Annotated in this window: 52 protein-coding genes, 1 tRNA gene and 2 pseudogenes (2 of these 55 running past the window's edge); 27 read left to right on the top strand and 28 right to left on the bottom strand. The window is 71.0% G+C overall.

What is annotated here, in order from left to right; all coding sequences use genetic code 11:
• Positions 1-600, bottom strand: the 5' portion of a protein-coding gene (locus tag JMJ56_RS34880; protein ID WP_202832984.1) for an FAD-binding protein. It extends 564 nt beyond the left edge of the window; the window shows 600 of its 1,164 coding nt (coding positions 1-600); the start codon lies at positions 598-600; its stop codon lies off the left edge, out of view.
• Positions 597-2,042, bottom strand: a complete 1,446-nt coding sequence (locus JMJ56_RS17090) for an FAD-linked oxidase C-terminal domain-containing protein (protein WP_202832985.1) — start codon at positions 2,040-2,042, stop codon at positions 597-599. Before JMJ56_RS17090 ends, JMJ56_RS34880 begins: the two co-directional genes overlap by 4 nt.
• 119 nt (positions 2,043-2,161) lie before the next feature.
• Here JMJ56_RS17090 and JMJ56_RS17095 point away from each other — a divergent pair, with 119 nt between their 5' ends.
• On the top strand, positions 2,162-2,518 hold the full coding sequence (locus JMJ56_RS17095) for a hypothetical protein (protein ID WP_202832986.1): 357 nt from the start codon (positions 2,162-2,164) through the stop codon (positions 2,516-2,518).
• A 70-nt stretch (positions 2,519-2,588) separates the two neighbouring features.
• On the opposite strand, the gene ykgO is transcribed toward JMJ56_RS17095, so the two are convergent.
• From ykgO to JMJ56_RS17110, 3 genes are all read right to left on the bottom strand, one after another.
• The gene (ykgO, locus tag JMJ56_RS17100) at positions 2,589-2,714 is read right to left on the bottom strand and encodes a type B 50S ribosomal protein L36 (protein WP_043337704.1); all 126 of its coding nucleotides are present in this window, start codon (positions 2,712-2,714) and stop codon (positions 2,589-2,591) included.
• Positions 2,715-2,805: 91 nt separating this feature from the next.
• Positions 2,806-4,023: a 3-sulfinopropanoyl-CoA desulfinase gene (gene acdA, locus JMJ56_RS17105; RefSeq protein WP_202832987.1), complete on the bottom strand. Its 1,218-nt coding sequence runs from the start codon at positions 4,021-4,023 to the stop codon at positions 2,806-2,808.
• A 31-nt stretch (positions 4,024-4,054) separates the two neighbouring features.
• The gene (locus tag JMJ56_RS17110) at positions 4,055-4,978 is read right to left on the bottom strand and encodes a hydrogen peroxide-inducible genes activator (protein ID WP_202832988.1); all 924 of its coding nucleotides are present in this window, start codon (positions 4,976-4,978) and stop codon (positions 4,055-4,057) included.
• A 161-nt stretch (positions 4,979-5,139) separates the two neighbouring features.
• Between JMJ56_RS17110 and JMJ56_RS17115 the strand changes: the two genes are divergently transcribed.
• From JMJ56_RS17115 to JMJ56_RS35300, 3 genes are all read left to right on the top strand, one after another.
• A complete protein-coding gene (locus JMJ56_RS17115) occupies positions 5,140-5,715 on the top strand; it encodes a peroxiredoxin (RefSeq protein WP_202832989.1) in 576 nt (191 codons plus the stop codon).
• A 125-nt stretch (positions 5,716-5,840) separates the two neighbouring features.
• A complete protein-coding gene (locus JMJ56_RS17120) occupies positions 5,841-6,371 on the top strand; it encodes a carboxymuconolactone decarboxylase family protein (RefSeq protein ID WP_202832990.1) in 531 nt (176 codons plus the stop codon).
• A 65-nt stretch (positions 6,372-6,436) separates the two neighbouring features.
• On the top strand, positions 6,437-7,990 hold the full coding sequence (locus JMJ56_RS35300; protein WP_202832991.1) for an EAL domain-containing protein: 1,554 nt from the start codon (positions 6,437-6,439) through the stop codon (positions 7,988-7,990).
• 13 nt (positions 7,991-8,003) lie between these two features.
• Here the strand turns inward: JMJ56_RS35300 and JMJ56_RS17130 are convergent, their stop codons facing one another.
• A complete protein-coding gene (locus tag JMJ56_RS17130) occupies positions 8,004-8,981 on the bottom strand; it encodes a 2-hydroxyacid dehydrogenase (RefSeq protein WP_202832992.1) in 978 nt (325 codons plus the stop codon).
• A 105-nt stretch (positions 8,982-9,086) separates the two neighbouring features.
• Here JMJ56_RS17130 and JMJ56_RS17135 point away from each other — a divergent pair, with 105 nt between their 5' ends.
• Genes JMJ56_RS17135 through JMJ56_RS17150 form a run of 4 tightly spaced genes read left to right on the top strand, consistent with a single transcriptional unit; the run spans position 9,087 to position 14,938 of the window.
• Entirely contained in the window at positions 9,087-9,878 is a 792-nt protein-coding gene (locus JMJ56_RS17135) for an SDR family oxidoreductase (protein WP_202832993.1), read from the top strand.
• Positions 9,879-9,933: 55 nt separating this feature from the next.
• On the top strand, positions 9,934-11,199 hold the full coding sequence (locus JMJ56_RS17140) for a hydantoinase/carbamoylase family amidase (RefSeq protein WP_202832994.1): 1,266 nt from the start codon (positions 9,934-9,936) through the stop codon (positions 11,197-11,199).
• The gene (locus JMJ56_RS17145; protein ID WP_202832995.1) at positions 11,196-13,265 is read left to right on the top strand and encodes a hydantoinase/oxoprolinase family protein; all 2,070 of its coding nucleotides are present in this window, start codon (positions 11,196-11,198) and stop codon (positions 13,263-13,265) included. The genes JMJ56_RS17140 and JMJ56_RS17145 overlap by 4 nt, the downstream gene beginning before the upstream one ends.
• A 2-nt stretch (positions 13,266-13,267) precedes the next feature.
• Positions 13,268-14,938: a hydantoinase B/oxoprolinase family protein gene (locus tag JMJ56_RS17150; RefSeq protein WP_202832996.1), complete on the top strand. Its 1,671-nt coding sequence runs from the start codon at positions 13,268-13,270 to the stop codon at positions 14,936-14,938.
• 15 nt (positions 14,939-14,953) lie between these two features.
• Here the strand turns inward: JMJ56_RS17150 and JMJ56_RS17155 are convergent, their stop codons facing one another.
• Positions 14,954-16,186: an ABC transporter substrate-binding protein gene (locus JMJ56_RS17155; protein WP_202832997.1), complete on the bottom strand. Its 1,233-nt coding sequence runs from the start codon at positions 16,184-16,186 to the stop codon at positions 14,954-14,956.
• 135 nt (positions 16,187-16,321) lie between these two features.
• Between JMJ56_RS17155 and JMJ56_RS17160 the strand changes: the two genes are divergently transcribed.
• The 3 genes from JMJ56_RS17160 to JMJ56_RS33900 are packed head-to-tail and all read left to right on the top strand — an operon-like array spanning position 16,322 to position 19,805.
• Complete coding sequence (locus JMJ56_RS17160) at positions 16,322-17,776, top strand: N-acyl-D-amino-acid deacylase family protein (RefSeq protein WP_202832998.1); 1,455 nt, start codon at positions 16,322-16,324, stop codon at positions 17,774-17,776.
• The gene (locus tag JMJ56_RS17165; protein WP_202832999.1) at positions 17,773-18,180 is read left to right on the top strand and encodes a hypothetical protein; all 408 of its coding nucleotides are present in this window, start codon (positions 17,773-17,775) and stop codon (positions 18,178-18,180) included. The genes JMJ56_RS17160 and JMJ56_RS17165 overlap by 4 nt, the downstream gene beginning before the upstream one ends.
• Positions 18,181-18,191: 11 nt before the next feature.
• Positions 18,192-19,805 (top strand): thiamine pyrophosphate-binding protein, encoded by a 1,614-nt coding sequence (locus JMJ56_RS33900; protein WP_236037847.1) that lies wholly within the window; start codon positions 18,192-18,194, stop codon positions 19,803-19,805.
• 55 nt (positions 19,806-19,860) lie between these two features.
• On the opposite strand, the pseudogene JMJ56_RS17170 reads toward JMJ56_RS33900, so the two are convergent.
• Positions 19,861-20,724: pseudogene (locus tag JMJ56_RS17170) on the bottom strand (LysR family transcriptional regulator); the annotation flags it as partial.
• Between the two features lie 137 nt (positions 20,725-20,861).
• Here JMJ56_RS17170 and JMJ56_RS17175 point away from each other — a divergent pair.
• Both JMJ56_RS17175 and JMJ56_RS17180 read left to right on the top strand, forming a co-directional pair.
• Entirely contained in the window at positions 20,862-22,031 is a 1,170-nt protein-coding gene (locus tag JMJ56_RS17175) for an acyl-CoA dehydrogenase family protein (RefSeq protein WP_043361688.1), read from the top strand.
• Positions 22,032-22,170: 139 nt separating this feature from the next.
• A complete protein-coding gene (locus JMJ56_RS17180) occupies positions 22,171-23,301 on the top strand; it encodes a CaiB/BaiF CoA transferase family protein (protein ID WP_202833001.1) in 1,131 nt (376 codons plus the stop codon).
• Positions 23,302-23,484: 183 nt separating this feature from the next.
• Here the strand turns inward: JMJ56_RS17180 and JMJ56_RS17185 are convergent, their stop codons facing one another.
• Positions 23,485-24,372 carry an N-formylglutamate amidohydrolase gene (locus tag JMJ56_RS17185; RefSeq protein ID WP_202833002.1) on the bottom strand — a complete coding sequence of 296 codons (888 nt, stop codon included), beginning with the start codon at positions 24,370-24,372 and terminating at the stop codon, positions 23,485-23,487.
• Between the two features lie 100 nt (positions 24,373-24,472).
• Here JMJ56_RS17185 and JMJ56_RS17190 point away from each other — a divergent pair.
• A tRNA-Val gene (locus JMJ56_RS17190) sits at positions 24,473-24,547 on the top strand.
• 65 nt (positions 24,548-24,612) lie between these two features.
• On the opposite strand, the gene JMJ56_RS17195 is transcribed toward JMJ56_RS17190, so the two are convergent.
• The 4 genes from JMJ56_RS17195 to JMJ56_RS17210 are packed head-to-tail and all read right to left on the bottom strand — an operon-like array spanning position 24,613 to position 29,454.
• Positions 24,613-25,761: a thiolase C-terminal domain-containing protein gene (locus JMJ56_RS17195; protein WP_202833003.1), complete on the bottom strand. Its 1,149-nt coding sequence runs from the start codon at positions 25,759-25,761 to the stop codon at positions 24,613-24,615.
• Positions 25,761-26,177 carry a Zn-ribbon domain-containing OB-fold protein gene (locus JMJ56_RS17200; protein WP_202833004.1) on the bottom strand — a complete coding sequence of 139 codons (417 nt, stop codon included), beginning with the start codon at positions 26,175-26,177 and terminating at the stop codon, positions 25,761-25,763. Before JMJ56_RS17200 ends, JMJ56_RS17195 begins: the two co-directional genes overlap by 1 nt.
• 43 nt (positions 26,178-26,220) lie before the next feature.
• Positions 26,221-27,090, bottom strand: coding sequence for an MBL fold metallo-hydrolase (locus tag JMJ56_RS17205; protein WP_202833005.1), 870 nt, complete (start codon positions 27,088-27,090; stop codon positions 26,221-26,223).
• Between the two features lie 54 nt (positions 27,091-27,144).
• A complete protein-coding gene (locus tag JMJ56_RS17210; RefSeq protein WP_202833006.1) occupies positions 27,145-29,454 on the bottom strand; it encodes a methyl-accepting chemotaxis protein in 2,310 nt (769 codons plus the stop codon).
• Positions 29,455-29,577: 123 nt separating this feature from the next.
• Between JMJ56_RS17210 and JMJ56_RS17215 the strand changes: the two genes are divergently transcribed.
• From JMJ56_RS17215 to JMJ56_RS17240, 6 genes are all read left to right on the top strand, one after another.
• Positions 29,578-30,216, top strand: a complete 639-nt coding sequence (locus JMJ56_RS17215) for a flavin reductase family protein (protein ID WP_202833007.1) — start codon at positions 29,578-29,580, stop codon at positions 30,214-30,216.
• 6 nt (positions 30,217-30,222) lie between these two features.
• Positions 30,223-31,842 (top strand): ABC transporter permease, encoded by a 1,620-nt coding sequence (locus JMJ56_RS17220; RefSeq protein WP_202833008.1) that lies wholly within the window; start codon positions 30,223-30,225, stop codon positions 31,840-31,842.
• A 216-nt stretch (positions 31,843-32,058) separates the two neighbouring features.
• Complete coding sequence (locus JMJ56_RS17225) at positions 32,059-33,597, top strand: sensor histidine kinase (RefSeq protein ID WP_202833009.1); 1,539 nt, start codon at positions 32,059-32,061, stop codon at positions 33,595-33,597.
• Positions 33,594-33,974, top strand: coding sequence for a response regulator (locus JMJ56_RS17230; protein ID WP_202833010.1), 381 nt, complete (start codon positions 33,594-33,596; stop codon positions 33,972-33,974). Before JMJ56_RS17225 ends, JMJ56_RS17230 begins: the two co-directional genes overlap by 4 nt.
• 77 nt (positions 33,975-34,051) lie before the next feature.
• Positions 34,052-36,310 (top strand): penicillin acylase family protein, encoded by a 2,259-nt coding sequence (locus JMJ56_RS17235; RefSeq protein WP_202833011.1) that lies wholly within the window; start codon positions 34,052-34,054, stop codon positions 36,308-36,310.
• Positions 36,307-37,809: a GH3 family domain-containing protein gene (locus JMJ56_RS17240; RefSeq protein ID WP_202833012.1), complete on the top strand. Its 1,503-nt coding sequence runs from the start codon at positions 36,307-36,309 to the stop codon at positions 37,807-37,809. The genes JMJ56_RS17235 and JMJ56_RS17240 overlap by 4 nt, the downstream gene beginning before the upstream one ends.
• Here JMJ56_RS17240 and JMJ56_RS35305 read toward each other — a convergent pair.
• The 3 genes from JMJ56_RS35305 to JMJ56_RS17255 form a co-directional block, all read right to left on the bottom strand.
• Positions 37,806-38,756 (bottom strand): 3-hydroxyacyl-CoA dehydrogenase NAD-binding domain-containing protein, encoded by a 951-nt coding sequence (locus JMJ56_RS35305; RefSeq protein WP_202833013.1) that lies wholly within the window; start codon positions 38,754-38,756, stop codon positions 37,806-37,808. The genes JMJ56_RS17240 and JMJ56_RS35305 overlap by 4 nt on opposite strands.
• The gene (locus tag JMJ56_RS17250) at positions 38,753-39,526 is read right to left on the bottom strand and encodes a crotonase/enoyl-CoA hydratase family protein (protein WP_202833014.1); all 774 of its coding nucleotides are present in this window, start codon (positions 39,524-39,526) and stop codon (positions 38,753-38,755) included. Before JMJ56_RS17250 ends, JMJ56_RS35305 begins: the two co-directional genes overlap by 4 nt.
• A 75-nt stretch (positions 39,527-39,601) precedes the next feature.
• Positions 39,602-40,072, bottom strand: a complete 471-nt coding sequence (locus JMJ56_RS17255) for a MarR family winged helix-turn-helix transcriptional regulator (RefSeq protein WP_202833015.1) — start codon at positions 40,070-40,072, stop codon at positions 39,602-39,604.
• A 59-nt stretch (positions 40,073-40,131) separates the two neighbouring features.
• On the opposite strand from JMJ56_RS17255, the gene JMJ56_RS17260 reads away from it, so the two are divergent.
• From JMJ56_RS17260 to JMJ56_RS17270, 3 genes are read left to right on the top strand one after another with little or no spacing between them, the layout of a single operon-like run.
• The gene (locus JMJ56_RS17260; protein WP_202833016.1) at positions 40,132-41,307 is read left to right on the top strand and encodes a 4-hydroxybenzoate 3-monooxygenase; all 1,176 of its coding nucleotides are present in this window, start codon (positions 40,132-40,134) and stop codon (positions 41,305-41,307) included.
• Positions 41,308-41,333: 26 nt separating this feature from the next.
• Complete coding sequence (locus JMJ56_RS17265) at positions 41,334-41,711, top strand: DUF2946 family protein (RefSeq protein WP_202833017.1); 378 nt, start codon at positions 41,334-41,336, stop codon at positions 41,709-41,711.
• Positions 41,712-41,753: 42 nt separating this feature from the next.
• The gene (locus JMJ56_RS17270) at positions 41,754-43,811 is read left to right on the top strand and encodes a TonB-dependent receptor family protein (protein ID WP_202833018.1); all 2,058 of its coding nucleotides are present in this window, start codon (positions 41,754-41,756) and stop codon (positions 43,809-43,811) included.
• 140 nt (positions 43,812-43,951) lie between these two features.
• Here JMJ56_RS17270 and JMJ56_RS17275 read toward each other — a convergent pair whose 3' ends face one another.
• The 7 genes from JMJ56_RS17275 to JMJ56_RS17305 are packed head-to-tail and all read right to left on the bottom strand — an operon-like array spanning position 43,952 to position 48,704.
• Positions 43,952-45,598, bottom strand: a complete 1,647-nt coding sequence (locus JMJ56_RS17275; RefSeq protein ID WP_202833019.1) for a flavin-containing monooxygenase — start codon at positions 45,596-45,598, stop codon at positions 43,952-43,954.
• 31 nt (positions 45,599-45,629) lie between these two features.
• Complete coding sequence (locus JMJ56_RS17280; protein ID WP_202833020.1) at positions 45,630-46,148, bottom strand: chromate transporter; 519 nt, start codon at positions 46,146-46,148, stop codon at positions 45,630-45,632.
• A complete protein-coding gene (locus JMJ56_RS17285; RefSeq protein WP_202833021.1) occupies positions 46,145-46,729 on the bottom strand; it encodes a chromate transporter in 585 nt (194 codons plus the stop codon). Before JMJ56_RS17285 ends, JMJ56_RS17280 begins: the two co-directional genes overlap by 4 nt.
• Positions 46,730-46,771: 42 nt before the next feature.
• Positions 46,772-47,236 (bottom strand): GNAT family N-acetyltransferase, encoded by a 465-nt coding sequence (locus tag JMJ56_RS17290; RefSeq protein ID WP_202833022.1) that lies wholly within the window; start codon positions 47,234-47,236, stop codon positions 46,772-46,774.
• 6 nt (positions 47,237-47,242) lie between these two features.
• On the bottom strand, positions 47,243-47,707 hold the full coding sequence (locus tag JMJ56_RS17295; protein ID WP_202833023.1) for a YybH family protein: 465 nt from the start codon (positions 47,705-47,707) through the stop codon (positions 47,243-47,245).
• Complete coding sequence (locus JMJ56_RS17300) at positions 47,707-48,231, bottom strand: demethoxyubiquinone hydroxylase family protein (RefSeq protein ID WP_202833024.1); 525 nt, start codon at positions 48,229-48,231, stop codon at positions 47,707-47,709. The genes JMJ56_RS17295 and JMJ56_RS17300 overlap by 1 nt, the downstream gene beginning before the upstream one ends.
• Positions 48,228-48,704, bottom strand: coding sequence for a disulfide bond formation protein B (locus tag JMJ56_RS17305; RefSeq protein WP_202833025.1), 477 nt, complete (start codon positions 48,702-48,704; stop codon positions 48,228-48,230). Before JMJ56_RS17305 ends, JMJ56_RS17300 begins: the two co-directional genes overlap by 4 nt.
• 92 nt (positions 48,705-48,796) lie before the next feature.
• Between JMJ56_RS17305 and JMJ56_RS36205 the strand changes: the two are divergent.
• From JMJ56_RS36205 to JMJ56_RS17320, 3 genes and pseudogenes are all read left to right on the top strand, one after another.
• Positions 48,797-49,018: pseudogene (locus tag JMJ56_RS36205) on the top strand (glutathione S-transferase N-terminal domain-containing protein); the annotation flags it as partial.
• Positions 49,019-49,145: 127 nt separating this feature from the next.
• Entirely contained in the window at positions 49,146-49,424 is a 279-nt protein-coding gene (locus JMJ56_RS36210) for a glutathione S-transferase C-terminal domain-containing protein (protein ID WP_202833026.1), read from the top strand.
• A gap of 3 nt (positions 49,425-49,427) precedes the next feature.
• Positions 49,428-50,063 carry a glutathione S-transferase family protein gene (locus JMJ56_RS17320; RefSeq protein WP_202833027.1) on the top strand — a complete coding sequence of 212 codons (636 nt, stop codon included), beginning with the start codon at positions 49,428-49,430 and terminating at the stop codon, positions 50,061-50,063.
• Here the strand turns inward: JMJ56_RS17320 and JMJ56_RS17325 are convergent.
• From JMJ56_RS17325 to cysK, 5 genes are all read right to left on the bottom strand, one after another.
• The gene (locus JMJ56_RS17325) at positions 50,060-51,397 is read right to left on the bottom strand and encodes an alpha,alpha-trehalose-phosphate synthase (UDP-forming) (protein WP_202833028.1); all 1,338 of its coding nucleotides are present in this window, start codon (positions 51,395-51,397) and stop codon (positions 50,060-50,062) included. The two genes, JMJ56_RS17320 and JMJ56_RS17325, sit on opposite strands and share 4 nt — an antisense overlap.
• Entirely contained in the window at positions 51,394-52,137 is a 744-nt protein-coding gene (gene otsB, locus JMJ56_RS17330) for a trehalose-phosphatase (RefSeq protein WP_202833029.1), read from the bottom strand. The genes JMJ56_RS17325 and otsB overlap by 4 nt, the downstream gene beginning before the upstream one ends.
• Before the next feature lie 61 nt (positions 52,138-52,198).
• On the bottom strand, positions 52,199-52,411 hold the full coding sequence (locus tag JMJ56_RS17335) for a hypothetical protein (protein WP_202833030.1): 213 nt from the start codon (positions 52,409-52,411) through the stop codon (positions 52,199-52,201).
• A gap of 439 nt (positions 52,412-52,850) precedes the next feature.
• On the bottom strand, positions 52,851-53,645 hold the full coding sequence (locus JMJ56_RS17340) for an enoyl-CoA hydratase/isomerase family protein (RefSeq protein WP_202833031.1): 795 nt from the start codon (positions 53,643-53,645) through the stop codon (positions 52,851-52,853).
• 5 nt (positions 53,646-53,650) lie between these two features.
• Entirely contained in the window at positions 53,651-54,565 is a 915-nt protein-coding gene (gene cysK, locus JMJ56_RS17345; protein WP_202833032.1) for a cysteine synthase A, read from the bottom strand.
• A 120-nt stretch (positions 54,566-54,685) separates the two neighbouring features.
• Between cysK and JMJ56_RS17350 the strand changes: the two genes are divergently transcribed.
• On the top strand, positions 54,686-54,957 hold the start of the coding sequence (locus tag JMJ56_RS17350) for a DsbA family oxidoreductase (RefSeq protein ID WP_202833033.1). Its footprint extends 403 nt past the window's final position; 272 of the gene's 675 nt are visible here — the first part of the coding sequence; its start codon is at positions 54,686-54,688; its stop codon lies off the right edge, out of view.

Consider the following 54,957-nt stretch of genomic DNA (forward strand, 5'->3'; position numbering starts at 1 on the left):
CACCCCCGTCTCCAGGTCCGGCACGGCGATGGCGAGCGTCCCGCTCCGCTCGGCCGCCGGCAGCACCTTCAGTGTCACCTCGGTGATGACGCCAAGCGTGCCATGCGCCCCGGTCAGCAGCTTGCAGAGGTCGAGGCCGGTGACGTTCTTCAGCACCCGCCCGCCATTGCGGAACACCTCGCCGAGCCCGTTCACCGCGCGGATACCCATGACATGGTCGCGCATGGCGCCGGCGGTGATGCGGCGCGGCCCGGAGAGGTTGGTGGCGACGAGGCCGCCCAGCGTCGGCGGCTCGCCCGTGCCGAACAGGGCGCCGAGGCCCGGCGGCTCGGCGATCACCTGCTGCCCCCGCTCGGCCAGCGCCGCCTCGATCTCCGGCAGCGGCGTGCCCGCCCGGGCGGAGAGGATCAGCTCCTGCGGCCGGTAGAGGGTGATGCCGGAAAGGTTGCGCAGCGAGAGGGTCCGCGCCGCCTGCACCGGCCGCAGCATCGCCCGCTTGGTGCCGCGCCCCTCGACCGCCAGCGGCTCGTCCGCCGCCGCCGCCTCGGCAACCGCCGCCGCAACCCCCGCCTCATCGGCCGGCGCGATGAGCGAGGTCATGCCGCCTGCCGCAGCACCGGGTTGCCGGCGAGCGGAAAGACCTTGGCCGGGTTCAGCAGCCATTGCGGGTCGAAGGCCGATTTCAGCGCGCGCATCTGGTCCAGCTCGAAGGGGGTGAACTGCACCGGCATCAGGTCCCGCTTCTCGACGCCGACGCCATGCTCGCCGGTGAGGCAGCCGCCGACCTCGACGCAAAGCTTCAGGATGTCGGCGCCGAAGGCTTCGGCGCGGCGGAAGCTCTCGGCATCATTGGCGTCGAACATGATGAGCGGGTGCAGGTTGCCGTCGCCGGCATGGAAGACATTGGCGACCTGCAACCCGTACTCCGCGCTCATCTCGCCGATGCGGCGCAGCACATGCGGCAGCTCGCCGGTCGGGATGGTGCCGTCCATGCAGAGATAGTCGGGCGAGATGCGGCCGACCGCGCCGAAGGCGCCCTTCCGCCCCTTCCAGATCGCCAGGCTCTCCTCCACCGTCTGCGCGACCTTGAGGCTGATCGGATCGAAGCGGGAGCAGATCTCCTTCAGCTTGCCGAGCAGCATGTCCTGCTCCTCGACGCTGCCCTCGACCTCGATGATGAGCATGGCCTCGGCGTCCAGCGGGTAGCCGGCATGGGCGAAGGCCTCGCAGGCATGGATGCAGGGCCGATCCATGAACTCGAGCGCGACGGGGATGATGCCGCTGCCGATGATCGCATCGACCGCCGCCCCCGCGATCTCGGTGCCCTTGAAGGCGGCGAGCATCGCCCGCTGCCCCTCCGGCGCGTGGAGGATGCGCACCGTCACCTCCGTCACGACGGCGAGCTGCCCTTCGGAACCGGTGAGCAGCCCGAGCCAGTCATACCCCGCCGCGTCGAGGTGCCGCCCGCCGATATCGACGATCTCGCCCTCGACGGTGACGATCTTGAGGCCGAGCAGGTTGTTGGCGGTGACGCCGTATTTCAGGCAATGCGCCCCGCCCGAGTTCATCCCGACATTGCCGCCGATCATGCAGGCGAGCTGCGAGGAAGGGTCGGGCGCGTAGAAGAAGCCATCGGCCGCGATATGGTTGGTGATGCCGAGATTGGTGACGCCCGCCTCCACCACGGCCAGGCGGTTGGCGTAATCGACCTCGATGATCCGGTTCATCCGCATCAGCCCCAGCACGACGGAATCGGCCAGCGGCAGCGCCCCGCCCGAGAGGCTCGTACCCGCCCCGCGCGGCACCACGCGGACGCCGTTGCGGTGGCAGAAGGCGAGGATCGCCGCCACCTCCTCCGTCGTCCGCGGCAGGGCGACGGCCAGCGGCGGCTGCCGATAGGCCGAGAGCCCGTCCGTCTCGTAGGGCTTCACGCGGGCCGGCTCGGTGATGACGCCGTCGCCGGGCAGCAGGGCGCGCAGCCCGGCCAGCAGCTCCTCGCGGCGGGCCATGACATCGGGCTTCGGGGCGGGCAGGTCGATCATGGCGCGCGGTCCTCCGTTCCGTTGAAAATGGGCAGGTGGGGCGCGTGGGGCAAGCGCCGGGCTTGCTCCGGCAGGGTCGCGGCGTCACTCTCCGCCGCCTTTTCCTCCCGGAGCCTCCCTTGTCCCTGCGCCGCGTCCTCCTGCTGGCCCTCGGCCTGCTCGCCATCGCCCCTGCCGCCTTCGCCCAGCTCCGCGAAGGCCGCTACGCGATCGAGGGACAGAACCCCGACGGCACTCCCTACGAGGGTGACTTCGAACTGCGCGAGGGGCCGAATGGCGCCTGGCTCGCCCGCTGGCTCGTCGGCAACGCGCAGATCATCGGCCTCGGCCTGATCCAGAGCGGGATGCTGGCCATCTCCTTCGTGGTGGACAACCGGCCGGGTGTTGCGATCTACGGCGTGGAGCCGGATGGCAGCCTGCGCGGCACCTGGACCACCGGCGGCGGACTGGGGACCGAGACGCTCAAGCCCCAATGACGCAGAAAAACCCGCCGCGGCGATGCCGGCGGCGGGTCCGAACCCCGGATGGACGGCCTGGGGCCGCTGCTTAGCCCTGGCGGGCCTTCAGGCGCGGGTTCTTCTTGTTCAGCACGTAGAGGCGGCCGCGGCGGCGCACCACCACGCAGTTCTTGTCGCGCGTCTTGGCGGTCTTGAGGCTGTTGCGGATCTTCATGACGCGGACTCACTGGCAAGGCGAAGGGGTTGCGGCGGGGGCTCGCACCACCGCCGGAGAGGGCGCGGGATAAGCGAAGCCCCTGCCTGAGTCAATCGCGACCGGCCTCCGCCGCCGCCTGGCGCAGGAAGCCGTCGCGGGTCTGCGGCAGCTTGCGGCCGAGAACCTGCTCCGCCACCTGGGTCCGCAGCACCTGCGCGGTGCCGCCGGCGATGGCGAACATCCGCGCATCCCGCACCATCCGTTCCAGCGGGTTCTCCCGGCTGTAGCCGGCGGCGCCCCAGAGCTGGAGGGCATTGTTGGTGACCTCGATGGCGGTATCGGCCGCCAGCACCTTGGCCTGGGCCGCCGCCAGCCGGTCCGGGAAGCCGGCCGGGCCGGCGCTGCGCGCGGCGCGCCAGATCAGGGCGCGCGCTGCCTCCAGCTTGATCGACATGTCGGCCAGCATCCAGCCGACGCCTTGGAACTCGGCGATCGGCCGGCCGAACTGGTGCCGCCGCCCGGCATAGTCGAGCGCCTGCCGGTAAGCCCCGGCGGCGATGCCGAGCGCGACCGTCGCGGCGCCGACGCGCTGGCCGTTATAGGCATCCATCAGGCGGCCGAAGCCGCGGGCGAAACCGCCCGGCGGGTGCAGCACCATTGCATCCGGCACGACCAGCCCTTCAAAGCGGATTTCCGCCTCCGGCATGCCCTTCAGCCCCATCGAGGGGATGCGGCGGTGGATGACGAGGCCGGGCGGGTCCCGCTCGCCCTCCCGCACCACGAGGAAGCCGCCGATGCCGAGGTCCCGCCCCTCCTCGAAGGCGCGGGCGAAGATGAGGTGCAGGCGGGAGACGCCACCGCCGGTGATCCAGTGCTTCACCCCGTCGATGACCCAGCCATCGCCGCGGCGGACGGCCCGCGTCGTCATCTCCGTCGCGGCGGAGCCGGCCTCGGGCTCGGTGATGCAGATGGCGGGCTTGTCGCCCCCGAGCACCAGCCCGGCGGCGAGGCGCCGCTGCTCCGGACTGCCATAGGCCATGACGGCGCCAAGCGCGCCCATGTTGCTCTCGACCGCGATGCGGCCGCAGACGGCGCAGGCGGCGGAGAGCTCCTCGATCACCAGGGCGGCGTCGAAGTAGGAGAGGCCCGGCCCGCCCCATTCGCGCGGGATGGTTAGGCCCATCAGCCCAGCCTCCTGCATGCGGCGGACCATGGGCCAGGGATACTGCTCGGTGCGGTCGGTCGCGGCGGCCTGGGCTGCGGCCTCCTGCGCCACCTCCCGCGCCCGGTCGCGGAGGCGTGCCTGCTCCGTGGTCAACCCGTCCATAGCGTTTGCTCCCCGGCCGTTGCCGACAGGGTTAAGCCGCCTGCAGCGCCGCCGCAATGGCAGGCGCGAGGCCACGGAATTCCGCCGCGCGCGGGCTGCTCGGGCGCCAGGCCAGGGCCAGGCTGCGGCTCGGCGGGGCGCCGCCCTCCTGCTCCAGCGGCCTGATCTCGACCGCGGCGCCGGCAAGCACGCCGCCCGCAACCGCGATTTGCGGCAGCAGGGTCACGCCGAGGCCACCGGCGACCATCTGCACCAATGTATGCAGCGAGGTGGCGGCGATGCCGTCCTCGGCCGGCAGCACCCCGCGCGGCAGGCCGCAGGCGTCGAGCGCATGGTCGCGCAGGCAATGCCCGTCCTCCAGCAGCAACAGCCGCTCGGCGCCCAGCGCCGCGACCGGCACCCGCTCCTTCGCCGCCAGCCGATGGCCAGTGGGGAGCGCCGCGAGGAAAGGGTCGGCCGCAATCGGCAGCGTCTCGGCTTCGCCGCAGGCGCAGGGCAGGGCGACCAATAGCAGGTCGAGTCGCCCGGATTCGAGTTGGGCGACCAAGCGCTCCGTCTGGTCCTCCCGCAGCCAGAGGCGGAGGCGCGGGAAGGCCTGGCGCAGGGCCGGCATCAGCCGCGGCAGCAGGAAGGGGCCGATGGTCGGGATGACACCGAAGCGGAGCGGGCCGGAGAGCGGGTCCCGCGCCGCCGCCGCCGTCTCCGCGACCGCCTCCAGCGCCGAGAGTGCGGTGCGGGCACGGCCGACCACCTCGAGCCCGAGCGGGGTGAAGACCGGGCGCTTCGCCGGGCCGCGTTCCAGCAGATGGGCGTCGAGCTGGCGTTCGAGGGCGATGATGCCGGCCGAAAGGGTCGATTGCGTCACCGCGCAGGCGGTGGCCGCGCGACCGAAATGGCCATGATCGGCAAGCGCCAGCAGGTAGCGGAGCTGCTGCGGGCTGGGCAGGGAAAGCATGCAGAGGACTTGGCTTGTTTGATCGAGCTCGTCAATCGTAATGCCAAAAACTATTCATTGGACCGATTTGCTGCATTGCGTCATAAGCGGCAGCGAGCCAAGGGAGCCTGTCCCGTTGGTTCCGTTTATGACCCTGACCATAACCTGAGGGGATATCCCGCATGCTGACCGTCGGCGACAAGTTCCCGTCCTTCGCCCTCACCGCCGTCAAGGCCGGCCCCGAGGGCCTCGCCGGCCCCGGCAAGTCCTTCACCGAGATCACCTCCCAGTCCGATGCCGGCAAGTGGAAGGTCGTCTTCTTTTGGCCGAAGGACTTCACCTTCATCTGCCCGACCGAGATCGCGGCTTTCGGCAAGCTCGCCGGCGAATTCGCCGACCGTGACACCGTGGTCTACGGCGCCTCGACCGACAGCGAGTTCGTCCACCTGAACTGGCGCGTCTACAACGAGGACATCAAGAACCTCGAGATCCCGATGCTGGCCGACGTCAAGCGCGAGCTCTCCGAGGCCCTCGGCATCCTCCACAAGGAGGAGGGCGTGGCGCTTCGCGCGACCTTCATCGTCGATCCGGACGGCACCATCCAGTGGGCCTCGGTGAACGGCCTCAACGTGGGCCGCAACCCGCAGGAAGTGCTGCGCGTGCTCGACGCGTTGCAGACCGACGAGCTCTGCCCCTGCAACTGGAACAAGGGCCAGGAAGCCCTCGACGCCCAGAAGCTGTTCGAGAAGGCCGCCTGATCTGGCCGAGGGGGGCGTTCAGCCCCCCTCACCCCACCTCCCGCTTGGGAGAGGGTCGGCCGAACGGACCTGCTGCGGTCCGCTCCGCTCACCCTTCATACAAAAACCTCGGAAGGAGCCAAGCCATGTCGCTGGAAGCCCTGCGCAACCGCCTGCCCGACTACGCCAAGGACCAGAAGCTCAACCTCGGCAGCCTCTCGACCGAGCCGGTGCTCACCGAGCAGCAGCGCGCCGGCACCTTCGTCGTCTCGGCGCTGGCCTCCCGCAACCCGGACGTCATCCGCGACATCCTCGCCGAGTTCGGCCCGAAGCTGAGCCCGGATGCGTTGACCGCCGCCAAGGCCGCAGCCTCGATCATGGGGATGAACAACATCTACTACCGCTTCACCCACCTGGTCGTCGGCGACTACAACACCATGCCGGCCAAGCTGCGGATGAACGTCATGGCGAAGCCGGGCGTCGAGAAGGTGGATTTCGAGCTCTGGTCGCTCGCCGTCTCCGCCATCAACGGCTGCGGCATGTGCATGGAAGCACATGAGAAGACGCTGCTGACGCATGGCGTCTCGAAGGAGGCCATCCAGGCCGCCGTCCGCATCGCCGCCGTGGTACATGCGACGGCCGCGACCCTCGATGGCGAGGCCGCTCTCGCGGCCTGATTCACCGCGCTTTAACCAGACTGGCCCATCCTCGGAACTGGAACCGAGGATGGGGAGCGCCCTGAGTGAGTCCTGACGGCGTCGATACCATCGCTTTTGTCGCCCCCCTCAAGGCGGCGGATCGGGAGCTTTTTCTGACCTTCGCCCTGGCTGCGGCGGAGTTGCTGGTGGAGGTGACGCCGGAAGGCCGCATCGGCTTCGCCGCCGGCGCCTTCCAGAGCCGCCTCGGCCAGCCGCCTGAGGCCTGGATCGGGCAGCCGGTGCGGCAACTGGTGGCGCTGGCCGACCGTGCCACCTTCGACGCCCATTTCAGCCTGCTTCTCGCCAGGGACCGGATGGCGCCGACCGGCTTCCGGCTGAACGATGCCACGGGCACGCCGGTCTCGATCGGCGGGCTGCGGCGGTCGCGGCAGGACTGCCACAGCTTCTGCATCAGCATCGCCCCTACGCCGCAATGGGCGGCCCGGCCGGCGCTGGCCGATGCGGCGGAATTCCGCCACAGCCTGGAAACGGACGGGGCCGCGGGCCAGCTCGGCCTGATCGAGATCACCGCGGCGAGGCCCGAGGCCGCGGCGGTGATCGACGAGCACCTGACAGGCGCCTTGCCGCCCAGCAGCCGCGCCGGCGCGCTCGGCCCCGGCCGCTACGGCGTGATCGGCCAGGGGGTGGACCCCGGCGCGGTCGGGCGGCAACTGGAGGGCCTGTTGCAGGAGGCCGGGCATGCCGCATCGGTCAACGCCACCAGCCTGCCGCTGGAGGCGCCCGGGCTTACGCCGATGCAGGCGACGCGGGCGCTGCGCTACGCCCTCTCCGCCTTCAACCGCGGCGGCGTGGCGGCGGTGGTGGAGGCGGGATTCGACAAGGGGCTGAACGGCTTCGTGGCCCATGCCTATACCCGCGCGGCGGGGCTGCGCCAGGCCATTGCCGACAGCCGCTTCCGCCTTGCCTTCCAGCCGATCGCCTCGCTCTCGACCGGGCAGACGCATCACTACGAGGCGCTGATGCGGCCGGAGCCGGGCGGCGAGGCACCGCAGGACCCCCAGCAATTCGTGCTGCTGGCCGAGGCGCTCGGGCTGTCGGCGGAGCTCGACTGGGCGGTGCTGCGCAGCGTTTGCGCCGCCGCGCGTCTTGCCCGCAACACCCGGATCGCCGCCAACATCTCCGGCCTGTCGCTGCAGAGCCCGAGCTTCCGCGGCGCCCTGCTCGCCCTGCTCGATACCGAGCCCTTGCTGGTCGACCGGTTGATGCTGGAGATCACCGAGAGCGCGGAAATCGAGAACGAGACGGAGGCCGGCCGCAGCGTCGCCGCGCTCCGCACGCGCGGCCTGCCGCTCTGCATCGACGACTTCGGCGCGGGCGCCGCGACCTTCCGCTACCTGCGGCTGCTGCGGGTCGATTACGTGAAGATCGACGGTGCCTATGTCCGCCACGCCAGGCGCAGCGAGAAGGACCGCGCCATCATCGCCTCCATGGTCGACCTGGCGCATGGGCTCGGCACCCAGGTGGTCGCCGAGCATATCGAGACGGAGGAGGAGGCCGGGCTGATGCGGACGCTCGGCGTGGAACTCGGCCAGGGCTGGCTGTACGGCCGGCCCGGGCCGTTGCCGGGGCGGGGCTAGGCCCCCGCCCCATTCAGGCGACGCGGTGCGGCGGCTCGGTGCCCTTGAGCAAGACGGCGTCCAGGTTCTCGAGGGCGCGATTGCCCATGGCATCCCGCACCTCGATCGTGGCGCTGCCGAGATGCGGCAGCAGGGCGACGTTCTCGAGCGCCAGGTAGCCGGGGTTCACCTTCGGCTCGCCGTCATAGACGTCGAGGCCGGCGGCGCGGACATGGCCCGATTTCAGCGCGGCAATCAGCGACTCGTCGTGGACGGAGACGCCGCGGCCGCTGTTCACGACGAGGCTGCCCTTCTTCATCTTGGCGATGCGCTCGGCGTTCAGCCAATGGCGGTTGGCATCGCCGCCCGGCACATGCATCGAGATGATGTCGATGGCGCCGAGGAAGCTGTCCTCGTTGTCGTGATAGATGGCGCCCTGCTCCACCTCGGGCGGCAGCTTCTGGATATCGCGATAGTGGATCTCCATGCGGAAGCCACGGGCCATCGCCGCCAGTTCCCGCCCGATCCGGCCGAAGCCGAGGATGCCGAGCTTCTTGCCCTCCAGCGTCACGCCGAGGAGCTGGGTCGGGGCCCAGCCCTTCCATTGTCCGGCGCGGACCATGCGCTCGCCCTCGCCGGCGCGGCGGGCGGCCATCAGCATCAGGGTGAAGGCGGTCTCGGCGGTGGCGAAGCTCAGCACCTCGGGGGTGTTGACGACGACGATGCCGCGGGCCTTGGCGGCAGCGATGTCGATATGGTCGAAGCCGACGCTGAAGGTGGCGATGACCTTCACGCTCTCGGGCAGTGCCTCGATGCAGGCGGTGCCCAAAGCGTCGCCGGCGGCGCCGAAGATGCCGGCGGCGCCGACCTCCCGCGCCCGGCGGGCGATCTCGGCCCCGTCGGTCGCCCACATCTCGTCCTGCGGGTTCAGCCGGGCGTCGTAGTCGCGGGAGGCACGGGCCTCGATCGCCTCGGGCAGCTTGCGGGTCACCAGCAGGATGGGCTTCGGCATGGGGGACGTCTCCTCGGTTGGGCCTGTCTTACCACCCGGACGGCGTCTTGCCAGCCAGGGCGGCCAAAGGCAGGGTCGCGCCATTCGGATAAGGGAGCGGGACGGATGGATCTCGGATTGAAGGGCCGTCGCGCCCTGGTCATGGGCGGCACCAAGGGGCTCGGCCGGTCGATTGCCGATGCGCTGGCGGCCGAGGGCACGGCGCTGGTCATCAGCGGCCGCGACCAGGCGCGGCTCGACGAGGCAGCGGCGGCGCTGAAGGCGGCCGGTGCCCCCTCCGCCAGCGGCATCGTCGCCGATGTCGCCAGTTCGGCCGATATGGACCGGCTGGCGGATGGCGCGATCGCCGCCATGGGGGGCGTGGATATCCTGGTGCTGAACCATGGCGGCCCGCCGCCCTGCACCGCCTCGCAGATCACCGAGGAGGCGCTGTTCGAGTGGTTCCAGCACATCGTCGTCTCGCCGATCCGCATCGCCAACCGGCTGATCCCGGCGATGCGGGAGCGGGGCTGGGGCCGCGTCATCGTGGTCGGCAGCACCGGCATGCAGCATCCGATCCCGACGCTGGCGCTGTCCAACACGCTGCGCGCCTCGATCTGGGGCTGGTTGAAGACGCTCTCGGGCGAGGTGGCGCCGGATGGGGTGACGATGAATGTCCTCGCCCCGGGCACCATCCAGACCGACCGCGTGACCCAGACCAGCACGGCGCGCGCCAAGCAGAAGAACATCAGCCTGGAAGAGGCGCTGGCCGAGGCCGCCGCCGAGATCCCGGCCGGGCGGCTCGGCCTGCCGGCCGATTACGGGCCGATGGGCGCCTTCCTCGCCAGCGAGCGGGGGGCCTACATCACCGGCAGCATGATCCGGGTGGATGGCGGCCGCGTGCGGGGCATGGTCTGAGATGAGGCGAAGCGGCGCGGGACTTGCATTCCGCGTCGCATGAAGGAGTGGACGGATGCTGCCGAACCTGACCCCGGATGTGGAACTCGCCCACCGGCTTTTCGCCGAATTGCGGGCGCGGAGCTTCGACGGGGTCGGCGTCACCCGTGAGGCCTATGGGCCGGGCGAGCGGATGGCGCATGCGCTGGTCAAGGAAGCGGCAGGGGCGATCGGACTGGAGACCAAACCTGACCCGGTGGGCAATCTCTACCTCACCCTGCCGGGAGCCGACCGGGGGGCGAAGCAGGTCATTCTCGGCAGCCATCTGGACAGCGTGCCGCAGGGCGGCAACTACGACGGCGCGGCGGGGGTGCTGGCCGGGCTCGCCGCGGTCGCCGGCATGAAGCGGGCCGGCTTCACCCCCGCGCGGGACATCACCGTCATGGTGACCCGGGCCGAGGAGGCGGGCGCCTGGTTCCCGACCAGCTATCCCGGCAGCCGCGGCGCGCTCGGGATGCTGGCGGCGTCCGAGCTCGCCGTAAAGCGGATGGACAACGGCAGGGCGCTCGCCGACCACATGCGGGAGGAGGGCTTCGACCCCGGCTTCGTCGAGCGTGGCGAGCGCGTGCTGGGGCCGGACAACGTCGCCGCCTATCTCGAGGTGCATATCGAGCAGGGGCCGGTGCTGGATGCCGAGGAGGTCCCGGTCGGCATCGTCACAGGCATCCCCGGCAGCCGCCGGCTGCGGGCGGCCCGCGTGCTCGGCGAGTACAACCATTCGGGCGGCACGCCGCGGAAGTACAGGCGCGATGCCGCCATCGCGCTCGCCGAGCTGGCGGTCGCCCTCGACGAGGCCTGGTGCCGGCTGGATGCGGAGGGGCGCCCCATGGTTTGCACCTTCTGCACGCTGGCGACGACGGCCGAGGCAGGCTTCACCAAGATCGCCGGCGAGGCGAGCTTCATGCTCGACGTGCGCAGCGTCGACCTGCGCAACTGCGACCGGCTCTTCGAGGTGCTCTACGATAAGGTGGCCGAGATCGAGGCGCGGCGCGGCGTGCGCTTCGAACTCGGCGCCGAGGGCGGCAGCAAGCCGGCGCTGATGGATGCGGGCGTGCAGGAGGGGCTGCGGCGCGCGGCAGGCGCCCTCGGCATCCCGGCCAAGGTGATGGCCTCGGGCGGCGGGCATGATGCCGGCGCCTTCGCCAATGCCGGCATCCCGTCGGGGATGCTCTTCGTCCGCAACCAGAACGGCAGCCACAATCCGCATGAGGCCATGCGGATGGAGGATTTCGAGAAGGCGTGTGCGGTGACGCAGCGCTTCGCAGCGGAGTATGGCTCTTGAGTGCAAAGCTGGCCGTCGACATCGGCGGCACCTTCACCGACCTCGCCGTCGAGACCGAGGAGGGCCGCTGGACCGCCAAGGTGCTGACCACCCCGGCGGCGCCGGAGCGCGGCGTGCTGGAGGGCGTGCGGGTCGTGCTTGAGAAGGCGGCGCTCAACCCCGCCGACATCGCCCTCGTCATCCACGGCACGACGCTCGCCACCAATGCCGTCATCGAGCGCAAGGGCGCGAAGACGGCGCTGCTGACGACGGAGGGCTTCCGCGACGTCCTCGCGCTCGGCAACGAGAGCCGCTACGACCAGTACGACCTGAACATCGAGCTGCCGCAGCCGCTGGTGCCGCGGCGCTGGCGCCTGCCCGTGGCCGAGCGGCTGGACAATACCGGCAAGGTGCTGGTGCCGCTGGATGCCGCCGCCGTCGAACGGCATGTCGCCTTCATGCGGGAGGAGGGCATCGAGGCGGTCGCCATCGGCTTCCTCCACGGCTTCGTCAACCCGGTGCATGAGCAGCAGGCGGCCGGGATCGTCCGGCGGCTCTGGCCGGAGGTGCGGGTCTCGCTCTCCTCCGAGGTCTCGCCGGAGATGCGGGAGTGGGAGCGCTTCTCCACCACCGTCGCCAATGCCTATGTGCAGCCGCTGATGGCGAGCTACCTGCACCGGCTGGAGGTCGGGCTGCGCGAGGCGGGGCTCGCCTGCCCGCTCTTCATGATGCTCTCGGGCGGCGGGCTCACCTCGCTCGAGACGGCGGCGCGCTTCCCGATCCGGCTGGTGGAGAGCGGCCCGGCGGGCGGCGCCATTTTCTCCGCCCATGTGGCGCGGCAGCGCGGGCTGACCGAGGTGCTCTCCTTCGACATGGGCGGCACCACGGCCAAGGTCTGCCTGATCGATGCCTACCAGCCCCAGGCCAGCCGCACCTTCGAGGTGGCGCGCGTCGGACGGTTCAAGAAGGGATCCGGCCTGCCGCTGCGCATCCCGGTGATCGAGATGGTGGAGATCGGCGCCGGCGGCGGCTCCATCGCGGCCGTCGACAGCATGGGGCGCATCACCGTCGGGCCGGAGAGCGCGGGGGCCGATCCGGGCCCGGCCTGCTACGGCCGCGGCGGGTCGAAGCCGGCGGTGACGGATGCCAACCTCACCCTCGGGCGCTACGACCCGCTGCTGTTCGCCGGCGGCAACCTGCGCCTGCATCCGGAGCCGGCGCGGGATGCGCTGGCGGCGGCGGTCGGCGGGCGGCTCGGGCTGTCGGCCGAGATGGCGGCGCTCGGCGTGATCGAGATGGTCGACGAGAACATGTCGAACGCCGCGCGCGTGCATGCGATCGAGAGCGGCAAGGGCTTCGGCGGGCGGACCATCATCGCCTTCGGCGGCGGCGGGCCGGTGCATGGCTACCGCGTCGCCGAGAAGATCGGGGTGAAGCGGCTGCTGGTTCCGAGCGGTGCGGGTGTCGGCAGCGCCATCGGCTTCCTCCGCGCGCCTGTCGCCTATGAGGTGGTGAAGAGTCTCTACCAGCGCTTCGCCACATTCGATGTGGCGGCGGTGAACGCGCTGCTGGCCTCCATGTCCGCCGAGGCCGCGCGGGTGGTGGCGGAGGGCAGCTTCGGCGCGCCCACCACCGAAGGCCGCATTGCCTATATGCGCTATGTCGGCCAGGGGCATGAGATCGCGGTGACGTTGCCAGCGCGCGACCTGACGCCAGCCGATGTGCCGGAGATCCGCTCGCTCTACGATGCTGAGTACTCCCGCTTCTACGACCGGCCGGTGCCGGGCAGCGATGTGGAGATCATGAGCTTCGCCGTCACCGTGGCGACGCTGTCCGAACCGGTGGAACCGGCGGCGGAAGTGATGGATGCGCCCGCACCCGCGCCCATCCGACACCAGGCGGTGCGCGACACGGCGACCGGTGAGGTGGAGGATTGGGCGGTCTATGACCGCGAGGCCATGGCGCCGGGGGCCACGGTGCGAGGCCCTTGCATCGTGGCGGAGGCGGAGACGAGCACGCTGGTCGGGCGTGGGTGGACCTGCCGGATGGATGGGCTCGGCTATCTCGACCTGGTGCAGGAGGCGTGACCGTGAAAGAGACCGGGGCACTTGCGACGATCCAGCGCCAGATCCAGTGGAACCGCCTCATCGCGGTGGTCGAGGAACAGGCACAGACCATGATCCGCACCGCCTTCAGCACCACGGTGCGCGAGGCGGGCGACCTGTCGGCCGGCATCTTCGACCTCCAGGGCCGCATGCTGGCCCAGGCGGTGACGGGGACGCCGGGCCACGTCAACTCGATGATGGAGTCGGTCGGGCATTTCCTGGCGAAATTCCCCGCCCGTGCGATGCAGCCGGGCGACCACTACATCACCAACGACCCCTGGCTCGGCACCGGGCACCTGCATGACCTCACCGTGGTCACGCCGGCCTTCCGCAACGGCAGGATCGTCGGCCTCTTCGCCAACACGGCGCATATCATCGATATCGGCGGGCTCGGCATGGGGCCGGAGGGGCGGAGCGTCTTCGAGGAAGGGCTCTACATCCCTATCGTGAAGTGCTTCGACCGGGGGCGGCCGAACGAGACCTTCTTCGACTTCCTCCGCGCCGGCAGCCGCACGCCGGTGGAGCTGGAGGGCGATGTCTACTCCCTCTGCGCCTGCAACGACGCTGGCGCCAAGCGGCTCGTCGAGATGATGGACGAGTTCGGCATGGAGAGCATCGACCCGCTCGCCGAGTACATCTTCGAGAGCTCGCTGCATGCGACGCTGGAGGAGATCAGGAAGCTCCCCCGTGGCACCTATGGTGGGCAGATCAAGTCGGACGGCTATGAGTTCGAGGTCACGCTCCAGGCGGCGATGACGATCGGGGAGGACCGGATCACCGTCGACTATGCCGGCACCTCCGGCCTTTCGACGCGCGGGATCAACGTGCCGCCGGCCTATTGCCGGGCCTATTCCTGCTTCGGGATCAAATGCGTCGTGGCGCCGGAGATCCCGAACAACTGGGCCTCGCTCAGCCCCTTCCACATGGTCATCCCCGAGGGCTGCATCCTGAATGCGCCGCGGCCCTATCCGGTCTCGGTCCGGCATGTCGTCGGGCAGCTGCTGCCGGACCTGATGATGGGCTGCCTGCATCAGGCGGTGCCGGAGCGGGTGAATGCGGAGGGCTCCTCGGCGCTTTGGAATCCGCCGCTGCGGGGTGGATCGCAGGTCTCCGGCCAGAATGCCGAGACCGAGGATTTCGAGATCATCACCTTCAACTCCGGCGGCACGGGCGCGCGGCCGACCAAGGACGGGCTGGACGGCATCGCCTTCCCCTCCGGCGTCCGGACCATGCCGGTCGAGGCGACGGAGAATGTCGCGCCGGTGATCTTCTGGCGGAAGGAGCTGCGGCCGGATTCGGCCGGCGCCGGACGGACGCGGGGCGGCTTCGGCCAGATCATGGAGATCGGTGCCAAGGGCGATGCCGAATTCGCGGTTAACGCCATCTTCGACCGCGTCGCCAACCCGCCGAAGGGGCGCGAGGGCGGCGGCGAGGGCGCGGGCGGCTGGGTCGGGCTGAACGATGCCAATGGCACGCCACTGCGCACCAAGGGGTTCCAGGTGATCCCCAAGGGGCGGCGGCTGCTGCTGAAGCTGCCGGGCGGCGGCGGCATGGGCGACCCGAAGGCGCGCGACCCGGCACTGGTGCGGCGCGACGTGGCGGATGGGCTCATCACCCGCCAGGCGGCGCGGGAGATCTACGGCGTCGAGGTCTGACGCCGTCGTCTCGGGTCAGGTCCGCACGAGCGGGCAGTTGCCCTCGCTGAGGGGCCGGAAGGCCTCCTCGGCGCCGACGCTGCCGACCAGACGGTAGTAGTCCCAGGCGCCCTTGCTCTCGCCAGGCGCCTTCACCTCGAAGAGATGGGCCGGGTGGATCTTCCGCCCGTCTTCCCGCAGCTTGCCGGGGCCGAAGCAGTCATCATCGGTCGGCATCGCCTTCATGCGCTGCACGACCTCGAGGCCGCTCGCCTTGGCCCTCTCCAGGCCGAGATCGGCCACCGCCTTCAGATAGTGCAGCACGCCGGAATAGGTGCCGGCATGCTCCTGGTTCGGGGTGTTGGTCGGCGTCTTCGGCTTGACCCGCGCATTGAACGCGCGGGTGCGGTCGTTCAGGTCCCAGTAAAAGGTCTCGCAGACCGTCAGCCCTTGCGCCGTCTCGAGGCCCATGGCGTGGATGTCGGTGATGAACATCGGCGTCCCAACCAGCCGGGCGCGACGCGTCACGCCGAATTCACGCGCCTGCTTGATGCAGTTGATCATGTCGGCGCCGGCCATCAGCAGCCCCACCACCTTGGCCCGGCTGGACTGCGCCTGCACGAGGAAGGAGGAGAAATCCGAAGTGCCCGGGAAGGGGAAGCGCGCGGCGCCCATCACCCGGCCGCCGGCGGCGCCGACGAAGCGCGTCAGGTCCCGTTCCATCTGGTGGCCGAAGGCGTAGTCGGCGGTAATGAAGTACCAGCTGTCGCCGCCGCTCTTCACCGTCGCCTGGCCGACGGAGTTCGCCAGCATCCAGGTATCGGCCGTCCAGTGGACGGTGTTGGCCGAGCAGCGCTCCCCGGTGATGACGGCGCTCAGGGCACCGCTGTTCATCTGGACCTTGTTCTTCTCCTGCACTAGCCCGGCCAGGGCGAGCGCGATGGCGGAGTGGTTCACCTCGCAGATCATGTCCACGCCGCGCTGGTCGATCCATTGCCGGGCGGTGGCCATGGCGACGTCCGGCTTGTTCTGATGGTCGCCCTGCAGGATCTCGACCTGGATGCCGCGGGCGGCGAGGCCGGAATCCTCGACGGCCTGCTGCGTGCAGGCGACGGAGGTGGGGCCGGAGGTGTCGCGGTAGGAGCCCGAAAAATCGGCCAGCACGCCGATGCGGATGGGCTGGCCGGCGCCCTGGGCCTGCGCTCCGCCGGTGGTGGCCAGCGTGGCGCCGAGGCCGGCCAGCAGCCGCCGGCGGTCGAATTGGATCATGATCGTTTCCTCCTGATTGGCCGTCAGGCTGCCGCCGGTCCTGCCGATTGGCAACCGCCGCCCAGGATGGCCTTCCCCCCGGCCCAGCGGAGGCGTAACCCTGGGGCGACCGAACCGACCAGGAGCCCCGCACCGATGGCCCTCCGCTGCGACCTCATCATCCGCGACGCCACCCTCTTCGACGGCACCGGCGGGCCGCGCCGGGTGGGCGATGTCGGCGTCACCGGGGAGCGGATCGTGGCGGTCGGCGACCTCGGCGGCGCCAGCGCCGACCGCGAGGTGATCGCCACCGGCCGCGCTGTCGCGCCGGGCTTCATCGACGCGCATACGCATGACGACCGCGCCGTGCTCTGCGGGCCCTCCTGCCTGCACTGCAAGTCGAGCCAGGGCGTCACCACCGTCGTCGTCGGTAATTGCGGCGTCTCCCTCGCGCCGCTGCGGATCACGGGGGACCGGCCACCGCCGCCGCTCGACCTGGTGGGCGAGAGCGGCCTCGCCTTCGACAGCTTCGGCGAATATGCGCAGGCGCTGAAGAAGACCCCGGCGGCGGTGAACACCTATGCGCTCGTCGGCCACCAGACGCTGCGCTACCGCGTCATGGGCGAGGATCTCTACCGGCCGGCGCGGGACGCCGAGATCGCCAGGATGCGGCAGATGGTCGCCGAGGCGCTGGCGGAGGGCGCCTCCGGCTTCTCCACCGGCCTCTGGTACAAGCCCAACATGCATGCGACGACCGAGGAAGTGATCGCCGTCGCCGAGCCGCTGCGCGCCGCGGGAGGCATGTACTTCACCCATATGCGCGACGAGGCCGACCGCGTCTGCGCCTCGATCGAGGAGACGCTGAAGATCGGTAAGAAGGTCGGCGTGCCGGTCTGGATCAGCCACCACAAGTGTTCGATGCCGGAGAATTACGGCCGCAGCGTGCAGACGCTGGCGCTGCTCGAGGCCAGCGCCTCGCTGCAGGAAGTCGCCTACGACATGTACCCCTACCCGGCCGGGTCCACCGTGCTGATGCCCGACCGGCTGCGCGACGACGTGCGGGTGATCATCACCTGGTCGGTGCCGCATCCGGAATTCGCCGGCAAGGACCTCGCCGAGGTCGCCCGCAACTGGAACATGGACCAGCGCGCCGCAGCGGAGAAGCTGAGCCCGGCCGGCGCCATCACCTTCCAGATGGACGAGGAGGATGTCCGCCGGATCATGGCGCACCCGATGTCGGTCATCGGCTCGGACGGCATCCCGCATGATGACCATCCGCACCCCCGCCTTTGGGGCACCTTCCCCCGCGTGCTCGGCTTCTACTCGCGCCAGCTCGGCCTGCTCGACATGGAGACGGCCATCCACAAGATGACCGGGCGCACCGCCTCGCTCTTCGGCATGGTGGACCGCGGCGTGCTCAAGCCGGGGGCCTATGCGGACCTCGTGCTGTTCGACCCGCACAAGGTCATCGACCGCGCGACCTTCGAGAACCCGAAGCAGGAATCGGAGGGGATCGAGGAGGTTTGGACCAACGGCGTCCCGACCTTCCGCGCCGGCACCGGCCTCACCGGCGAGACGCCCGGCCGACTGGTGCGCCGCCACCGCGCATGAGCGAGACGGAGGCGACGGCTGGAGCGCTGCCGGTGCAGCGGAGCACACTGCTGCGGGCGGCGCTGCTCGGCGGCGCAATCCTCGCCATGGTCGCGGCGGCCGCCTGGCTTGGCGGGCAGGAGGAGGCGGCCTCGCCGATCGAGCGCTTCCAGCGGCTCGGCCCGGCTGGGGCGGCGGCGGCGCTGAAGGCGGAGCTGGTGCGGGACTTTCCGCCCGGCACGCCGGTGACGCCGCTGGTCCAACGGCTGCAAGGGCTCGGACTCAACTGCACGCAGCGGGTGGGGTGGGACTGCGCCCTTGCCTTCCGCGCGGAAGGCCAGCGGAGCGTGCTGCTGCGCGCCACGGTGGCGGTTGCCGGCGAGCGCATCCTCAACATCGAGACAGCGGCGGAAAGCCGCAGCTAGAGGGGCAGGACATGGCCACGGCCGCGGACCGGATCGTCGACTTTCTCGCCGTGCAGGGCATCGACCGCGCCTTCTGCGTGCCCGGTGAGAGCTACATCGCCCTGCTCGACGCGCTGCATGGCTCGGCGATCGACCTCGTCACCTGCCGGAGCGAGGGCGGGGCGGGCTTCATGGCGGTGGCCGATGCGAAGCTCACCGGGCGGCCGGGGGTGGTGCTGGTCTCGCGGGGCCCCGGGGCCTGCAACGCCTCCATCGCCGTGCATACGGCGGAGCAGGATGCGGTGCCGCTGATCCTGCTGATCGGCCAGGTGGAGCGGCGGGACCTGCGGCGGAACGCCTTCCAGGAGATCGATTACGCCAACATGTTCCGCGGCATCGCCAAATGGGTCGGCGAGGCGACGGAGGCGGAGCAGGTGCCGGAGCTGATCGCCCGCGCCTATGCGATGGCGATGGGCGGCGTGCCGGGGCCGGTGGTGCTCGCCCTGCCGGAGGATGTGTTGGCGACGGACTGCGCCGCGCCGCCGCTGCCGGCGACCCTGCCGGGGGCCGTGCCCCCCTCCCCGGCCGATGCGGCCCGGCTGGCGGCGCTGCTGCGCGGGGCGGAGCGGCCGATCCTGCTGGCCGGGCATGGCTTCGAGGGGGCGGGCGGGCGCGAGGCGCTGCTGGCCTTCGCCGAGGCCTGGCAGTTGCCCGTTGCCGTCTCCTTCCGGCGGCAGGACCTCTTCCCCAACCGGCATCCGCTCTATGCGGGCGATCTCGGCCTCCGCAACCCGGATGCGCAGCGGGCGGCCTTCGCCGAGGCCGATCTCGTGCTGGCACTCGGTACGCGGTTGACCGACATCACCACCCAGGGTTGGTCCTGGCCTGCGCCGGGCCAGCGGCTGGTGCATGTCTGCGCCGACCCCCGCTTCCTCGGCTGGCTCTTCCCGGCCGAGATGGCGATCGCGGCCGATGCGTGTGCGACCGTCGCGGCGCTCGCGGGCGAGGCGCCCGGCGCACCGGCCGGGCGTGGCGCCTGGACGGCGCAGCTGCACGACCTGCACCTCTCCGACTGCCAGGTGGCGTCGCGCGAGTGGCCGGATGGCGTCGCCTTCGCCGAGGTGGCCAAGCTGATCGAGCGGGCGGCGCCGGCCGATGCCATCGTCGCCCTCGATGCCGGCACCTTCGGCGCCCCTTTCTACCGCAAGGTCGGCTGGACGCCGCCGCAGCGGCTGCTGGCTCCCGTCTCCGGGGCCATGGGCTTCGGCGTGCCGGCGGCCGTTGCCGCCGCGCTGCGCCACCCGGAGCGGCGGGTGATCGGCCTCGTCGGGGATGGCGGGGCGCTGATGACGGGGGGCGAGTTCGCCGTCGCCGTGGCGCGCGGGGCGCCGATGACGCTGATCCTCTCCGACAATGGCAGCTATGCCAGCATCCGCATCCACCAGGAGCGGGCGCATCCCGGCCGGGTCTCCGGCACCGGCCTGGTCAACCCGGATTTCGCCGCCTGGTGCGCTGCCTTCCGGGTGCCGGTGACGGTGGTGGAGGGCCAGGGGAACCTGCCGGCGCTGGAGGCGGCGCTGCGGGAGCCAGGGCCATCGGCGGTGATGGTGCGGACCTCGCTGGAGGCGGTGCTGCCCCGTCGGTAGCCGCGTCCATCCGCTGCCAGTCGCCGGCGGCCTCGCGGGCGGCGACCTCCTCGGCCAGCAGGGTGAGCACCAGCGCCGTGGCGCGGGAAGGCGCGCGGTCGGTCGGCAGGGCGAGGACCACCTGCCGGCGCGGCACCGGCCGGACCAGCGGGGCGGAGCGGAGGCGGCCGGCCGCTTCTTCCTCGCGGATGGCCGAACGGGGCAGCACCGCCTCGCCGATGCCGCTCACCACAAGCTCCTTCAGCACGCCGAAGCTGTCCGCCTCGACGGCGACGTCGAGGGCGATGCGGGCGCGGCCGGCGGCGGCCTCGACGATGCGGCGGAGGCCGTGCTGGCGGCTCGGCATCACCAGCCGCCGGCCGGCGAGCGCGGCGAAGGGCACGGGCTCCGGCCCGATGCCGCTGCCGGCGGCACCGACCAGCACCATCTCCTCGATCAGCAGCGGCGTCACACGGAGGTGCAGCGCCGGTGCCGGGCCATAGAGGAGGGTCGCATCGGTGACGCCACGCTGCACCCATTCGACCAGATGGCCGGTATAACCCTCGACGATGCGGAGCGAGAGGCCGGGATGCTCGAGCGCCACCCGCCTCGCCAGCGGCCCGGCGAGGACGGTGGCGATGGTCGGCATCATCCCGAGCGCCACCTGCCCGGCGACGGCACCGCCGAGGCTGCGGACCTCGTCGATGGCGCGCTCCAGCTGGCGCACCGGGCCGTCGATGCGCTCCAGCAGCGCCATGCCCGCCTCGGTGAGCTGCATCCCCCGCCCGTGCCGGGCGAAGAGCGGCAAACCGACCTCCGCCTCCAGCAGTCGGATTTGGCGGGAAAGTGCCGGTTGGGCCAGGTGCAGCCGGTCCGCGGCGCGGCTGAGCGAGCCGGAATCGGCGACCTCGCGGAAGGTGCGGAGCTGCTTCAGGTCCATCCGGACAACTTATAGCGCCCGGTTATGGCTGCCATCGCTGAATTCGAATTACCTGAAGCCTCAGCGGACCCCATCTTCCCCTCGGCTTGCCAAGGGCCCGGACCACGCCCTAATCCCGAAGCCCGGAGGAACACGCCATGGATCAGTCGCTGCCGATCGCCGACCCGCATGCCGAGATCCGCGAGGAGGTGGCGAAGCTCTGCGCCCGCTTCCCTGGCGAGTACTGGCGCCAAGTGGACCGTGACCGCGCCTATCCGACCGAATTCGTGAAGGCGCTGACCGAGGCCGGCTATCTCGGCGCGCTGATCCCTGAGGAATATGGTGGGGCCGGCCTGCCGCTCTCCGCCGCCGCGGCGATCCTCGAGGAGATCCACCGCTCCGGCGGCAATGCCGGCGCCTGCCACGCGCAGATGTACATCATGGGCACCATCCTCAAGCATGGCAGCCCGGAGCAGAAGCAGCGCTACCTGCCGGGCATCGCCTCCGGCGAGCTGCGGCTGCAGGCCTTCGGCGTGACCGAGCCGACGAGCGGGACGGACACCACCGCGCTCCGCACCTTCGCCAAGCGGGAAGGCGACAAGTACATCGTTAACGGCCAGAAGATCTGGACCAGCCGCGCCGAGCATTCCGACCTGATGCTGCTGCTGGCCCGCACCACGCCGCGGGGCGAGGTGGCGAAGAAGACCGATGGGCTGTCCACCTTCATCGTCGACATGAAGGCCGCGCTCGGCAACGGCCTCACCATCCGCCCGATCCGCACCATGATGAACCACAACACCACCGAGGTTTTCTTCGACAACATGGTGGTGCCGGCGGAGAACCTGGTCGGCATCGAAGGCAAGGGCTTCCGCTACATCCTCGACGGGATGAATGCCGAGCGGCTGCTGATCTCCTCCGAGAGCATCGGCGATGCCAAGTGGTTCATCCACAAGGCCGTCGAGTACAGCAAGGAGCGGGTGCTGTTCGGCCGGCCGATCGGGCAGAACCAGGGCGTCCAGTTCCCGATCGCCAAGGCCTACGCCCAGATGCGCGCCGCCGAGGCGCTGCTGCGCCAGGGCCTCGCCAAATTCGAGCGCGGCGAGCCCTGCGGCGAGGAGGCCAACATGGGCAAGATGCTCGCCGCCGATGCCGCCTGGGCGGCGGGCGAGGCCTGCATCCAGACCCATGGCGGCTTCGGCTTCGCCGAGGAATACGACGTGGAGCGGAAGTACCGCGAGGCGCGGCTCTACCAGGTAGCGCCGATCAGCACGAACCTGGTGCTGAGCTATGTCGGCGAGCACGTCCTCGGGATGCCGCGCAGCTACTGACGCCGAACATCCGGTGCGCGGCGTCATTGCCTGGCTGACCGGGGCGACGGGGAGTGCGACGTCGCCGGCCTGGCGCGTCCCGGTCACCAGCCTCATCGCCGCGGCCGCCGCCCTGCTGATGGAATGAAGGAGGAACCGGATGCCAGGATCGAAGCCGCTCGAAGGCCTGCTCGTCGTCTCGATGGAACAGGCCGTCGCCGCGCCCTATTGCGCCTCCCGCCTGGCCGATGCGGGGGCGCGGGTGATCAAGATCGAGCGGCCGGAGGGCGATTTCGCCCGGGCCTATGACGCCGCGGCCCAGGGCCTCTCCACCTACTTCGTTTGGCTGAACCGGGGGAAGGAGAGCCTCTGCCTCGACATCAAGGCACCCGACGACAAGGCGCTGCTGGAACGGCTGGTGGCGCGGGCGGATGTCTTCATCCAGAACCTGGCGCCGGGGGCGATGGCCCGCGCCGGCTTCGGCTCGGCGGCGCTGCGCGAGCGGCATCCGCGGCTCATCACCGTCGACATCTCCGGCTACGGGGAAGAGGGCGAATACGCCAAGATGAAGGCCTATGACCTGCTGGTGCAGGCCGAATCGGGCCTCGCCAGCATCACCGGCCGGGCCGAGGGGCCTGGGCGCGTCGGCGTCTCGGCCTGCGACATCGCCTGCGGGATGCATGCCCATGCGGCGGTGCTGGAGGCGCTTATCGAGCGCGGCATCACCGGCCGGGGCAAGGGCATCGCCGTCAGCCTCTTCGATGGCATGGCCGACTGGATGACGGTGCCGCTGCTGCAATACGAGGGGACGGGGCGGAACCCGCCGCGGATCGGCCTCGCCCATCCCTCCATCTGCCCTTATGGCGCCTTCGAGACGGCGGGCGGGGTGCCGGTACTCATCTCCATCCAGAACGAGCGGGAATGGGCCAATTTCTGCACCCATTTCCTGGAGGAGCCGGAACTGCCCCAGCGCGAGGGCTTCCGCAGCAACAACGAGCGGGTGGCACACCGGCCGATGGTGGACGCCTATATCGCCCGGACCTTCGCCACGCTCGACCGCGCTACCTGCGCGGAGAAGCTTCAGCGCGCCAGCATCGCCTTCGGCTTCGTCAATGATTGCGAGGGGCTCAGGACCCATCCGGCCTTCCGCCGGGTCACGGTGGAGACCGAGGCAGGGCCGATCGGCATCGGTGCTCCCCCGGCCCGGCTGTCGGACGGAGCGCGGAGCCTCGGCCCGGTGCCGTCGCTCGGCCAGCACAGCGCAGCCATCCGGGCGGAATTCGCCGCATGAGGAGCCATGCGGCCATTGCGATGCTGCACTGCAAAAAAGCGCTTGCATCGGGGCCGCGCCGGACCTAGATTGTGCATCGCAGCAACACGGCGTTGCCGGGTTGTTGTCTTTCTTGGACGTTTCCTCCCTAAACTCGGCGGTGGCGCAAGCCACCGCCCTTTTTTTGTCCGCGGCCCGGCAGGGTCAGCCAAGGAAGCGCCAATCCGTCGCGGCGAGGCCGGCGATCAGCCGGGTGATGTCGGCCTGAAGCACCGCCATGCGGGGCAGGCGCTCGATCCGCGCCTCATCCATGTAGAGCGGCCGGGCGACCTCGATCTGCAGGGCATGCACGCCGTCGCGCGGGCGGCCATAATGGCGGGTGACGTAGCCGCCGGCATAGGGGTCGTTCCGCCGCACCCGGTAGCCCATTCCGGCCAGCGCCTCCTCCACCAGCCGCGTCGCGCGCGGGGCGCAGGCGGTGCCATGGGCATCACCGAGGACGAAATCGGGCGGGTTCGCCGCCTGGGCCGGGTGGGTCGGCATGGAGTGGCAGTCGATCAGCAGGCAGGTGCCGAACTCGGCCCGTGTCTCGGCGATCAGCGCCGCCAGGGCCGCGTGGTAGGGCTGCCAGTAGCGGCGGATGCGGTCCTCCGCCTCGGCGAAGGACAGCTGGCGGCGATAGACCGCCTCCCCCGTCGCCACCACGCGGGCGATGGTGCCAAGCCCGGCGCCGACGCGTGGCGAGGCGGTGTTCACCCAAGGGGGTAGCGGGCCGTCGAACATGCCTGGGTCGAGCTCCCAGGGCTCGCGGTTCACGTCGCAGAAGACGCGGGGGAAGGTTGCGGCCAGCAGGGGCATGCCCTCGGCTGGGGCGGCGCCGAAAAGCTCATCGACGAAACCGTCCTCCGACTTGCGGAGCGCCACCGGGTCGAGCCGCGCGGCGGCGACGAAATCCGCCGGATAGGCCCGGCCGGAATGAGGCGAGGCGAAGATGACCGGGACGCGATGCGTAGCGGGGCGGATCAGGCCGTAGGGCGGCGGCTCATCCTGGAGCGGCGGCGGCCCGGCATCCGGGGTCAGGGGAAGGTCCATCGGGGCCGATCAAGCCATAGCTGCGGAGAAGTGTCATCATCGGCCGCGGGATGGCTTGCCGTGACGGCAACGCCACGCTAGATAGCCGCACCGCAGGCATGGGCGCATAGCTCAGCGGTAGAGCACTACCTTGACACGGTAGGGGTCACAGGTTCAATCCCTGTTGCGCCCACCATGCCTTTTCCCTTTTGTAAATCAGTGGGTTGGATGGGGCGGCGCCGCAGCACCGCCCCGCCCCCCTCACGGCTTCTCGTTGGAGAAGACGACCGTGCCGCTGGCGCTGAACATGCCGCCTACGCCGTGGCAGACCGAGATCTTTGCGCCTTCCACCTGCGCCGGCGCCGTGCCGCGCATCTGCCGGATGCTCTCCTGCAGGGCAAACATGCCGTACATGCCAGTATGGGTGTAGGACAGGCCGCCTCCATTGGTGTTGAGCGGCAGCTTGCCCCCCGGCCGCGTGTTGCCCTCGCGGATGAAGCCCGCCGCCTCGCCCGGCTTGCAGAAGCCGAGATCCTCCAGCCCGTAGAGCGGCAGATGGGCGAAGGCGTCGTAGATCATCATGTGATCCACCGCCGAGCGGTCGATGCCGGCCGCCTCGATCGCCGTCGGCCCGGCCACGCGGAAGGCAGAGGAAGAGGTGAAGTCCTTCATCTGCGAGACCATGTTGGTCTCGACCGATTCGCCGGTGCCGAGGATGTAGACCGGCTTGGTCGGGAAGTCCTTCGCCCGGTCGGCGCTGGTCAGGATCAGCGCGCCGCCGCCATCCGTCACCAGGCAGCACTGCAGGATGCGGAAGGGGTAGGCGATCATCCGACTGTTCAGCACGTCGTCGACCGTGATCGGGTCGCGGAACATGGCCCGCGGATTCTTGCCCGCCCATTCCCGCTGGACCACGGCGACCATCGCCAGGTCCTCATGGCTGACGCCGCGCTCCTTCATGTAGCGGAGCACGGGGATCGGGAAGAGCGTCGGCGGGCCGAAGGGACCATAGGGCACCTCGAACTGGCCGTTCAGGCTCTCCGGCTCCGGCGGGCGGGGCGTCGCGTTGATGCGCGACTTGCCGCTCTCGCCATGGGTGATGAGGATAGTCTTGGCATAGCCGGCATGGATGGCCGCCGCCGCATGCCGCACATGCAGCATGAAGGAACAACCGCCCACCCCGGTGCCGTCCACCCATTTCGGCGTGATGCCGAGGTAGTGGGCGATCTGCTGCGGCATCATCGGGCCGACGCAGGCGACGCCGTCGATGTCGCCCGGCTTCAGCCCCGTCTCCGCCATGGCGTTCAGCGCGGCATCGGCATGCAGCATGATCTGCGACATGCCCGGCACGGCGCCGATCTTGGTCGATTCCGCGGCGCCGACGACGGCGATCTCTCCGGGACGGATCATCACTTGCTCTCCTTCGCGGGGCGGAAGAGGGGCAGCGTGACCTCCTCGTCGAGCGGGGTGAAGGCGACTTCCATCGGCATGTCGAGCTGGAGCGCCTCCGGCGTCTGCTCGCAATCCACGACGTTGGTCATCAGCCGCGGCCCTTCCTCGAGTTCCACCACCGCGATCGCGTAGGGCGGGGTGAAGCCGGGGACGGGGCGGTGGTGGATGACGTAGCTGTGGAGCTTCGCCCGGCCCGAGGCCTCGAACACCTCCACGTTCCGCGTGCCGGTATAGGGGCTAAAGGGGCGCGGCGGGAAATAGGCCTTGCCCGTGTCGCCGCAGCGCTGCAGCAGCAGCTTGCCCTGCTTGCAGCCATCCCAGAAATGCTGGGTTTCGGGTGTTGGTTTCGGCTTCGGCCGACCCGGTGCGAGCATGCGCCATTCCTCCCTTTCGATGGTGGCGGCGCACCCTGCCACGCTACAGGGCGGTCGCCCAGGCCTCCGGGATCAGCGCGTGGCCGGTGCCGTGCCGGACCAGATGCAGGAAGCCGGGGAAATGCATGTGCATCCCGGCCACCGCCAGCCCCTCGCTCGCCACCATGTCGAAGACGCGGCGCCGCGTCGCCTCGGCCTGCGCCGGATCGATGTCGAAGGCCATGGTCACCTCCGGCCGCGGCACCTGGATCTCGGGCACATGAATGATGTCGCCCCAGATCAGCAGGCTTTCGCCCCCCGAGGCCAGCAGGTAGCCGCTATGCCCCGGGGTGTGGCCCGGGAAAGGCATGGCGGTGACGCCGGGGAAGACCTCGCCGCCGCTGAACAGCTTCAGCCGGTCCCGGTAAGGGGCCGACTGGTCGCGGCAGGCCTGGAAGTTGCGCTCGCGGCTGGCCTCGTCGGCCCCCGCCATGGCCGCGCCGTCATGCCAGAAGCGGTGCTCGGCCTCATGCATCGCCAGCTCCGCCCGGGGAAAGAGCGGCAGGCCATTGGCCGAGAGCCCGTTCGAATGGTCGGGATGCATATGGGTGAGGAAGACCGTGTCGATCTCGCCCGGATCCACGCCGGCCGCCGCCAGGTTGCGGAACAGCTTGCCCGCGCTCGCCGCCATCGCCGTGCCGCAGCCGGTATCGACCAGCGCCGTTCGCCCGCCGGAGCGGATGAGGAAGGTGTTCACCGCCGTCCGCCGCGGCACCGGGCGGAAGGCCTCGCGCAGCATCCGCGCGGCCTCCTCCGGAGCGATGTTCTGGATGACGGCCATGGAGCCATCGAGATGCCCGTCACCAATGGCGGTGAGGGTGATGTCGCCGACCCGGCGGTGATAGACAGCCGGGACCTGTTCGGTCGGTAACATGGCCTGCGCTCCTCCAGTTCTTGGGTGCAGGCTATCGCCGCCGCCGCGCCGGCGCTACGCCCGGCGGATCTGCTCCAGGAACTCGCCGGCCCGGGCGTGGAGCGTGCCGGCATGACCGCCCAGCCCATCCGCCGCGCCGAGCAGGCTGGCCGAGGATTCGCCCGTCTCCCGCGCCGCGCGCTGCACGTCCTGGATGCGCCGGGCGACATCCGCCGTGCCGGAGGCCACCTGCCCGGCGCTGCGGGCGATCTCCTGCGTGGCGCTCCCCTGCTCCTCCACGGCGGCGGCGATCGCCGCCGTGACCTCGTTGATCCGCTCGATGATGCCGCCGATCGAGCGCAGTGCCGTGACCGCCTTGCCGGTCGCCGCCTGGATGCCGCCGACCTGGCTGGCGATCTCCTCCGTCGCCTTTGCCGTCTGGCCGGCGAGTTGCTTCACCTCGCTCGCCACCACGGCGAAGCCCTTGCCGGTCTCGCCCGCCCGCGCCGCCTCGATGGTGGCGTTCAGCGCCAGCAGGTTGGTCTGGCCGGCGATGTCGCCGATCAGCCGCACTACATCGCCGATGCGCTGCGCCGCCTGGGCGAGGCCCTGCACCGTCTCATCCGTCGCCCGCGCCTCGGCCGCGGCGTCGCGCGCGACGGCGGCGCCATCGGCTACCTGGCGGCTGATCTCGGCGACGCTCGCCGCCAGCTGCTCCGCGCTGGCGGCGACGGACTGCACGTCGGCGCCGGCCTGCTGCCCGGCCTCGGCCACCGCATCAGCCTCCCGCCCGCTGGTCTCGGAGGCGCTGGACAGGGCACGAGCCGCCTCCTGCATCTGCGCCGCGGCGGCCGAGACCGCACCGACCACACCGCCGATCTCCGCCTCGAACCGGTCGGCAAGCCGCGCCTGGGCCGTTACCAGCGACCAGACGAGCATGGCGTTGACGTACTGGCCCTTGCCATCGCGGATCGCGCTGACGCTGAGATCGAGCACCTCGTCGCCCAGCCGGATGCGCGCCTTGTGCGGCAGGCGGCTCGGGTCGCTGAGGAGGGCACGCTGGTGCTGCGGGTTGCGGTGCAGGATGTCGATGCTCTGGCCTGGCATCTCCTCCACCGGGCAGGGCAACCATTGGCCAATGCGGCGGAACAGCACCTGGGTCGCCGGGTTCATGTAGCCCATGCGGAAGTCGTCCCGCGGGTCGGCGGTCATCACCGCGATCGGCAGCTGTTCCAGCATCTGCTGCTGGGCGAAGGCGCGCTGCACCGTGCCGCGCAGCCCCTCCAGCGCGTTGGCGATGCCGCCGATCTCGTCGCGCCGCCCGCGGTCCGGCACCTCGAACGCCGCATCGCCGGCGGCGATGGCGCGCACCGCCCCGGCCAGCCGCTGCAGCGGGGCGCCGATGATCCGTGCGCTGGCCCAGCCGGAGAGGGCGAGCAGCAGCGCCACCGCCGAGCCGATCCAGAGCGCGTTGCGCTCTACCCGGACCGATGCCGCCACGCTGGCCTCGCTCAGTTCTGCGGCCTCCGCCGCAAGCCGGCGCTCGGCAGCGGCCATGTGCGATTCCAGCGCATCGCGGATGGGGTTGCCGCGCTGGATGCGGAGGGCGGCGATGGATTCGACCAGCCGCACTACCTCGACCGAGGACCGGCTGGCCGCCTGTGCCAGTTCCGCCAGACGCATCAGGGGCACGCGGGCATTGCCTTCGGGCACAAGGGCGGCGAGCGCCCGTTGATGCACCCCGAGCTGGGCCGCGGCCCGGCGGACGCGGCGGGCCTGGGTCTCGTCCTCGGTCGCCAGGAAGCGCTGGATGCCGAGACGGACCTCGTTCACCGCCCCATGCAGAGTGCCGAGGCGCTGGCGGGCCTCCTCCCGCAGCTCGGCGGGAACGTCGAAATCGACCATCGAGGCGGCGGCCTCGTAGGCCTGGTCGTAATCCACGCTGGCACGGGCCAGGGGGCCGTCGCGCTCGGCGATCATCTGCTGCCGCTGCGCGGCCTGCTCGGCCGCGACCGCCCGGTACTCCCCGAGCGCCAGGACCGCTTCCGCCAGCATGTCCCGGGCGGCAGCGGAGGCGCTGGCGGCATCCAGCTCCTGCCGGGCCAGACGCGCCTGCTCCTCCACCTGGGCGAGTTCCGCGGCCAGGCCATCCGGCCTCTGTGCAGTCATCAGGCCCCGGGCGGCGGTGCCGATGCGGGCGACATGCACCGCCGCCTGCTGCGCCGACCGGGCCGCAGCGATGGCGGCGCGTTCCGCCACCCCTTGCTCGTGAGCGAGGCCGAGATCCCGGCGCATCAGCCCGACCATGCCGACCAGCAGCAGGACGGCGAGGATGGCGCTGGCGGCGAATTTGCGGCCGACCGAAAGGTCACGGAACAGGCGCATCGGTGCATCTCCTTGTGCGCGGAGCATGCTCCCCAAGGTTTAAGGAGCGGCAAACGCCCCACTCGACAGGCCCGCCGCCCGGCGTCACCTTCCGCCCTCGCCGCGACGAAGGATGCGCCCCCGATGCTGTTCGATTTCGAGACGCTTGCCCCGCAGGACTGCTACAAGCTGATCGTCTCCTCCGTGGTGCCACGGCCGATCGCTTGGGTCGTCACCCAGGATGCGGCCGGGGTGACCAATGCGGCGCCCTACTCCTTCTTCAACGCCTTCTCCTCCAACCCGGTGGTGGTCGGCATCGGCTGCGGGCCGAAGGCGCCGGGCGCACCGAAGGACACCTGCGCCAACATCAAGGCGACCGGCGAATTCGTCGTCTGCCTGGTGCCGGAGCAGGCGGTGCATGAAATGAACGCGACGGCGGTGGACTTCCCGGCCGGGGTGGATGAGATCGCCGAAGCCGGCCTCACCCGCCTCGCCTCCGCCAAGGTGAAGCCGCCGCGCATCGCCGAGAGCCCGGTGGCGCTGGAATGCGTCACCTACCAGTTGGTCCCGGCCGGGGAGCACACCATCGTGCTCGGCCGTGTCGTCGCCGTGCACATCCAGGACGATTGCGTGCTCGACCCAACGAAGTTCTACGTCGACACGCCGAGGCTGAACCTGCTTGGCCGCATGCATGGCCGTGGCTGGTATGCCCGCACCACGGACCGGATCGAGGTGCCGCGCCTTACCGTCGCCGAATGGGAGGCGAAGAAGGCCGCCAAGTAGTCGCCGATGGGCCGCGCTCCGCTCTGGGCGCTGCTCGCCCTGCCGCTCGCTGCCCTGGTCGCCGCGCCGCTGCTGGCCGTGCTGGCCGCGGCGGCGGGGCCGCTGGGCGCGGCCTCGCGGTACATCGTCGGCACCACCCTGCCGGAGATGCTGGGCAACTCCGCCCTGCTGGCGCTCGGCGTCGCGGCGATCACCGCCCTGGTCGGGACGGTCACGGCCTGGCTCGTCACCGCCTGCCGCTTCCCCGGGCGCCGGGTACTGGAGGTGGCGCTGCTGCTGCCGATGGCGATGCCGGCCTATGTCTGCGGCTATGCCTATACCTGGCTGCTCGATGTCGCCGGGCCGGTGCAGACGGCGTTCCGCGGCGCGACCGGGCTGCGCTGGGGGCAGTACTGGTTCCCCGAGATCCGCAGCCTGGCCGGCGCGGCGCTGATGCTCGGGCTGGTGCTCTACCCTTACGTCTACCTGCTCTGCCGCAGCGCCTTTGCGCAGCAGAGCCTCGGGTTGGTCGAGGCGGCGCGGACGCTCGGGCAGTCGCTGACGGGGTGCTTCTTCCGCCTCGCCCTGCCCATGGCGCGGCCGGCCATCGCCGGGGGCGTGGCGCTGGCGCTGATGGAGACGCTGGCGGATTTTGGCACGGTGCAGCATTTCGGCATCCGCACCTTCACTACCGGCGTCTACGAGGCCTGGTTCAGCCTGGGCGACCGGGGCGCGGCCAGCCAGCTCGCCGCCTGCCTGATGGGGCTGGCGGCCATGCTGCTGGTCTTTGAGCAGGCGAGCCGCGGCGGCCGGCGCTTCCATGCGACGACGGCACGGGAGGCGCCGTTGCGGCCGGCGCCGCTGCGGGGCTGGCGGGCGGCGGCGGCCTGCCTCGCCTGCGCGCTGCCGGTGGCGCTCGGCTTCCTGGTGCCGGCGGGGACGCTGCTGACGCTGCTGCTGCAGGTCGGCGATCCGCTCTCGCCCGAGCGCTTCCTGCCCTTCGCCCGCAACAGCGTGACGTTGGCGGGACTCGCGGGGCTGCTGGCCGTCCTGCTGGCGGCGCTGCTCGGCTGGGCGGCCCGGCTGCATCCGCGACCGGCACAGCGGGCGGCGCTTCGCGTCGCGGGGCTCGGCTATGCGCTGCCAGGCTCGGTGATCGCGGTCGGCACGCTGGTGCCGCTCGGTCTCTTCGACAATGCGCTCGATGGGTGGATGCGGGCGCGCTTCGGCCTCTCGACCGGGCTGCTGCTGTCGGGCGGCATCGCGGCGCTGGTCTTCGCCTATCTGGTGCGCTTCCTGGCCGTCGCGCTCTCGGCGGTGGAGGCGGGGCTGGCGGGGCTGCGGCCGAGCCTGCGCGAGGCGGCGCGCAGCCTTGGCGCCGGGCCGGCCGCTTCGGTGCTCCGGGTGGAATTGCCGCTCGCCCGTGGCAGCCTGCTCACCGCAGGCCTCCTCGTCTTCGTCGACACGATGAAGGAGTTGCCGGCGACGCTCATCATCCGCCCCTTCGACTTCGACACACTGGCCGTCCGCGTCCACAACCTCGCCGCCGATGAGCGGCTGGCGGAGGCCAGCACCTCGGCCCTGTTGATTGTCGCGGCGGGGCTGCTGCCGGTCCTGGCACTTACCCGGGCCTCACGCCCTCGCTGAGGCGGCTCGCGATCCTCACCGGCGAGATGTGTTGACGTAGCAGTCGCAATCATGGTTTCCACCCTCAACCGAATCGCTCCGGCGGCGGCTGGCCATCGATAGATCGAAACTCCCCGCCGCCTTGCGCCCGTCTACACGTTGAAGTTGTACTCAGCTCCCGGACTCGCGCATATCGCGATGCGCGGTTGTCCTGTCACGATCGGTGGTTCGACCCAGATGCCCAACCTGGCCGCATTCTTCGATACCGACTCGCTGGCGCCCCATGGCGTTTGTCTGCTGTGGCGGCCGGAGCTGCTTTGGTTGCACATCGTCTCGGACGCGCTGATCGGCCTCGCCTACTGGTCAATCCCAGTGGTGCTCCTCGTCATCGCGCTGCGCCGGCGGGACCTTGTCTTCCCCTGGGCCTTCGAGCTGTTTGCGCTCTTCATCCTGGCCTGCGGGGCGACGCACTTCCTGTCGATCTGGACCCTTTGGTACCCGGATTACGGCCTCCAGGGCGCGCTGAAGGCCGTGACGGCGGCGGTTTCGGTGGTCACTGCCATTGCACTCTGGCCGCTGCTGCCACGGGTGCTGGCCTTGCCCTCCGCCAGGGAACTGGCCGATGCCAATGCGGCCCTGTCGCGCGAGATCGCCGAGCGGCGCGAGGCCGAGAGCCGGGCGCGGCAGAGCGAGGCGCGGCTCGCCGGCTTCTTCGAACACATGTCGGATGCACTCTTCGTGGTCCGGATGGAGCGGGGCGGCTTCGTCTTCGAGACGGTAAACCCGAGTTTCTGCCGCCTCTTCGACCGGTCGCGCGAAACCGTGGAGGGCAGCGGCCCGGCGGCGCTGCTGGAGGCCGCGCCGGCCGCCGAACTGGACCAGGCCTTCCAGGCCTGCCTCGCCAGCGGCGCGCCGCGCGACTGGGAGAGCGCCGTGACCGGCGCCGAGGGCATGCGGCACTGGCACACCGTGCTGGCCCCGCTGCCGGTACTCGACGGCCAGCCGCGCCGCCTGCTCGGTAGCCTACGCGATGTGACCGAGCTGCGCCGGCTCCAGGCCGACCTGGTGGAAGCGGCGCGGCGGGCCACCATCGGCGCCATGTGCGCCGGCGTCGCGCACGAGATGAGCCAGCCGGTCAACATCATCAGCCTTTGGGCCGATCGCGCCCGCACCGCGCTCGAAGCCGCCACCCTGCCGCAGCGGGCGATTGAGGTGATCCTCGGCCAGACCCGCCGCCTCGGCGTCCTGCTGGAACGGATGCGGGAGCTGGCCCGCGACGCCCCGGGCGCGGCCGAGACCTTCGACGCCGCCGAGGCCGCCGCCGCCGCGGTGGAGGTCGCTCGCCGCTCCTGGGCGCTCGACCGCATCGAAGTCACGATCGATGCGCCGGAGCCGGCCCCGGTGCTCGGCCGCTCCGCGCAATTCGAGCAGGCGCTGCTGCACCTGCTGGAGAACGCGCGCGACGCGGTGCTGCGCCGCCGGCGGCAGGAGCCGGATGCGGCGGCGCAGATCCATGTCACCCTGCGCAGCGGGCCGCAGCAGGGACAGCTCACGCTCGCGGTGCAGGATACCGGCGGCGGGGTCTCGGCCGCGCTTGGCCCGCGCATCCTGGAGCCCTTCGTCACCAGCAAGGATCCAGGCGAGGGCACCGGTCTCGGCCTGCCCATCGCCGCCGGCATCCTGCGCGGCATGGGTGGCCGTCTCGCCTGGCTCAACCGTGGGGCGGGGGCGGTGTTCCAGGTCGCCCTGCCGCTGGCGCAGGACCGGCCTGCATGACCCCCGCCCCGCTCCGCGTGCTGATGGCCGAGGACGAGCAGCTCGCCGCCGAAGTGTTGGAGGAGGGGCTGCTCGATGCCGGCTTCGAGGTGCTGACCGCACCGGACGGCGAAGCGGCGTTGGAGATCGCCCGCACCGGCACGCGCTTCGACGTGCTGCTGACCGACCTCCGCATGCCCCGGCTCGATGGACGGGAGCTGATCGCCCGGCTGCGTGCCGGGCGGCCGGAGCTGCCGGTGGTGGTGATGACCGGCTATCCGCCGAATGGCGGCAAGACCGAGTTGCATGACGGCTCCGCCCCGCTCGAGTTGCTGACCAAGCCGATCGAGCTGACTCGGCTGGTGGACGCCATCCGTCAGGTTGCGAAGCGCGACTGACCTTTCGGTTTCGTTGCAATGGCTTGCCTGGCGGGTCCTGCGGCCAATCTCCCTGCGGCAGCAGCGGGGAGATCGGCGTGGCGGGATCGAAGGGGACACGACCGGGCAAGGCCCTGGCACTGGCGCTGCTCGCCCTGCTGCCGGGCTGCGGCGCGCTGGCGCCGCGACCGGCCGGGATCGACCAGCGCCTGGCCACCTTGCCGCGGGAAGGGCTCGGCCTGGCAGGCCCCGTCACCATCCGCTGGAACGAGCACCTCGTGCCCTGGATAGAGGCCGGGTCGGATGCCGACCTCGCCTATGCGCTCGGCCTGGTGCACGGGCATCTGCGCGGCGGGCAGATCGCCCTCCTGCGGATGGTGGCGCGTGGGCGCCTGTCGGAGATGGCGGGGCCGCTGGCGCGGGACTACGACCACGCGATCCGCATCCTCGGCTTCGACCGCGCGGCGCCGGAGATCGAGCGGCGCTGGCCGGCGGAGACGCGGGCCTTCATGACCGCCTTCCTCGCCGGGCTGAACAAGGCGGCGCTGGAGGGGCCGCGTCCGCCGGAATTCGGCCTGCTCGGGCTGCGGCGGGAGGCCTTCACCACCACCGACCTGCTGGCGATCGGCCGGCTGGCGGGGACGGATGTGAACTGGTTCTCCTATTTCTCGCTGCTGGCCGAGCGGGGGAAGCCGGGCTTCGCCGCGGCCTGGCGGCGGACGCTGGAGGCGGGGGCCAACCTCACCCCACCCTCGCCGCGCGAGGCCAACCTGCCGGGGCTGCTGGCCGGCCTCTCCCGCGCGGGCAGCAATGCGGTGGCGGTCGCGCCCACGCATAGCGCCTCGGGGGCGGCGATGCTGGCCTCCGACCCGCATCTCGGCCTGTCGCTCCCCAATCTCTGGCTGCTGGTGGGGATGCGTTCGCCCTCCTTCCATGCCGTCGGGATGATGGTGCCGGGGGTGCCGATCATCGGCCTCGGCCGCAATCCGGAGGTGGCCTGGGGCGGGACCAATCTGCGCGCCGCCTCCTCCGACCTGTTCGACGTCTCGCACCTGCCGCAGGAGGCCTTCACCGAGAGCGAGACGACCATCCGCCAGCGCTTCTGGCTCGGCGCGACCCGCCGGGTGCGCATGACGCCGCTCGGGCCGGTGCTGACCGATGCGCGCGTGGTGCCGGGCCGGCCGGGCGAGACGCTCGCACTGCGCTGGGCGGGGCAGGAGCCGGCGGATGAGATCACCAGCCTGCTGCGCGCTGCCCGCGCCCGGAGCGGCGCCGAGTTCCGGGCAAGCTTCGACAGCTTCGCCGTCTCGCCGCAGAACTTCCTCTATGCCGACCGGGCCGGGACCATCGGGCGGCTGACGGCGGCCATCCTGCCGGCGCGGCGCGGCTTCCCCGCCGCGGGCCCGGTGCTCGACGGGACCGATCCGGCGTCGACCGGCCCCTGGTCGCACCTGCTGCATGCCGGGGACTTGCCGGCGCTGGAGAACCCGCCGGAGGGCGTGCTCGCCTCGGCCAACGAGAATCCGAACCTTTGGGCCAAGGAGCCGCCGCCGCTCGGCTATTTCTTCAGCGACGGCGACCGCGTGGCGCGGCTGCGGGCGCTGCTGCTGGCCCGGCCGAAGCTGCGGCCGGAGGACCTCGCCGCCCTGCAGCGCGACACCCTGGCGCCGAAGGCCGCGGTGCTGGCGGCCGGGCTATTGGCGCGGTTCGACGCCCTGCCGGGCGGGGCGCCGGACTTCCTCGGCCCTTTGCGTGGCTGGGATGGCGATTATGCTGCCGGGAGCCGCGCCGCGCTGGTCTTCGAGCTGGTGCTCGCCCGGCTGCTGCCGGGCCTGCTGCCGGAGGGCAGCAACGGGCGCGGGCCGGAGACGGGGTGGAATTTCGTCACCACCTTCCTGCTGCGCGACCTCGACGCCCTGCCGGAGCCGCGCCGCGCCGCGCTGCTGCGCCAGGCAGCGGCCGAGGCGGCGCCGCTCGCCGCGCGCTACCGCGTCTGGGGCGATGTCCATCAGCTCCGCGCGGCGCACTGGCTGGTGAACCTGCCGGTGCTCGGCCGCGCCTTCGTGCTGGGGGAGATGCCGGCCGGCGGCTCGCGCGAGACGCCGATGAAGACCGGGCACGGCCTCGTCACCGGCCCGCATGAGGTGAGCTTCGGCTCCATGGCGCGCTATGTCTCGGACCTCGCCGATCTAGACTCCAATTGGTTCACCCTGTTCGGCGGGCAGGATGGCTGGCTGGGCAGCGCCGCCTTCGCCGACCAGATTCCGCTCTGGCGCGAGGGCCGCAGCATCCGCCTGCCGCTGCGGCCGGAGACGGTCGCCGCCGAATTCCCACGCGTGACGGTGCTGCGGCCGTGAAGGTGCCCTTCGATGGGACGCCGCTGCTGCGGGCGACCTCGGCGCTGCGCATCGCGCGGGTGCAGCGGATGGATCCGGTCGCCATTCAGGAACGCCTGCTGGCGCGCCTGCTGCGCCGGGCGGAGGGGACGCGGTTCGGCAAGGCGCATGGTTTCGCCGGTATCCGCGGCGTGGCGGAGTACCAGGCGCGGGTGCCGCTCCGCCGCTACGAGGAGTTCTGGCGCGACTGGTGGCAGGCCGCCTATCCGGTGCTAGTCGATGTCACCTGGCCGGGGCGGGTGCCCTATTTCGCGCTGTCCTCCGGCACCACCTCGGGGACGACGAAATACATTCCCGTCACCGCGCCGATGATGCGTGGCAACCGGCGGGCGGCGCTCGACGTGCTGGCCTGGCACCTGCACCACCACCGGCGCAGCGCGATCTTCGGCGGGCCGTCCTTCATGCTCGGCGGCTCGACGGCGCTGGAGCGGATGGCGCCGGGCGTGCGGCAGGGCGACCTTTCGGGCATCGCCGCGGCGGAGGTGCCAGCCTTGCTGCGCGGCTGGAGCTTCCCGCCGGCGCAGATCGCTCTGCTTCCCGACTGGGACCGCAAGCTGGCGGCGCTGGCCGAGGCGACGCCGGCGGCGGCAATCCGCGTCCTCTCCGGCACACCGAGCTGGCTGCTGGTGCTGCTGCAACGCCTGGCGGAGCGGCACGGCAGCCCGCCCCTGCCGGGGCTGGAGCTGCTGGTGCATGGCGGCGTCGCCTGGGCACCCTACCGCGACCGGCTGCGGCCCTTCCTGCCTGCCCGCTGCGCAACGCGGGAGGTCTATCCGGCGAGCGAAGGCTTCGTCGCGCTGTCCGACCGCGGCGATGGCGAGGGCATGCGGCTCACCCTCGATGCCGGCGTGTTCTGGGAATTCGTCCCGCTGAATGAGCTGCATGCGCCGAGCCCGACGCGGCATTGGGTGGCGACCGTCGAGACGGGCATCGACTATGCCGTGGTCGTCACCTCCTGCGCCGGGCTCTGGTCCTATGTGCTCGGGGACACGGTTCGCTTCGTCGAACGCGCGCCGCCGCGGCTGCTGGTCACCGGGCGCACCTCCTACAGCCTCTCGGCCTTCGGGGAGCATCTGAGCGGGGAGGAGATCGAAGCGGCACTGCTCGGTGCCGCCGGGGCGCTTGGCGTGACGGTCGCCGACTATACGGTAGGGCCGGTCTTCCTCGGCGCGCTGGGCGCGCATCGCTGGCTGGTGGAGCCGGAGGCGGCGGCCGCGCCCGAGTTGGCGGAGCGGCTCGCCCTCGCGGTCGATGCCGGGCTGACCGCGGCGAACGAGGATTATGCCGCGCATCGCCGCGGCGGGCAGATGGCGGTGCCGGAGGTGGTGCTGCTGCCGCCGGGTGCCTTCGCCAGGTGGATGCGGGCGCAGGGCAAGCTCGGCGGGCAGCACAAGGTGCCGCGGGTGCTGGCAGACCCCGAGCGGTTCGCGGCCGCCGAGGCGGGGCTGCGAGGGGGTTAGGGCAGCTCCCCTGCCCCGGCCTTCCGCTGCAGCAGCTCGAGCAGCAGCGCGTCGCGCTGGCGGAGCATCTCCGCTTGGTCGCGCCCGGCCAGCGCCGCGGCGACGCCCTCGGCCACCTTCGCGCCGAGCGCCGGGTCGACCGAGACCTGGCCAAGATCGCGCCACACCTCCTCCGTCGCCTGCCAGAGCGGTCTCTCGAACAGCGCGTCGATGCCGCCCGGCCCGCCCGAGAGATGCAGGTTGAGGAAAGGGCCGAGCAACGCCCAGCGCAGCCCAGGGCCATGCGCGATGGCGGCATCGATATCCGCCACGCTGGCGACGCCGGCCTGCACGAGGTGGAAGGCCTCCTGCCACAGCGCCGCTTGCAGCCGGTTGGCGACATGGCCGCGTACCTCGCGCCGCAGATGGATCGGGTGCTTGCCAACGGCGCGGTAGAAGCCGAGTGCCCGCTCCACCGCCCCGGCCGAGGTCGCCGCGCCCCCGGTGACTTCGACCAGCGGGATGAGGTGCGGCGGGTTGAAGGGATGGCCCAGCACCACCCGCTCCGGATGGTGCGTGCAGGCATCCTGAAATTCACTGACGGTGATGGTGGAGGAGCTGGTGGCGAGGATGGCATCAGGCGGCGCCGCAGCATCGAGGGCGGTGAAAAGCTCCCGCTTCAGCGCCAGCCGCTCCGGCCCGTTCTCCTGGACGAAATCCGCCGCCTCCACCGCCGCCTCCGGCGTGGCATAGAAGCGCAGCCGCTCGGGCGAGGCGCCGGGGGCAAGGCCCATCGCCTCCATCGCCGGCCATTGCCGGGCGATGGTGGCCCGCAGCGCAGCCTCGGCGCCGGGCGCCGGGTCGCTCGCGGTGACGTCGAGGCTGCGGGCGAGGAAGCAGGTGGCCCAGCTCGCCCCGATCACGCCGGTGCCGATGACGGCGGCGCGGCGGATGGACGTCTCGCTCACGAGGACGGCCCCGCCACCTTCGCGCCGCGCTTGCCGACGAAATCAGCCAGCCGCGCCGCCGCCTCCGGCCCGGTCTGGGCCAGCGCGGCCATCATGCTCTCGACGAAGAGCCCATCCTCCTCGCTCATGTCCTGGATGCGCGGCAGCGCCTGCAGCACGCCGAGCACGGTGAGCGGCGCCATCTCGACGACCTTGGCAGCGAGTTCCGATGCCTTCCCCGGTGCTTTCTCCGCATCGACCAGGTACTGGACGAGGTTCGCCCGCTCCGCTTCTGCAGCGGAGAGCACGCGGCCGGTCAGCATCAGGTCCATCATCCGCGCCGTGCCGAGCAGGCGGGCGACATGCACCGAGGCGCCGCCGCCGACATAGATGCCGCGGCTGCCCTCCGGCAGGGCGAAGAACGCCGTGGCATCGGCGATGCGCAGGTGGCAGGCCGCGGCGAGCTCGAGCCCGCCGCCGACCGTCGCACCATGCAGCGCGGCGATGGCCGGGACCGGCCCGCGGCGGATCAGCGAGAAGGCGGCATGCCAGGCGCGGGAATTGCGGAAGACCTCGGGCGCCTCGCGCGCCCGGTGCTCGGCGAGGTCGAGCCCGGCGCAGAAGCAGGGGCCATGGCCGAAGAGCACCATCGCCCGAGCTTCGCCCTGGGCCCGGCGCACGGCGGCTTCGATCGCCTGGAGCACCGCGTCGTTGATGGCATTGCGCTTCTGCGGGCGGTTCAGCCCGATCCAGGCGGTGCGGTCGCGGAGCTCATAGGTGATGTCGGTCATGCGACCCTGCCTCCGGAAGGACTCTTGTACCGATTATTAAGGTGCATAATAATCCCCTCAAGGGGGGAAAGCGTCTCAGCGATGCAGGAGCTTCCGCAGCAGCGTCACGAATTGGCTACGCTCGGCCGGGGTGAGGCCGGCGGCAAATTGGGCGTCGGTCTCCCGTTGGATGCGGTCCATCTCGCGCCACGCGCGGCTGCCGGCCGCGGTCGGGTGCAGCAGGCTGGCCCGAAGCTCCGCCTGGTCGGCCTCGCGCCGCACCAGCCCGGCCGAGACCAGCCCGTTCACCAGCACCGCGACATTGGAGGGCTTCACCCGCAGCTCTTCGGCGATGGCGCCCGGGCGGATGCCGGGATTGGCGACGATCAGCGCAAAGACCGAGAAGCCCGCCGGCGTCACCCCGAGCCCGGCGAAATTGCGGTGGAATTCGTCGAAGGCCCGGAGCTGGGCGAGGCGGACGAGGAAGGCCGGGCTCTCTGCCAGGGGCGAGACGATTGCATTCTCCCGAAGCGGGGCGACCTCGGGCTCGGGGGCGGGCTTCGGCATGATTCCGGTCTATCGTGGAAGCCCTGTCGCCGTAAGCCCGGCAGAAGAGGAGAGGCTTGATGCGCACACAGGTCGGGATCGTCGGCGCCGGCCCCGCGGGGCTGCTGCTCTCGCTCATGCTGGAGCACCGGGGCATCGCCTCCGTCATCATCGAGTCGCGCGACCGGGCGGCGATCGAGGCGACGATCCGCGCCGGCATCCTCGAGCAGACGACCGTCGACCTGATGGCGGAGCTTGGCGTCGCCGACCGGCTGCGGCGGGAGGGCGTGGTGCATCACGGCACCATCCTGCGCTTCGGCGGGCAGAACCACCGGATCGATTTCGAGGGGCTCACCGGCCGCGTCGCCACGCTCTACCCGCAGCACGAGGTGCTGAAGGACCTGATCGCCGCGCGGCTGGCGCAGGGCGGGGAGATCCTGTTCGGCGCGAAGGTGACGGAGGTGGCGGATGTCGCGGCGGAGCGGCCGGTGCTGCGCTTCACCGATGCAGAGGGCGCGGCGCGCGAGCTGCATTGCGACATGGTGGTGGGGGCGGACGGCTCCTACGGCGCATGCCGCCCGGCGATCCCCACGGACAAGCGCAAGGATTACCTCCGCATCTATCCCTTCGGCTGGTTCGGCATCCTCTGCGAGGCGCCGCCCTCCTCGGAGGAGCTGGTCTACGCGCGGCACGAGCGCGGCTTCGCCCTCATCAGCAGCCGCACGCCGGAGGTGCAGCGCATGTACTTCCAGTGCGACCCGAATGACAGCGTGGAGAATTGGTCGGAAGACCAGATCTGGGCGGAGTTGCAGGCGCGCATCGCGGGCGAGGACGGTTTCCGGCTGAAGGAGGGCCGTATCTTCCAGAAGAACATCGTGCCCATGCGCAGCTTCGTCTGCGAGCCGATGCAGTATGGCCGGCTCTTCCTCGCCGGCGATGCGGCGCATGCGGTGCCGCCCACGGGGGCGAAGGGGCTGAACCTCGCTGCCAGCGATGTCTGGCACCTCGATCGCGCGCTCGGCGCCTTCTTCGCCGGCGAGGGAATGGCGCGGCTCGAGGCCTATACCGCGACGGCGCTGCGGCGGGTCTGGCGGGCGCAGCATTTCTCCTGGTGGATGACCTCCATGCTGCACCGCTTCGAGGGCGCCAGCGAATTCGACGAGCGGCGGCAGCTGGCTGAGCTGGAGCTCGTCACCACCTCCCGCGCCGCGGCGACGGCGCTGGCCGAGACCTATGTCGGCATGCCCTATGCCTGAGCCGCCGGGGTGACAGGTTGCGGCCGATGCGGCATAGCGGCGGCATGGCCCGGCGCCCGCCCCTGCTGACAGCGATGCTGGCCCTGCTGCTGATGCTGCAGTGGGGCCAAGCCTTCGCGCATTGCCTGGGCGCGCTCGGGGCCGCCTCGGGCATCGAGATCTGCACAGCGGAGGGCATTCGCGTCCTGCACCTCGATGCCGACGGGCAGCCGGCCGATCCGCCCCAGGCAATGCATGACAGCTGCCCGGTCTGCCCCGGCGGTGTCGCCCCAGCCTCGCCCGCACCGCAGCTGCCGGCGCTGCGCATCGCCTATGTGCCGGCGCCCTATGCCGGCCGGGAGGGCATGCCTCCCGCCCCGGCCCGCGCCCCACCGCAGCAACCGAGAGCCCCGCCTGCCGCCTGACGCCAGCACGCCCGCCGTCGCTCTCGTCAGGAGTCTCCCATCATGCACCCGCTTACGCGCGCCACGCGGCGCGCCCTGCTGCTTGCCGGCATCGCCGGTCCGGCCTTCGGCCAAACCACCCTCCCCGACCTCGTCGTCACCGGCCAGGCCCCGGGCTCGCTCACCGCCCCCTCCGTCGCCGAGCAGCGGGAGGCGCTGGAGCAGACGCCCTCAGCCGCGCGCTTCGTGGACGGGCGGGACTTCGCCAACCGCTACGCCTTCAATCTACGCGACGTGCTGGCGGACACGCCCGGCGTCTTCGTCCAGGGCCGCTACGGGCAGGAGCTGCGGCTCTCCATCCGCGGCTCCGGCATCGCCCGCGGCTTCCATCTGCGCGGGATCGAGGTGCTTCAGGACGGCGTGCCGGTGAACCTCGCCGATGGCAGCGGCGACTTCTACCAGATCGACCCGAGCGCGGTGCGCTCGGCGGCGGTCTATCCCGGCGGCAACGCGCTGGCCTTCGGAAGCTCAACGCTTGGGGGGGCGATCAACTTCGTCACACCGACCGCGCGCACGGCGACGGAGGCGAACAGCCTGCGCGTCGAGGGCGGCAGCTACGGAACCTGGCGGCTCTCCGGCCAGACCTCGGCGGTCTTCGGCGACTGGGATGCGCTGGCGGCCGGCAGCATCGCCCATTCCGATGGATGGCGGCAGCACAGCCGCGGGCAATACGAGCAGTTCAACGCCAATCTCGGCTACCGGCTGAACGACAGCGTGGAGACGCGCTTCTACGCCGGCGCCTATATCGTCCGGCAGCAGCTCCCTGGCTCGCTCAGCCTCGCCGATGCGCTGAACCGGCCGCAGATCGCCAACCCCGCCGCCATCAGCGGCAACCAGGCGCGCAACCTCTGGGCCGAGCGCTTCGCCAACCGCACCAGCATCCGCCTCGATGCCGGGCAGGTGGATGTGGACAGCTGGATCACCCACAAGCAGCTCTACCACCCGATCTTCCAGGCGATCGACCAGGACGGGCTGACCTGGGGCATCGCGCCGCGCTGGACGCAGCGCTACGAGCTGGCCGGGCTGCGGGGCGAGCTGGTGCTCGGCGGGCGCTACTTCGCCGGGACGAACGATGCGCTGCAATACCTCAATACCCGTGGCTCGCGCGGGGCGCTGACGGCGAACGGTGTGCAGCGGGCGCAGAATTTCGAGGCCTTCGCCGAGAACCGGCTCTGGGTGCTGCCGACCGTTGCCCTCGTTGCCGGCGCCAAGATGCTGCGCAACGAGCGGGACTACGAGAACCGGCTGACAGGCCAGCGCTTCGGCCGCGCCTATGAGGGGCTGAACCCGAGGATCGGGGTGCTCTGGCAGCCGCGGCCGGCGGTGCAGGTCTTCGCCAACCTCACCCGCAGCCAGGACGTGCCGGATTTCTCCGACCAGCTCCAAACGGTGGGTAACCGGCCCTTCTGGGTGCCATTGCAGGCCCAGCGCGCCTGGACGGTGGAGCTTGGCACCCGCGGCCGCTACGAGGGCTATGGCTGGGACCTGACGCTGTTCCGCTCCAACATCCGCGGCCAGCTGCTGCAATTCACCGTCGATCCGAGCATTCCGGCCAGCACCTTCAATGCCGGCAACACGGTGAACCAGGGGGTGGAGTTCGCGGGCCATCTCGACCTCACCCGCGGCGCCCTTGCGGCCGGCGACCGCATCGCCCTGCGGGGGAGCTGGACTTTCAACGACTTCCGCTTCCGCGCCGACCGGCAATATGGCGACAACCGCATCGCAGGCCTGCCGCCGCATGTGCTGCGGACGGTGCTGACCTATGCGGCGCCGGAGGAGCGCGGCTTCGTCTCGCCGGTGCTGGACTGGGTGCCGCAGGGTGCCTGGGCGGACTACGCCAACACGCTGCGGGCGAACCAGTATTTCAAGCTGGGCCTCGAGGCAGGCCTACGGGTCGCGCCCAACCTCTCGCTCTTCCTCGACCTGCGGAACCTCACCAACAAGCGTTATGTCAGCGATCTCGGCACCCTACAGAACGCCAGGGCGGCGGGGGCGAACACCGCCGTCTTCTATCCCGGCGAAGGAAGGAGCCTCTATGTCGGGGCCCGTATGAGCTTCTGAAACTCCCCGCAAAACCGCTTCGCGGCTTTGCAGGGGCTCCAGACATATCGCTTAACGCTCAAGGCCTCGCCCCGCCGTCCGCGGCAAAGCCGCGGAAAGGGCACCAACACGGGCCGGACCTGTCAGCGAACCCTAACATATCAGTCCAGCACCAGCTCCCGATATCCGCCGGCGGCGACCTCGTCGCACCAGGCCCGGTAGGCCGGGGCGCTGCCGGCATAGCGGGCGATGGTGCGGGTCTGCTTGCCCTCCACGTTGCGGTTGACGCCCGTCATCCAGGAATCGACCTCGAAGGTCAGCAGCCCGGTCGCGCAGGACTTCACATGCTCGGTCCAGGCCTGCGCCGCCTCGGGCCGCGCATCGGCCCGCGTCAGCCCGTGCTCCTGCATGTGGCGCAGCAGGGCGCTGACCCATTCGACATTGTACTCGATGCTGCGCGGGATGTTGCCCAGCGCGGTATGCGGGCCGAGCAGCATGAGCATGTTGGGGAAGCCCTCCACCATCATGCCCATGAAGGTCCGCGCCCCGCCCGCCCAGGCCTCCTTCAGCCGGCGCCCGTCCTGGCCGCGGATGTCGATGCGGTCGAAGGCGCCGGTCAGGGCGTCGAAGCCGGTGGCGTAGACGATGATGTCGAACTCGTACTCCGCGGCGCTGGTGCGGATGCCCGTCGGCGTGATGCGCCCGATGGGCGTCGCCGTGCTGTCGACCAGGGTGACGTTGTCCTGGTTGTAGACCTCGTAATACCCCGTCTCCAGCGGCAGGCGGCGGGTGCCGAAGCCGTGGTTCTTCGGGATCAGCATCTCCGCCACCTTGGGATCCTTCACCCGCTGGCGGATCTTGCGGGCGACGAAGTCCGAGATTTCGCGGTTCGCCGCAGGGTCGGTCAGCATGTCGCGGAAATTGCCGACCCAGATGCCGAAGCCGGGCGAGGCGTAGAGCTCCTCGTAGAAGGCCTCGCGCTCCTCCGGCGTGACCTCGAAGGTGCCGCGCGGGTCCGCGGTATGGAGGAAGCAGGAGAAGGTCTCCTGGCAGCGGCGGAAGATCTCGGGGTAGCTGGCCTTGATGCGCTGCTGCTCCTCCTCGGTGATCGGCCGGTTGTGCAGCGGCGCGCACCAGTTCGGGGTGCGCTGGAAGATGGTGAGGTGCGCCGCGGTCTTCGCCACCTCCTGGATGGTCTGAACCCCCGTCGCGCCGGTGCCGATCACGGCTACCCGCTTGCCGGTGAAATCCACCGGCTCCTTGGGCCAGCGCGCCGTGTGCCAGGACTGGCCCCGGAAGCTGTCGACGCCCTCGATCCGCGGCAGGGTCGGCGTCGAGAGCACGCCGATGGCGGTGATGAGGAAGCGCGAGCCATGCCGGCTGCCATCCTCCAGCGTGACGGTCCAGCCGCGCGCCGTGTCGTCGTACCAGGCGCTGGCGACGCGGGCCTCGAACTGGATGTCGCGGCGCAGGTCGTACTTGTCGGCGACGCGGTTAAGGTAGCGCAGCGTCTCCGGCTGCGGGGCGAAATGCTCCGACCAGTTCCACTCCTGCAGCAACTCCTTGTCGAAGGAATAGCCGTAGGAATAGCTTTCGGAATCGAAGCGGGCGCCGGGATAGCGGTTCCAGTACCAGGTGCCGCCGACACCCGTCCCGGCCTCGAAGACCCTGGCCCGCAGGCCGAGCTGACGGAGCCGGATCAGCTGGTACATGCCCGACATGCCGGCGCCGATGACGAGGGCATCATAGTCGAAGCCGGCGGAGGTCGCTGATGCCTGGCCTGCCTCGGCGAGCGTCGTGTTGGACATCGTTTCCTCCTGATGATGCGTTCCGCAGGGGTCAGCCGAGGAAGATCGCCCCCAGCACCCCGCCGCCTGCCAGTACCCAAAGCGGACTGTAATTGGTCCGCCAGACGAAGAGGGTGGAGATGGCGACGACGATGATCGGCATCACCCCATGGCTGTGCGCCGCCTCGGCCATGGTGATGCCGGCGGCGAGGATCAGCCCGATCGCCACCGGCACCAGCCCGCCCTGGGCCGGCTTCAGCCAGGCGGCGCCGCGCAGCCGGTGCATCAGCCCGGCCACGTACCAGGCGAGGATGGCAGCCGGGACCAGCATGCCGAAGGTCGCCGCCGCCATGCCGCCGGCGCCGGCGATGCGCCAGCCCATCACGCTGGCGACCAGGATGTTCGGCCCCGGCGCGGCCTGGGCCAGAGCGTAGAGCTGGGAGAAGGTCGCATCGTCCAGCCAGCCATGCAGCTCGACGAGTTGGCGGTGCATCTCCGGCAGCACCGCATTCGCGCCGCCGATCGCCACCAGGGAGAGGATGGAGAAGGTAAGGAGGATCTGGAGGATCACCGCGCCGCTCCCGTCCCGCCGATCAGCCCCGCCCGCCAGAGCGAGAGGGCGATGGAGATGGGCCCGAGCACCAGGACGATTACCGGCAGCGGCAGGCCGAGCCAGGCGGCGCCGATCGTCGCCAGCAGCAGGATGGCGACGGCCTCCGGCCGCAGCTTCAGCTTGCCGGCCATCTTGAAGGCGGTGCCGATCACCATCCCCGCCGCCCCGGCCGCGATGCCCGCCATCACCGGCGCGACTGCAGGAAGCTGGCCGTAGCGGTCGTAGAAGAGGCAGAGCAGAACGAGGATGACGAAGGGCGCGCAATAGAGGCCCGCGGTCGCCAGCAGCGCGCCGGAGAGGCCGTGGAAGCGCCGTCCGATCATCACCGCCGCATTGCCGACATTGGGGCCCGGCAGCACCTGGCCGAGGCCGAGCACCTCGGCATAGTCGCGCTCGGTCAGCCAGTGCCGCTCCTCGACGATGACGCGGCGTGCCCAGGCGGCGACACCGCCGAAGCCGAACAAGCCGATCTTCAGATAGCCGGCGAAGAGCTCGGCGGGGCCTGGGATGATGGTGGCGGGCGGCGGGGCTTCGGGCAAAGCGACTCTCCGGGAGGCCGCGCCATGCTCGCGCCGAACCGGCTACGGGTCCAGGCGCCGCCGCATCAGGGCGACCTCGTGGCCGTTGTTCTGCTCGAGGCCAGCGCGCTGCCAGCCGAGGCGGGCGTAGAGCGGCTCGGCCGTGCGGGTATAGAGCCAGAGCTCGGCGACCGAGGCGGCGCGGGCGAAGCCCTCCACATGACGTACCAGCGCCGAGGCATGGCCGCGCCCCCGATGCTCCGGCAGGACGAAGACCCCGGCAAGCCAGGGCGTCAGGTCGAGCCGGGACGGCAGGTCGTCATGCGCGAGGCTCGCCGTGCCGATCGGCCGATCGCCCTCGAACAGCACGAAGCTCTCCTCCGGCCCCTGCGGCGGCGCCAGGATGAGCGCCGTCATCGCCTCGGTGGTCATGTCGGCGGGCGGCCGGTAGAAGGCATCCACCAGCCATCGCGCGACAAGAGGCGCCAGGTCCGGCCGGTCGGAGACGGCGAGGATGCGCGGGCTCATCCGCACTCAGCGCGCCTTCACCGGGCGCTTGCCATGGCTGTCCTGCGGCACCCCGCGCTGGAGCGACATGTGGCTGTGGACGCCGACCCAGCGCCCGTCCGGCTGCCGCGCCAGCACGATGGTCGCCCGGCCGGGCCGCGGGAAGGGCGTGCCGTCCGCGTGGAAGCCGGTGCTGTCCCAGGGGGTGACGGCCACCGCCATCGCCCCGTCCGGCGAGGCCAGCACCAGCGTGTTGCCGAGGTCGAAGGCGAAGCCCTCGGTCCGCGGCCAGACATTGTCCCATTGCGTGTCGGTCCAGGCCTGGCGGTTGCGCACCAACTCCTGATAGGTGCCGAAGATGACGATGTTGTCGTGCCAGAAGGGATAGGCAGCCTCGTAGTCCACCTCCCGCACGCAGGCGGCGAAGCGCCCCAGCCAGTCCTTCACCGCGGCAGTGGTGGCGGCATCGGCTTCCGGCAGGGGCAGGTCCATCAGATCTTCTCGCTCACCTTGATCGCAACCTTGCAGCCGGCCTTGATGGCGGCGCTCAGCAGCCGGTAGGCGGGGGCCTGCTCCGCCTCATGCTCCAGGCCGATATCGCGGTGCTCCAGCTCCTCGGCCCGGAACTGCACGATATGGGCGCGGAGCGGCCCCTCGTCCTCGCCGAGTGCCGCCTCCTGCGCCTGGTAATGTTCGTCGATCGCCTCCTCCACCGCAACGGTGCAGGCCATGGCGGCACGGTGGCCGAGCATGGCGGTTGCCGCGCCGAGGGCGAAGCCGGCGACATGCCAGACGGGCAGCAGCGCGGTCGGGCGCACCCGCCGCTCCCCAATCAGGCGGGAGAAGGTGTCGAGGTGCACCTGCTCCTGCTCCTGCATGTGGCGGATCAGCCCCTCCCACTTGGTCCCGCGCAGGACGGCAAGCTGGCCCTGGTAGATCCGCTTGGCGCCGTACTCGCCGGCATGGTCCACGCGGATGGTCTCCTCCACCATCCGCCGGTCGGTCTTCGTCGTCATCGGCGTACTCCTCTCCGCATCCAGATGGCGGCCAGGGCCGAAAGGCCAAGCGCATAGATCAGGTTCATCCCCGCCATGGAAATCGGCAGGCCAGGGACCAGATAGGTCGGCGCATCGCAGGGCTTGGACGGGGCCACGGCCAGCGAGCGCATGAGGTCGTCGATGCTCGCCCCGCCGGCGGAGCGCGGCGCCTGGCATCCGGCCAGCGGCGAGGGCCACCAGCCCTGCTCCACCCCAATATGGAAGGCTGCGATGGCCCCGGAGGCGACCACCGCCAGGATCGCCAGCAGGGCCAGCGGCCGCCGCGCCCGGGGCAGCAGCGCCGCGGCCAGGGCCAGCGCCGCCGCCACCCAATAGGGCACCCGCTGCCAAGTGCAGAGCTCGCAGGGGGCGATGCCCCAGATATCCTCGCTGGCGCGGGCGAAGAGCGGCGCCGCGGCGGCGGCCAGGGCAAAGGCGAGCGTGGCGAACATGCCGCCTGTGTGGCGCCGCCCCGCCGCCGGCGCAACTGGACCGCACGGCGAAGGGCGCATAGGGTCCGCGCCGGATCGGAAGAGGCACCGCGATGCTGAGGCTTTGGGGCCGCACCACCTCAAGCAATGTGATGAAGCTGCTCTGGCTCTGCGAGGAGCTTCCCCTGCCCTATGAACGGATCGAGGCCGGCGGCGAGCACGGCCGTACCGCCGAGCCCGGCTACCTCGCCATGAACCCCAACGGCACGGTGCCCACCATCGAGGAGCCGGACGGCTTCTCCCTCTGGGAGAGCAATTCGATCCTCCGCTACCTGGTCGCCGTCCATGGGCCGGGAAGCCCGCTCCACCCCGCCGAGCCGCGCGCCCGCGCCGATGTCGAGCGCTGGATGGACTGGCAGCTCGCCAGCCTGAACCCGCCCATGGTGACGATCTTCTTCACCTATGTCCGTACGCCCGAGGCCGAGCGCGACCACGCCGCCAACGGCCCACGCGCGCGACGCCGCCGAGCGGCTCTGGGCGATGGTGGACCGGCAACTCGCGGGGCGGGACTATGTGGCGGGCGGCTTCTCGCTGGCCGATATTGCGCTCGGCCCCTATCTGCACCGCTGGTTCGCCCTGCCGATCGAGCGGGCGCCGATGCCGAACCTCGAAGCCTGGTACGCCCGCCTGCGCGAGCGGCACCCCGGCTTTGCCACCCATGTTGCCGTCGAGATGCGCTGAACCATGGACCATCCGCCGATCACCGTTTGGGGCCGGGCCACTTCGGTCAATGTGATGAAGGTGCTCTGGCTGCTCGACGAGCTGGCCATCCCCTTCCACCGCATCGATGCCGGGGGCGAGTTCGGCCGCACGCGGGATGCCGAGTATGCGGCGATGAACCCGAACGCCACGGTACCGACCCTCGTCATGCCGCATGGCTACACGCTCTGGGAAAGCCACGCGATCCTCCGCTACCTCTGCCGCACCCAGCCGGGCGGCAATGCCTTCTATGCGGAGGCGCCGGAAGCACGGGCCGATGCCGAGCGCTGGATGGACTGGACGCTCGCCTCGATGAACGAGCCGATGCGAGTGATCTTCTGGACCTGGGTGCGGACGCCGGCGGAGCGGCGCGACCTCGCCGCGGCGGAGACGGCGCGGGTGGCGGCGGAGCGGCTCTGGCGCATCGCCGATGCGGCGCTCGAGGGGCGGGACTACATCGCCGGCGGCTTCGGCCTGGGCGACATCGCCCTCGGCGGCTTCCTGCACCGCTGGTTCCAGCTGCCGATCGAGCGGCCGGACCTGCCACGGCTGCGCGCTTGGTACGACCGGCTGCGGGAGCGGACGCCCTACCGCACCCATGTGGCAGTGCCGCTGAGCTAACCTTCCAGGGCCGCCAGGAAGGACTGGCTCCAGGCCCTGGCGCTCGCCTCCCAGACGGCGGGGCGATTGGCCTGCCAGCGCGCCACCCGCTCCTCCCGCGGCATGGAGAGCGCCGCGTCGAGGCTCTCGGCGATCTCATCCGGGTCGAGCGGGTTGACCAGCAGCGCGCCTGGCATGGAAGGCGCCGCCCCGGCGAAGCGGGAGAGCACCAGCACGCCAGGATCGGCTGGGTTCTGCGCCGCGACATATTCCTTGGCGACGAGGTTCATCCCGTCCCGCAGCGGCGTCACCAGCCCGACCCGGGCAAGGCGCATGAAGCCGGCGAGGACCGGCCGCTGCACCGGCCGCGTCATGTAGCGCAGCGGCACCCAGTCCGGCTCGGCATATTGCCCGTTGATGCGGCCGGCCCATTCGTCCAGCTCGCGCCGCAGGCTGCGGTATTGCGCCACGTCGCCGCGCGACACCGGCGTCACCTGGAGGTAGGTCGCCCGGCCGCGATTGGTGGTGAAGCGGGCCAGCAACTGAGCATAGCCGGCAAAGCGCTGCGGCAGGCCCTTGGTGTAGTCCAGCCGGTCCACGCCCATGACGAGGGCGCGGCCGACGAGGCTCTGCTCGAAGCGGCGGGTCTCGACCCGGGACAGGGCGCGCTCGGCGAGGCGGAGGAAGGCGTCGGCGTCAATGCCGACGGGAAAGGCGGCGACCCGGCGGGCGGCCTCGCCCTGCCCTACCGCTTCCAGCGCGCCGCGCAGGTTGGCGGCGTCGTCCTCGGTCTGCACGCCGATCACGTCATAGGCGGCGAGGTCGGCCAGCAGCTCCTCCGCGCGCGGGAGGGCGCAGAACAGGCCGAAGGGCGGAAAGGGCACATGCAGGAAGAAGCCCTGCCGTTGCGTGCAGCCGAGCCGCCGCAGCTCCCGCCCGAAGGGGAAGAGGTGGAAGTCATGCGTCCAGACCAGGTCGCCCGGCCGCAGCAGCGGTGCGAGGGCGGCGGCGAAGGCGGCATTGACCGCACGGTAGCCGATGTAGTCCTCGCGCTGGAAGCGGGCGAGGCCGAGCCGGTAGTGCAGCGTCGGCCAGAGCACGGCATTGGCGAAGCCCTGGTAGTAGCGGGTATAGGCCTCCCGCCCCAGGTCGAGCGTGGCGTAGGTCAGCCTGCCCTGGACGACCTCGGCCGGCCGCTCCGCCGTGGCCTCGGCGGTCTGGCCGGACCAGCCGAACCACATCGCCTCGCGCTGGGCGACGGCATCATGCAGGGCGACCGCCAAGCCGCCCGCCGTGGCGCCGCGGTCCTTGGGATTGGGAACGCGGTTGGCGACGATGACGAGGCGGCTGCTCATCGCCCGGACGCAGCCTCGGCGAGCCATTCGCGCAGCACCTGCGGGGTGCCGAACATGTCGTCGAGCCGCCAGCCCTGGCCGCCATAGCTCCGGGCGGCCTCCATTCCTTCCTCGTCAGTCACGTCATCGCCGATGAAGACGGGCGTGCGGCCGGTGAAGGGGGCGCGGGCCATCAGCGCATGCACTGCCGTTGCCTTGGAAGCGCCGCGTGGCCGGAGCTCCCAGGCCATGCGGGCCTCAAGCAGGTCGAAGGCCTGGGGATTCTGGGCGACGAAGCCAGCGAGCAGCCCGCGCGCCGCCTCCCCCATGCCCGGCGCCAGGCGGTAATGGATGACGAAGCCATGTGCCTTGTCTTCGACCAGCGCGCCAGGATGCCGGGCGACCAGCATGTCGGCAGCGGCCCGCCACTCGGGCGGCACATCGGCGAAGTCCCGCAGGAGGGGCGGGGCGAAGGGGTCCGGGCGAAGCGAGGCGCCGTGATCCCCTGCCTTCGGGATCGGCACCGGCAGGAAATGGTCGAGTGCGGCGAGTGCCCGGCCGCTGACCACGGCCAGTGCGCCGCCCAGTCCCTCGGTCAGCCGATGCAGCAGGGGCGGCAGTTGCTCCGGCACGACCACCGCATCGGGGCGTGGGGCGATCTCCACCAGCGTCCCGTCGAAATCGAGGAAAAGCGCCGCATCCGCTATCTGCCCCAGGCCTGGAACCCGGGGCGGCGGCGGCAGGGTGATGAGATCAGGCATGCGGCCGGAACAAGCAGAGATCGCCGCCGCGGTTGCGTCACGGCTGCGTGAAACAGGCCTGTCAAGCCGTAGGTCGGTGGCCCTCCAACTGCCACAGGGCAAGCGCCGGCGGCAGCACGCCGACGAGCAGCCAATGCACCAGCGCGCCCTGACGAGTCAGCCAGCCGCTATCCCAAAGCACGACGCAAATGAGTTGCAGCGCCAACATCCACAGGATGGCGATGGCGAGCGCGAAGGTTTCGATGCGCCATTCGCCCCGGGATTTGTCGTGCATGCCTTCCACCCTTCCGCAAGGAACGGCCCTTAGGAGACCGATGCACACGGCATACACGATATCGCGATGCAAATCTCCCGCAAAAGTGATTGCGTGCGCTGGCAGCGCGTTGGCTTTGAGGCACAGTTGGTGCACCCAGCCCATTAACCCTTGGCGCACCGGTTGTTGCGCTTCATAAATCCTCGCAAGACGAGCCAAGCCTGAGGCCGGGTTCGAAAAGCTTTAAACAGGCTCCTCAATAGTAACATCAGCTAGGCGTTTTACGTTGTTGCCGAGCCGCGGAACTCCAGGTTGGAGAAAGTAAAATACTATGACCCGCGGCCAGTCCGTCGCGGGTCATGCTTCAACTTGTCGTCCGGTATGGGCTCAGCGCCCTTCGCCATCGAGGACTCCGGCGATTGCGCTCGGACCGCCAAGCCATGAATGATTTCCACAACAGTCAGCCCGTCCAGCGCGGCTTCCGCTTCGCCTTGAAGGCGGCGATGCCTTCCTCTGCCTCCTCGCTGGACGCGGTTCGGGCAAAGGCGGCGGCCCCCGCCTCGGCATAGGCCTCCGGCGCGACGGGCCCCAGCGCGGCCAGCAGCCCCTTGGTTTCGGCCAGCGCCCCCGGCGCCCCCTCCAGCACGGCGGCGACGGTCGCCTCCAGCTGCGCCGCGAGCGCCACCGCATCGGGCAGGACCTGATGCACCAGGCCGATCCGCCCTGCCTCCGCGGCGTCGATCACCGCCGCTTCCAGCACCATCCGCGTCACCGCCGGCCGCCCCATGCGCCGGACCAGCCAGGGCAGGATCTGCGCCGGCACCAGGCCGCGCCGCACCTCGGGCGCGGCGAAGCGGGCATTTCCGGCGGCGAAGGCAATGTCCGCCGCGCAGGCGAAGCCGAGCCCGCCGGCATGGCAGGACCCCTCAATCGCCGCGATCACCACCTGCGGCAGCGCCGCGATGTCGGCGAAGCGGGCGCCGGTGCGGCGGTTGCGGGCCTGCTGCCGGGCCAGCTTCTGCTCCGGCGCCTCGTCGGAGGCCACCTCGGTCAGGTCGAGGCCGGCGCAGAAATGCCCGCCGGCGCCGGCGATCACCAGCACCCGCGCGCTGCGGTCGGCGGCGAGCTCCGCCAGCAACCGGTCCCAGGCCTCGCCCATCGCCAGGCTGAGGGCGTTGCGCCGCTCCGGCCGGTTCATCGTGGCGCGGATGACGGGCCCTTCGCGGGTCACCAGCAGGGGGGTCTCATCGGCCATGCGGCTCACTCCGGCAGGAAATCGGCGACCGAGAAGTAGCGCTCGCCGGTGTCGTAGTTGAAGCCGAGCACCCGGCTGCCGGCGGGCAGCTCCGGCAGTTTCTGCGCGATGGCGGCGAGCGTCGCGCCGGAGGACATGCCGACCAGCAGGCCCTCCTCGCGCGCCGAGCGCCGGGCGTACTCCTTGGCGTCGTCGGCCTGGACCTTGACGACGCCGTCCAGCAGCCCGGTCTCCAGATTGACCGGGATGAAGCCGGCGCCGATGCCCTGGATTGGGTGCGGCGAGGGCTCGCCGCCCGAGATGACCGGCGAGGCCGCGGGCTCCACCGCGAAGACCTTCAGGCCCGGCCACTGCGCCTTCAGCACCCGGGCGCAGCCGGTAATGTGCCCGCCGGTGCCGACGCCGGTGATGAGCGCGTCGATGCCCTCGGGGAAGTCCTGCAGGATTTCCTGCGCGGTGGTGCGCGCATGCACCTCCGGATTGGCTGGATTCTCGAATTGCTGCGCCAGCCAGGCGCCGGGCGTGGCGGCGACGATCTCCTGCGCCCGGGCGATGGCGGCCTTCATCCCGCCCGCCCGCGGCGTCAGGTCGAAGCTGGCCCCGTAGGCCAGCATCAGCCGCCGCCGCTCCACCGACATGCTCTCGGGCATGACGAGAATGAGCCGGTAGCCCTTCACCGCCGCCACCATGGCGAGGCCGATGCCGGTATTGCCCGAGGTCGGCTCGACGATCGTCCCGCCCGGCTTCAGCGCGCCTGAGGCCTCGGCCGCCTCGACCATGGAGAGGGCGATGCGGTCCTTGATCGAGCCGCCCGGATTCGCCCGTTCCGACTTGATCCAAACCTCCGCCCCGGCGAAGAGTCGGTTGAGGCGGATATGCGGCGTGCCGCCGATGGTGGCGAGGACGTTCTGGACCTTCATCGGGGCTCCTCCCGGTTGCGCCGGGGAAGATGGTGGCACGCCCGGCGCTAGTCCAGCAGGACGCATCTTGCAGCGGGAGGACCGAGGGCCGACCTTGCCGGGACCAGCAGGAGAACACCCATGGACCAGCCCCGTCCCTCGCGGATCGACGTGGTCTCCGACGCCATCTGCCCCTGGTGCTGGATCGGCAAGCGCAACCTCGAGGGGGCGCTCGCGCTGCTCGCCGCCGAGGGCGAGCGGTTCGAGGTGCATTGGCGCGCCTTCCAGCTCAATCCCGACATGCCGGTGGAGGGCGTGGACCGCGCCAGCTACCGCGCCGCCAAATTCGGCAGCGAGGCGCGCGGGCGAGAGCTCGATGCCCAGGTCGCCGCGGCCGGCCGCGCCGCCGGGCT

It is taken from the genome of Belnapia arida, assembly GCF_016773205.1.
GTDB classification, from domain to species: domain Bacteria; phylum Pseudomonadota; class Alphaproteobacteria; order Acetobacterales; family Acetobacteraceae; genus Belnapia; species Belnapia arida.

Coding starts and splice junctions, on each gene's coding strand:
- JMJ56_RS17090 (WP_202832985.1), bottom strand. CDS start 2,042: ATGATCGACCTGCCCGCCCCGAAGCCCGATGTCATGGCCCGCCGCGAG.
- ykgO (WP_043337704.1), bottom strand. CDS start 2,714: ATGAAGATCCGCAACAGCCTCAAGACCGCCAAGACGCGCGACAAGAAC.
- acdA (WP_202832987.1), bottom strand. CDS start 4,023: ATGGACGGGTTGACCACGGAGCAGGCACGCCTCCGCGACCGGGCGCGG.
- JMJ56_RS17110 (WP_202832988.1), bottom strand. CDS start 4,978: ATGCTTTCCCTGCCCAGCCCGCAGCAGCTCCGCTACCTGCTGGCGCTT.
- JMJ56_RS17115 (WP_202832989.1), top strand. CDS start 5,140: ATGCTGACCGTCGGCGACAAGTTCCCGTCCTTCGCCCTCACCGCCGTC.
- JMJ56_RS17120 (WP_202832990.1), top strand. CDS start 5,841: ATGTCGCTGGAAGCCCTGCGCAACCGCCTGCCCGACTACGCCAAGGAC.
- JMJ56_RS17130 (WP_202832992.1), bottom strand. CDS start 8,981: ATGCCGAAGCCCATCCTGCTGGTGACCCGCAAGCTGCCCGAGGCGATC.
- JMJ56_RS17135 (WP_202832993.1), top strand. CDS start 9,087: ATGGATCTCGGATTGAAGGGCCGTCGCGCCCTGGTCATGGGCGGCACC.
- JMJ56_RS17140 (WP_202832994.1), top strand. CDS start 9,934: ATGCTGCCGAACCTGACCCCGGATGTGGAACTCGCCCACCGGCTTTTC.
- JMJ56_RS17155 (WP_202832997.1), bottom strand. CDS start 16,186: ATGATCCAATTCGACCGCCGGCGGCTGCTGGCCGGCCTCGGCGCCACG.
- JMJ56_RS17160 (WP_202832998.1), top strand. CDS start 16,322: ATGGCCCTCCGCTGCGACCTCATCATCCGCGACGCCACCCTCTTCGAC.
- JMJ56_RS17165 (WP_202832999.1), top strand. CDS start 17,773: ATGAGCGAGACGGAGGCGACGGCTGGAGCGCTGCCGGTGCAGCGGAGC.
- JMJ56_RS33900 (WP_236037847.1), top strand. CDS start 18,192: ATGGCCACGGCCGCGGACCGGATCGTCGACTTTCTCGCCGTGCAGGGC.
- JMJ56_RS17175 (WP_043361688.1), top strand. CDS start 20,862: ATGGATCAGTCGCTGCCGATCGCCGACCCGCATGCCGAGATCCGCGAG.
- JMJ56_RS17180 (WP_202833001.1), top strand. CDS start 22,171: ATGCCAGGATCGAAGCCGCTCGAAGGCCTGCTCGTCGTCTCGATGGAA.
- JMJ56_RS17185 (WP_202833002.1), bottom strand. CDS start 24,372: ATGGACCTTCCCCTGACCCCGGATGCCGGGCCGCCGCCGCTCCAGGAT.
- JMJ56_RS17195 (WP_202833003.1), bottom strand. CDS start 25,761: ATGATCCGTCCCGGAGAGATCGCCGTCGTCGGCGCCGCGGAATCGACC.
- JMJ56_RS17200 (WP_202833004.1), bottom strand. CDS start 26,177: ATGCTCGCACCGGGTCGGCCGAAGCCGAAACCAACACCCGAAACCCAG.
- JMJ56_RS17205 (WP_202833005.1), bottom strand. CDS start 27,090: ATGTTACCGACCGAACAGGTCCCGGCTGTCTATCACCGCCGGGTCGGC.
- JMJ56_RS17210 (WP_202833006.1), bottom strand. CDS start 29,454: ATGCGCCTGTTCCGTGACCTTTCGGTCGGCCGCAAATTCGCCGCCAGC.
- JMJ56_RS17215 (WP_202833007.1), top strand. CDS start 29,578: ATGCTGTTCGATTTCGAGACGCTTGCCCCGCAGGACTGCTACAAGCTG.
- JMJ56_RS17220 (WP_202833008.1), top strand. CDS start 30,223: ATGGGCCGCGCTCCGCTCTGGGCGCTGCTCGCCCTGCCGCTCGCTGCC.
- JMJ56_RS17225 (WP_202833009.1), top strand. CDS start 32,059: ATGCCCAACCTGGCCGCATTCTTCGATACCGACTCGCTGGCGCCCCAT.
- JMJ56_RS17230 (WP_202833010.1), top strand. CDS start 33,594: ATGACCCCCGCCCCGCTCCGCGTGCTGATGGCCGAGGACGAGCAGCTC.
- JMJ56_RS17250 (WP_202833014.1), bottom strand. CDS start 39,526: ATGACCGACATCACCTATGAGCTCCGCGACCGCACCGCCTGGATCGGG.
- JMJ56_RS17255 (WP_202833015.1), bottom strand. CDS start 40,072: ATGCCGAAGCCCGCCCCCGAGCCCGAGGTCGCCCCGCTTCGGGAGAAT.
- JMJ56_RS17260 (WP_202833016.1), top strand. CDS start 40,132: ATGCGCACACAGGTCGGGATCGTCGGCGCCGGCCCCGCGGGGCTGCTG.
- JMJ56_RS17265 (WP_202833017.1), top strand. CDS start 41,334: ATGCGGCATAGCGGCGGCATGGCCCGGCGCCCGCCCCTGCTGACAGCG.
- JMJ56_RS17270 (WP_202833018.1), top strand. CDS start 41,754: ATGCACCCGCTTACGCGCGCCACGCGGCGCGCCCTGCTGCTTGCCGGC.
- JMJ56_RS17275 (WP_202833019.1), bottom strand. CDS start 45,598: ATGTCCAACACGACGCTCGCCGAGGCAGGCCAGGCATCAGCGACCTCC.
- JMJ56_RS17290 (WP_202833022.1), bottom strand. CDS start 47,236: ATGAGCCCGCGCATCCTCGCCGTCTCCGACCGGCCGGACCTGGCGCCT.
- JMJ56_RS17295 (WP_202833023.1), bottom strand. CDS start 47,707: ATGGACCTGCCCCTGCCGGAAGCCGATGCCGCCACCACTGCCGCGGTG.
- JMJ56_RS17300 (WP_202833024.1), bottom strand. CDS start 48,231: ATGACGACGAAGACCGACCGGCGGATGGTGGAGGAGACCATCCGCGTG.
- JMJ56_RS17305 (WP_202833025.1), bottom strand. CDS start 48,704: ATGTTCGCCACGCTCGCCTTTGCCCTGGCCGCCGCCGCGGCGCCGCTC.
- JMJ56_RS36210 (WP_202833026.1), top strand. CDS start 49,146: ATGTCCGTACGCCCGAGGCCGAGCGCGACCACGCCGCCAACGGCCCAC.
- JMJ56_RS17320 (WP_202833027.1), top strand. CDS start 49,428: ATGGACCATCCGCCGATCACCGTTTGGGGCCGGGCCACTTCGGTCAAT.
- JMJ56_RS17325 (WP_202833028.1), bottom strand. CDS start 51,397: ATGAGCAGCCGCCTCGTCATCGTCGCCAACCGCGTTCCCAATCCCAAG.
- otsB (WP_202833029.1), bottom strand. CDS start 52,137: ATGCCTGATCTCATCACCCTGCCGCCGCCGCCCCGGGTTCCAGGCCTG.
- JMJ56_RS17335 (WP_202833030.1), bottom strand. CDS start 52,411: ATGCACGACAAATCCCGGGGCGAATGGCGCATCGAAACCTTCGCGCTC.
- JMJ56_RS17340 (WP_202833031.1), bottom strand. CDS start 53,645: ATGGCCGATGAGACCCCCCTGCTGGTGACCCGCGAAGGGCCCGTCATC.
- cysK (WP_202833032.1), bottom strand. CDS start 54,565: ATGAAGGTCCAGAACGTCCTCGCCACCATCGGCGGCACGCCGCATATC.